Genomic DNA, 42,031 nt, shown 5'->3' with positions numbered 1-42,031 from the left:
GACATAATATCAGAACTTTATTTTTAATTAAGTGACTACTCTTGCCATTAACACAGTGGATTATTTTATATAAATCAACGGCTTGCTTACACTATATAATATACAATGGAATTATAAAATGTTACAAAAAATAAAGCCCTAGGATTAACTAGAACTTTATTTTTAGAAAATTATAATTTAGAAAGGTTATGTTTGTTGTAAATCTTTTGCTAAAATTTATTTAGGAATAATCATTTATACTTATATTGTTTACATTTTTGTGTAGATATATTCATACAATCCTAAAAAAGTAGAACCCCGGATAAACCCCAGAGTTCTACTTAGATTGGATAGCGCTATTAAAATTAGGTTGAAGGCAAATTAATGTATTATTTTTAATTATTATATATCTTTTTGAAAATGATTGCAATTGTTGTAAAAAAATAAAGCCCCGGTCTCCCGGGGCAATAATTATTTCTGTGCAACTGTAGTAGGAACTACAGTGCTTTGTTTTGTTTATCTATTTTTCAACTGTTGCTGAGGTTATAGCCGTGTCTACAGTACTCTGTATACTAGCAATCTTTTGTTTCAGTTGTGCGTTTTCCGCATTTACAGTAACCAGATCCTGCTGTGCCTTTTGAATTTGTGCGTTCTTTTCTGCTTCTGTAGGCGTAGCATGTCCAAGATCATTCACTGCTTCCTGAATGAAATCATCAATAAGCTTTTTCTGATTGTCTGTTGGAGTTACATTGATTTCTTTCAGTGCTGCATAAACTGTTTCCTGAGCTGATTTAAATTTTTCTTCATTTGTCTGTAAACTTCCGGCGTGATAGAGTTGTTCAGCTGCTTTAACCCCGGCCACTGCCTTTTGTTCAATCCAATCTACAAGTGTTGCTGCAGGTTTTAGACTTGGTATTGTCTTTGCTACCTGGATAAGTGGTTCTGTTGCTTGAAGTACATCTCCTGTGGTTTCAAGTATTTTATCAGTATCAACATTCTTTTTCTTCAGATATGGCATCAATCCAAACATTACTCCAATCACACCAACTACAACGCCGCCTACTGCTACAATATCATTTACGTTTACCATTTTTTATTACCTCCATTTTTTGAGAATTTCTAAAACCTCTATTTTACTAGCTTTATAGAGTAAAATTCTCATTTTGCTTTTTATTTAACAAAATGAGAATTTATAGTGTTTTAGATCCGCCATTACCTTTGTTATCATTCCAATATGCTACTGGTGGTTTGCCTTTAAATAGAGTAATATAATTTCCTCTATCAAGGTGTATTCCTAATCCTCCATCAGATCTCTTTTCAATATAGAAATCACCTAGAAAATGCTCTATCGTATCACTTTCAGGTGGAATACTTGTATCATATTTCTTTATAGGAACTGAAACTTTTTCGGCTACATTGACTGTCTTGTTTTTTATAACCTTGAAGAAATTATCATCCATGTAGTTAAGATCAACATATCCACTTATACCAGATATCTGCCCTTTATCTGCATACTGCCACACCGTAAAGTATTTCCACAACGTAAAACTTGGTTTGGAAACACCATAGTTTGCAACCCACAAAGGAAACTTTGTTATTTTAGAATTTAAATGTTCCTGTATCCAGCTTGGATTTGCATAGAATAAAGGCTGTGCCACTGCAGAAGCTTTGTCCAGAAAATCTATACACAAGTCTGTCATATCCCCGGTGCAGCTGTTTTCTGCATCCAATATAACTATGTCTGGATTTGTTCCTTTTATAAAATCCATGAAATTAGCTATTTCAGTAAGTTCTTTGGCTTTGTCTGCAAAATGCGAGAAATGGTATGCCCCGGTAAGTAACCCTGCTTTCTTGGCGTTTGCTATATTAGTACGATATTTTTCATCTCTTGAACCAGAACCCGAAGTTCCCTCCGTAGCCCTACAAAATACAAATTGGTATCCTGCATTTTTCAGGATATTCATATTTACATTGCCATTTAAATTGCTTATATCAACACCTTTTATCATATATAAATCATTCCTCTCTTTCTAATCCATCTATACGGTGGTGTGCGGATTTAGTCGACTCTTCAACTCTTGCAAGTCTTTCAACTATGTTGTCAATCTTTTGCGCTTGCGTCTTAATGTCAATTCTTATATCATCCACACCATTACTTATATAATCTAATCTATCTGCCAATCTAGTACTACTGGCAGCTTCATCCTTAGTATCTTGTTTATACAAACGCATTATAGTAAAAACGCCCACTACTGCACCGAGTAGCGAGCATAAAACACCAACCGTCACATTTGCCATTCTGCACCTCCTGTTTTAAAGCAAAATAAAAAAGCTATCTCTAGCTTCTAATTTTCTCTATTCTATTGTGTTGTAGTTATTTGTGCTGGTTTACCATCTGTTCCAAGTCCCATATCTAATAATTCCTTTTGAACTTCATCCTGTAAACTCGTAGGAACTTTATCAAAAGTCCTCCTACCATTAATTATTAAACATGCGAATAAATCTACCATATTATCTATCCCTCCTATTTCGTATCACTAATTTGTGTATATACATCTGCTAAAGCATTCATTAAAGTTAATTGATTATCTTGTAAATCTTTAAGTTGATTTTCAACAGGTTTGACATCAGAGAAAATTAAAAAATTTCCTTCTGTAATATTTTGTTCTTCTATAAGTATTTTATCTTTGTTGTTATTTAAGATAGTTGTTCTATCAGTATCGTTTTGATATTGAAATTTGTAATTCATATTGGACCTCCTTTATAAAGTTATATCTAACATAGGATTAGAATTAACTCCTAAACTTAAATGATTATTAATTGAGGTAACAACACCTGGAGTCTTTAAATATAACTGAACTAAATCACCTTTATTTAGTATAAAATCTTCTGTATAAATTTCCGAAGTTCCTGAATTTCCAGTATATTTTCGTTCAGTACCTTTTGCTTGTCCGTTTATATATATTTGTCCATAATTAAAATACGTATATGCTGTATTTCCATTATTAGTTAAGTTAAAACTAATTCTATAGATCCCAGGATATTTTATTCTTAATTCTTTTACCTTAATATAATTGGCTATAGAAACGTTTGGATCAACGGAAACACTTCTAGTATCATCAAAAATGGTATTAGAACCAGCACTAAAATTGCTCCCAATATACAAATATTTATTTATATCTAAAGTTCCAGTCCTTAGCTGCCCATCTGCATTACTAAAAGTAACTCCACTTAGAACCTGACTCTCTACTGCATTTCCTTGTCCTCTTGCTATGGATTTTATGGCAGATATAATTTGATCCCATGTAGCACTAGTTCCAAGGCTTGCACCTTTGCCATTTACGGCACTAATCGTGTTTGTCTTTACGTTAGTGCCAGATTGAAAAACCTCGTTTATTGCCGCCACCAGGGTAGATTTCGCCGAAGTGTTTAAACTCGAGAGTGCTCCAGCATTGTCATTTATCTTTTTTAACTGCGTGTCTACAATATCCGCATTATCATTAAAATTAGCTATATCAACTACATCTGTTCCATCCGGCTTTTTAAGCCCATAATTTGCTGTTGTCTGCATACTTTACTCCTCCTATCCATCATAAACTTTAATTTCATCCACTGTCTGTGACTTGGCCTGATCCCATGTAAGATTCTTATCCTTTAAGAAATTCCAAACTGTATAAGTGTATTTAAAGTCATAAGCCAAATGTGCTGGTTTTATATCCTCCAGCATCTGTTTAAAAGCTCCCATATTCTTTGGAATTCCTTTTATTCCTACAAATTGTACTGTAAAAGAATAATTCTCAGGATGCTGGATTACATTACATTCACCGCCACTAAAAGCCTCTGCGGTATTCTTTATCATCTGAACCGTTGTTGTTCCAGAGCCTCTCAGTTTTGCTTTTATGACTTCTCGCCTATCTTCATATGTTTTATTTAAATCTACTGGAATACCGTATTGATTTTCCCAGTAAATAAGCCCCCATGTTGCAGTATCTACAAACATTTGATTTAATAGTTCGTCAGCGTCTAATTTTATCAATCCAAGTTCATATCCACATGTATCATTCCAGGCTTTAAATTCAGGAACTTCCCTTAAAAGCGGCGTAATATATTTTAATAAATCTGGTTTATATGGTTTAACTTCTCCTGGGGATACTTGTTGCTCTTGAGAGTATCCATTTATACCATATCTTTCACTTCCATACATGCATTACACCCCTTTGAGATCATTCCATGTGCATTGTTTTGAAGATGTTAAAACTCTGGACCAACTGCTCCAACTGCCAGCTCTTTTTTCTCTTATCCATGCGGAGGCACTTGTTTGGTTTGTCATCGAAAAAGCTATTTGTGTAATATAGTTAGTGTCTGCTGAACATATTACCAAAAGTTTTACATATCCTGTTCCCACATCAGAAGGTAGATTTGTAGAACTGTTAATATCATACCAACCGTTATTTATTATAGTATTTGCATTAATTCCACTGCCAAGCCTTTTTCCTGCTCCTCCTAGTCCAAATCCACTAGGAGCAAAATCTGATGAGCTTTTTCCTCCAAGAGTATTGCTGTCCTCAGCTTTATCGACTATACCGTCATTATCCTTGTCATAAGTACTTTTCATCATGTCACCATAACCTGCATTTTCTAAATCGTCCTTTGTCGCAAAATAAGAATCACTATGACCATTTAGATTACTGCTATCATTTGATTTTGCATTTATAGTTTTATTAACTGGATCTATATTTATGCTTGTTCCAATATGCACAACTTTATTTGAATCATAATTCAAATATAAATCATCTGGAGTGTCGTTTAAATCAGTACCAGAAATACCTCTTATCACCAACGGTCTGTCGGATGCGCTGCCATTTATTTTTAATTGTCCTGTCATGGTATCTCCTGATTTATTAATCTTATTAGAAACTGTATTCCAGCTGGATTTTTCAGTATCAGTTGTCCATCTGTGGGCACTATCCTCAGTTATCATACTTCCTGGGTGAGTAGTAGGATGAATATATTTATTCGCTCCAGTTTCTATCCCTGCAAGCTTTCCCTTTTCTTCGCTTGTATAGTCTTCTGTAGAGAGCTGCTTTCCATCTATTTTGTCTACCTTTGTAGATAGATTCTTGGTCATTGTTCCAGCAAAATCCTTATCGTCACCTAAAGAATCTGCAATTTCTTTTAAAGTATCAAGAGCTTCTGGTGCTGCACCTACTACATTTTGTATTCTCTGGTCAGTTTCTTCCTTGTTATAGGTTTCAGTTTTCAAATATCTTTTGTTAAGTTCAGTATCTACATAGGTTTTATCAGCTTTACTGTTTTCTACTGTTGTAAGCCTATTTTCAGTATCACTTACCCTTAAGTCATTACTATTTTTATACCTATCAACTTCATTTTGAGTATTTACAACACTGTCCTGAACCTTGTTTATGTCCTCTGCCTCTACCGTATCTCCAGTAGTTTGGTAGGTTATATAAACAGGAGATACGTCAGAGAATATCTTGATTGTATTCTTCCATGGTGTAAGGCTTGGAGTAGAAACAATAATATTTTCTATCTTGTCGCCTGTAAGTTTACTTCCTGTGTATACATTAATAGAAGGCAAGCTGATATTATCATGTTCAAGCTCACCTTCATATACACCGTTTATAACCTCAACTTCTTCTTCGATTACATAGGTGTTATTATCAAGTTTATTTAATTTTTGTGCGAATTTATCTATACTTTCCGGATATGCCATTTATCACACCCCTAAACTTATGGTACCTGCAGCAGGTATTTCTTCATCTTGTAGTGCTACATTTGCGGTTCCAGTATTTAATGTCAAGTCATTATAATCCACAACTCCTGCTGTATTTAATAGCAGACTACCAATTTTTGCATAGCTTATATATGTGCTGTTAAAAGCTAAATCACTTAAATAGGTTTGTATATTTACAACAAAAGCATCCTGCACTTGCTGTATGGTATAACCACTTGCCAATACAACTTTGGCAGTTACATCTATTGCCTTTTCTGTGGCGGATACGACTGTCAAGGTTGCCCCAATTGGTGCCTGCCCTTCTCCATGAGCTTCAGGCTCTGGATCTATATAGTCCTTAACTTTTTGAACCAATTCACTGTCTGCTGCTCTTTTGTTGGCATTTATGATTACAACTTTTACTGTACCATTGCCATTCCAGAGGGGAACTACTTTGGCATCTCCTACACCAGTTACCTTTCTAGCCCATATTTTATACTGTGCTTTGTTTCCACTGGTCGCCGGTGCACGCATCTGTTCCAGTATTCTTTCCCTGTAGTGGTCGTCATCTTCCTCATCAGTACCATTTGTAAAATTTTTCTCATTGGTCACACTCTTAATTCCATTAATAGGAGTTATCATAAGTGTTACACTGCCAGCCTTAACATTTCCTATAGTACCCGGCTGCGTACACTGTACCTCTATATCAACTACGCCAGTATCATCTATGGTCTTTGTTTCCTGGAACTCAAATTCTATACTTTCTACATCATCACTGCTTGGCGTTCCTGCCACTTTGCCCTTTTGAAGCACAGTTCCCGGTACTCCTTCAATTTTTAGAGTATCGTGTGAACTGGTAGCAGCATTTCCTGTAATGCCAAGAGGCCCTCCTATCAAATCAAGATATGGCCTACTGCTGACCTCTACAAATGCAAGTCTCAGTATTTGCGCAAGCTGAAGTTGTTTTGTTGCTGCTATTTCTTCGGCTACAGGTCTTGTATTGTTCCAGAAAAAATCTCCTTCGATAGTATTTATATCTTTGGGAGCCTTTTCAAGCATTCTTTCATGTATTGTGTCTGCATCTTCATTTAGAAAATCAGGTATTTGTAAATCTTCCATTTAATCACCTCGCATTCATTGTATTGTCTAGGCTAAAGGAAATACCGTCACTTGTAACAACGGTGTATGAATAATAAAGTTCTCCACTGTTATGCCATGTAAAACTAAAGCCTGTAACCTCTTTAGTTCTCGGATGAACCATTAGAGCTTCTTGGGTTATTCTCTTAACTTCAAGCTCTATGGCCCCATTAGAATATTCAGTGCCTGCCAGGGTATTTAATTCATGTCCAAACAAAGTACTGTATCCTAAAAGCCCAAGGGGAGTAGCCATTGCCAGTTGACACCATTGTTTGTATGCCTCTATATCATTACATTTCTTTATTGTCCCGTCAGGATTCTTTACAAACTCACCCTTGTCAAAGTCAAATTTGTAGGAACCTGCATATTCAGTATTTGTATTAGAAGTACCTATTGTATCATCAGAATAATTCATATTGTCAGGAAATAAATCAGGCATTTGCTTTCACTCTCCCCACAACTATATTCTGTGCCCCTACTGTGGCCACAAGCACTCTGTCGCCTACATTCAAAGGCTTCAATCCACTTGGAGTTATCACCCTGTGTGAATGGCTATTCTCTCCTGCAGTATTTGTATTTGCAAAATAATCCTTGTCCATTGCCAGATAGTCGAGCACCATATAATTGGTTATTTCATATTTAAAATTATCCAATACAAGTCCAGTTTCTGTAATAATACCAAGTGCCATACTGAATCCGGTATTGTTCACTACTTTTCCGGCAATTTCTCTGCTGTTTCCATGCATGACACTAGCTAAATCAGCCATTACATTTTCGCTATTCATTGTAAAACGCCCTCCTTATATACAATGGCGTGCCTGCATTTATGTCCATTGTATACGGTATATTCATGTTGTGGGTAATGTCCATGACATACCATATAACGCCATCCACCATTACTGCATCACCGGATCTTATGGTATTTATATCCTTGTTGCAGGTTATATGGATTACTTCCTTACCGTCACTAAACATATTTGCAGCCTTGGCTTTTGCTTGGGTGGCATTTGTAACTTTTTCATCCTGGAGGATTTTCTGCAGTGTACCATATTTATCAGTGCCCTTGGAATAAATACCTATAACAGGAGTGGGTTTTCCGTCATCCTTGTCCTGGCCAAGAACTTTAACTCTTGTAACTGCACTCTCAAGGCTGCTTGTAGTTTCGATATCATCAGCAACAGTCTCAAGCTTCCATATATTTTTATTGCTGCCGAGCTGAATTATGTTGAGCTTGTCGAGCATCCTTATTTTATAAAGGTTACCGCCTTTTTGTGCGGTTTCTCTAAGGTCTGCATCTATACGGTCAAGCAACTTTTGTCCTCCCTGCTGTGCCTTCTCAAGCTTTATTTTAGTATCAACAAGGCTTGCTATAGGTATATTCCAGTCCCTGGCATACTTTGTTATTCTCTGTGTTGCTGTCTGCCCTGCAGGAAGCAGAAAATCATCTTCGGATTCTTCCATAAACACTGTTCTCTCCCTGCCGGTTATAGTAAGTGTCCTATTCTTCCTGCTTCTCACTACCTCCCATACAACACCATCAAATAAATTTGTAGGTTGATTCTTTTCAGCATGGATGTCAACTATCCTTAACCTGTCCTTTTTCTTTATATTTAAATTTTTTAATTCATCTGTATCCAGGAGAACTATGGTGGCACTGTAGGCAATGCTGTCAAGGCTTTCCTGTAGAGTTATTCCCTCATTTACATTCTTCAGTTCGTACTTTTCATTCAATATAATATTCACGGAATCACCAGCCTTTGTCCTGGGTAAATTAGATTTGGATTGGAACCTACAACAGACTTATTCTTGGAATATATGGTCGGCCACTTTGCTCCATTTCCGTAATACTTTTTTGCTATGTTCCAAAGATTATCCCCGGATCTCACAACATAAGTACCCTTGGTAGTGGCTGCTGCTGTTCTGTTGTTCTGTAAAGATGTAGAACTGGAGGAAGGCTTATATAGTTCAACTTTCACTTCCTTATAGGTCCTGAAGTTCATGGTAATATATTTGTCCCCTATTTCTCCAGGTTCCTCTTTTTCAGGCATGGTGTCGATTATAACAAGTTCATTCAAACCGACACCGTCAATAATAAGCCTTAATGGCTGAGCCTGCTCTTGCCATTTTTTCAGCTTTTCCATAACATCTTTAGGATCTGGAATATCCTGATATCTACAGTAAGAATCATACCCTCTAGGAAACATAGTATCAAAAGATATTTTCTGTATTTTAGTTCCTTTGTCAACTACATCAACTTCTCCAACATCTACTATCTCGACAGTGTTGTATTTCTTGTCATGATCCGCAGAATAGTTAAATGGATTAACAGGAAAATGAAAAATATCATTATCAACTGTATTTGTAAGGTAGACATCATAACTTGGAATAATCTTGCTTGTAAATTTATTCAGTAGTTCAACAGCCTCCATTAATGCTGTGGAATTCATTGTATCACCTTCTTTTTGGGTATAATAAAAGCACCCTTTTTAGGATGCTTGGAATCAATTTTTAATATTAAGCCTTTCTTTAATGGCTGTCTGTAATACCTGTGAGAAATTGATTTTCTTTTCTTCAGCTATTTTATTCAGCCATCTTGGTAAAGTCACATTTTTATTAACGGATTTATTCATCATTTCATTTCTAACATCAACCATATACGCTGTAATAGGAACAACAAACTGCCCCTCTTTAATCTTTACATCTTCAGGATTAGCAGCAGCAGGTATTTCTTTCCCATCATCTTCCAATCCCCATAAATAACCTTCAAGCATATCTTTCGCCATATACATTGCATCATCTATATTGTCACCGAACGTAGAACAATCCAAGTCAGGGAAATAAACACAATATTGACTTCCTTCCCTCTCAAATACAGCTGGGAAAGTATATTTGTCTTGCATAATAACACTCCTCAATCTTAATATATTTTATCAGGAAAACTATTTAAGTCCTGCCTGTTTAAGTATTGCATTTAGAGTACCTTTAGGAATATCACCTTTATGGTTTGGAACTGGTACTTTGTTTGGCTTATCCTTATGTTTAAAATACATATGTGACCCACGTTGATAAGAATAGTACCATCCAGCTTTTTCTAACTCCTTAATCAATTCTTTAACATTCATGATCTTCCTCCTGATATAATTTTAAGCGTGTTGTTTATGCGTGTCAAGAAATATTTTATTTATCAGTTAACTCCTTAAATGAACCCCTCCCTTAATCCTATATTATATCTATTATACAGAATTTCGTTATCATTGGAAGGTATCAATTTGCATCTTGTAGAATTATCACCTCCTCATAAGTGATAAATTATGGAATATATAACTGAAGAAGTAACTGGGTATTTTCCTTATCTTGATGATGAAAATACTATAACTGCCAAATACAGAGAAGTGGCCACTCTTGGTGAGAATGGCTCCCAATATGTGTACGTTGGACCTCTATCATGTATTTACTCCCCAAAATGTACATGCCGCAATAAATGCCCTCTAAAAGACAAATTTCCAAGGACTATTTAGTGCGCGCCCAAATTAGGTAATCCAAACCCGTTATATCGACTAACTTATTCATTACATCAGGATAAATAGGATTATTATTTTTGAAACAGTCTTTAACAAATTTACATGTATCACACGGGTTGTAATCTTCAAGCTTATTTTCAACTATATCCATATATCTTTGAAAATGGCTTGCTACACAAAATACTTCATGTTCAGTAAACTGAAACTGTTTTTGAGCTGGTACTCCAGAAGCAGTTTCCTTTTTATCTAAATTCTTATTCTCCATCATCATCACCCCTTATTTTTTATGATTCAGCAGTTCTGCTTTTAACTGCCTCGCAAACTCCACAGTAGCTTTTTTAACTATATCATCTACATCGGAGTTGTCTCCAAAGTTATTCTGTACATCTACGTTTATATCTCCATAACTTACACCTGCTGTAGCTAATTGGGGCTGTGATGTATAGTAAGTTGGATTTGGCTTTGCTTCAGGAGTATCTGGTTCTTTAGTACTTTTAAATCCAGTTATTGCACTTTTTATTCTATTTATAGAGCTTGTAGCTCTATCCATTAAGCTTACGGATTTATTATGATTGAGTACTTTTTCTCCACCAGTAAAGTCTATAAACTCCCAGCCTTTTTCATTTATTCTTGCAAGGCCAGGTTTTGCGTTGTCTGTGCCAGTTGCATAACCTACATAGCTTCCGCCCTTGAACAGTGGTGTATTATACACACTCCCATAAGTGGATTTTATATAGTTTATGGCTGCAGCTGCATTTGCTATAGGATTTAAGATGTTGTCCAAGCCTTTTACAGCATACTGCCTGAATGTAGAGCCCAATGTCTGTAACAATCCAGTGGCATGTTCTCCATTAACTGCCTGCGGATTTACAGCCAGTGGATTCCCTCCGGATTCAGCTTTAACCAGTCTTAAAAGTCCGGATAACCAGTTCATTGGAGTTCCAGTTATACCAAGTGCAGCAGTAAGCCACCCTGATACATTTCCACTCATGGCACCACCGGCCATGGATGAGATATCACCTATCCAGTGCTTTATAAATCCTCCCATGTCCTTGGAAGTCAATCCATTTATAAAACCCTGTGGGATGAATTGTGCCAGCTTGTAGAATACTCTACTTGGAGAATGTATTCCAAATCCAGTTTTAAACTGATTTATTACTTTATCAGTAAGAGTCTTAACCATTCCTGTAACATTACCCATGCTAGATTGTATTCCCGAAGCTATATCTTTATTTACAGCAACACCATAAACATGTCCAGTATTAGAAAATGCATTTAAAAGAGATTTTGAGGTTGTAGTAACTTTGTTAATAGATGTATTTGGTATCTGCTTTGTTTGCTCTATACCGGTACTTAAATTAGTGTTTATTTTAGTACCGTATTGTTTAAACTGATTTAAAGCGTTGTTGCCTAAAGATACGGAGGTTGATACATTTGCCGTAGCTGTTGCAACCTTGGCAGAGCTAGTTGAACCATTTCCAACAATGCCACCATTTGCAAACATCCTAACACCAAGCATTCTTCCTGCTTGCTGCCAGAGGCTCAATCCTCTGCCTCTTCGTTTATTTTCAAGAGGAATTATAGCCTCTCGTCCATCTTCACCAATCCAGCTAAGTTCAGGACCTGAGGTAATTCCTCCATTTGCTTTTTTATTTGTTAATCCAGATAAAAGATTATATCCTCCTGAGCTATTATTCTGCTGTTGCACAGTAAAATTGGTATTTGAAGATTGTGTCTTACTACCAAATCCAAAGAAGTTTTTAACTTTGCCCCATATTCCATCACTTTGCTGTGTTCCAACCCCTCCCATATTTCCATCCAGATTGCTTACCGTCTGGGATAGATTATCCATGGAAAGAGCCAAGTTTACCTGTGAATCCTGCACCAAAGAATTGGCATCCAACAAATTACCTTGAGAATCCATGACAAGGCCTGTGCTTGTAAGTAAATCACCCAATGTTCCTTGATATTGGCCGCTTGCATCTCTCAATCTTCCCTGGGAATCAGCTGTAAGCCCTGTAGTACTTAACAAATTGCTTAGAGTGCCCCTATACGCATTACTCTGTACCGTAACTCCTGCCTGGGACTTATCTAATGCCTTTGATGTATTTATATTTTTCATATTAGTTTGAGTCAAGCTATTAAAGCTCTTACTAAATCCATTCGGTATCTTGTTAGATGCTGAATTAGCATTGTATTTGTCATATAGCGCTGTTGCTCCCTTGTGTCCAGCCCAAGTACCTGCTATGCCTGCTACCAAAGCACCAATTCCAGTACCTACTGGTCCAAATATTGATCCTGCCATTCCTCCCAGCTTAGCTGCTGCTAATCCTGAAGCTATTCCTCCAAATTCACCGGAGGTTGCTCTTGCTTTATTAGATGAGGAATTAACAGCATATGCAGACGTAGCAACGGTAGCAATTGGACCTAGTATAGGCAACGCTTTGAATATTTTTAGATTTGTAATAGACCCAATCTTTTTTAATCCATTAGCTATCTTCCCTATTCCAGAAACATTCTCTGCTGCTTTTGCTCCTGCACCTGCCGCACTTGCAGTTTTACCAGCTGTACTTCCTGTTTTTAACCAATTAAATAGTTTTCCTCCACCTTTTAATAAAGTTTTTCCTCCTAAAACACTGAATACTATATAATCCATAATACCAGCTTTAGTAATGCTTGAAGCATCATGATTTTTTACAGCATTAATATTAGCATTCTTAAAAGCACCAAATAGTTTATCTACTATTTTACCTGTGTCAAATGCTGCAATAAATGCATTTGTGAATGCTGTACCAGCTGAGGTTCCAGACGCTCCAACTTTGTCCTGCTTACCACCAAGTGCATCCAATAACGATGTAATTCCGCTACCTAAAGTACCTCCAATTGCCGATCCCATACCTTCTGCAACTTTATTTATTTTAGGTTTACCTGGACCATTCCACCATGCACTAAAAGGCTCTGCAACAATTTTATCCCATGTTAATGTTATCTTACCTCCAAGGTCTGCATTTTTCCATTGGCTACTGTCCATAAGCCTATCCAATCTTTGCTGACTTTTCTCAAGAGCCCCACCAATGAATGAGCTTACATTATGTCCTGCTTTCTCGAACAAATCACCAAGCTGATTTACTTTTTTATCGTTCTTGTCAAGCCAGCCCGTTACTTTCATTAATCCTGGCTTAACGCCAGTCCAAAGTCCTTGACCCCATCTATTTACAAGCTTGTTGTCAAAAGTATCTTTAAGAGTAGACATAAGACCTAATGCCGTCTTGGATTGATCTTTCATCATTCCGCCAAATCTTTTGTTCATTCCAGTCAGAAGTGCATTTATGGCTTTGTCTGCATCAATTCCAGCATCACCAATCTTTGCAACCTGTTCGGAAGTTAGCCCTAACTGCTCTTGAAGTATCTTGGTCGCAGGTATGCCAGCCTCAGTCAATTGGAGAAGCTCGTCACCTTGGGCTCTTCCTTTTGCTTTGATCTGTCCAAGAGCTAACGAGATCTGATTTATACCTTCAGCTCCAAGTCCCAAACCTGCGGCAGTATCACCAATAGTAGTCAAATCCGGCAAAACTCTTTTGACATTCCAACCGAAGGCAAGCAATTTCTTCGAAGTATTAGCCAGTTCTGGGAATTCAAAAGGAGTAGCATTCGCCATATCCTGTGCCTGTGCTAAAAACGAATTAGCTTTTTGCGTACTATGCAACAATGTATTAAATGCAATTTGTGTTTGTTCAAAATCTCCTGCTATCTGCATTGGTTTCACAATTCCTGCCCATGTACCACCAACTCCTAAAAGTACACCTTGAAGTGACGTTGCTGCAGATATTGTTTTATTTATACTGCCTCTTATTATGTTTAAACCACCAGATACCTTATCTTTAATAGCAACAGTAGCCGTCCATGCAGTGCCCTTTATCTTACCAAGTTCCGACAGTATATTCCTAGATGGTCCAGACACTTTATCTATCATATTCGTTTTTACAAAAATTCCAGCATTGTTCAACTTATCTAAAATATTTTTTATCCTTGTAGCACTTTTTGTTGCCTTATCATCCATTCCTACTTCAGGAATAGCTGTAGTTTCATTTAAATCTCTCATGGCATTTTCTATACTATTTAATGGCTTACTTGCCCTATCATATACATCAACAATAGAAATAATCTTGCCATTTTTCAACTTATTAATGCTTCCATTTATTTTCTCTAACTGCTCACTAGCCTTGTCATTTATTTTCACTGTAGGAGCTGCAGCAGCTTTATTGAGTTTATTTACTGTTGAATTGACTTTTTCCATCTGTTTGGTTGCTTTGTCATTGATTTTTACTGCAGGAGTGGCATTGATTTTATCCAATATCCTAGCTCTTTTTTCTACCTGAGCCACATACTTATCCATGGCACTAAGTTTCTTTTTAGTATCCTCATCACCTGTTATACCAATTACAATGTCCAAGTGATATATTTCTTTTTCAGCCAAGTTTTCACCCCCTTTTCAACAAAAGCACCTACTATAAAAGTAAGTGCTCATACACATTTTAAATTTACATAGCTGCTTCTTCATATTTTTTTGAAATTTCAAGTACAATACCAAAGAAATTATCTATATATTTTTTAGCAGCTCTTGACCCAGATATAATCGGTTCCTCTGCAATAGTTTCTTCTTTTAAAGCTATTATTCCTTCGGTTGTAAAATTCTCAAGAAGCAATTCTCCGTATTTTATAGCAATTTCCAGGAGTTCTTTATCAAGCTTTTTACTATATTCTGCTTTTAGCCTATTTATAACAGCAATGTCAATTCCATTCTTCTCACAAATCATTCTATATATAGACATTTTTACTGCCTCCCCAACCTTCATATCATCAGCAATAAACTTGCAAGCCTGAAGCTGTTCCAGAACTGGTGCTTTATTCTTACCTTGTGGCGCTTGGTTCTCTAACTCAAAATATCTTTCAAATGTTTCTCTTAATTCCCCTTCAGGTTTAAGCAATAGCAAATTCAACAATTTATCAACTCCCTGTTTGGGAATAACAATTAAGGAACCTATCCATGGAGAAAGCTCATTGTCTTTCTTAAACTTTTTAAGTTCTCTACCTTCTAAAAGAAAGTAATCCACACCAACAGTAAAATGCTTAGTGTTTCTAATCATGTAGCTGATAGTATGCACCGAAGTTCCTATAAGGAATTCTAAGTCCTTCAGTACCATAACTGGATTGCCATTATAAAACTTCTTAGTCAGTTTATATGGCTCCTGAAGCTTTGATTGTTCTACTTTTAGATGATGAACATTGAAATAAACATTAACTAGTTCTCTTTGAACCTTCCATGCTAAATCATCAGTAAAAGATTTTACTAACATTAAGTACCCTGTTTCTGTCAATAGAATAAGTTGTCTTCCGGCATTTTTCTTTACACCGAACTGGCGACGAATTTCGTCGTTAGTTATATTTATAATATAAAAGTCTTCATTTTCAATAAAATGTTCCTTATTAGATCTGAAATTTCTACTTGCTGTACCATTTACTCTTTCATGAACTAAATCTACGTCTTTAAATGTCACTACTCTTTTACCACTAAATTCTTTTGTTAAAATCTGCTTTTCATTAATGTTAGTCCACTTTTCCATGTTACATCACCTCCTGGAGAAGGCTTAAAGAATTTGCCAATTCCATAAAGGTGCTTTCATAATATAACGGCTGTGTTTCATTTTCTGTTCCTCGTGAAGAAATAACATTCTTACCATATCTCAATCCTTTTTCAGTTAATACCTTATATCTTTTATACCCTTGTTTATTAGTTGATTTCCTAGTTCTCTCTTCTAAGAACCCCTTGTCCATCATAATTTTGTTGAATTTCCGTGCTGTATACGGCAAATTAAATTTTTTCAGCAACTCTGTAGCAGATTTTCCAGCTTCCTCATCTACATATCCAGGTAAATAATCAACAGATAGCCCCTGAGATTCATTGAAAGCTTTAAGCATTTTTATAGTTGATACTTTACTTGGCTTTAATATGTTCACTGCAAGTTTTAAACCTTCTTTTTCCAGCTTTAGCCTATCCAATTTTTTATCAAAATCTACTACATTGCCAGTTTCATATTTACCCGTTTGCCTTAATTGTGGTAAAACGTCAGTAGCCAACCAGTCTTGGAATTTCTCTGCTACTTCATTACTGGCTTTAAATGCTAACTTGTACACCGCAGGTTCTGGAATGAAATCTCCTTTCGCCACAAGTGGCGAATTATCATTTCCACCACTTTTGGTAGAAGGCTTTAAATATTCATTTACCCTTGACCATCTAACACATGCGTTGCCACTTTTGGCAACGGTAGTTATACCTAAGCACTTAGCAACTCTTTCAGTATCAAATACCCATTCCCCATTTTCCAACTTCACAGCCAAATTGAACATATCATTCTGAAAAAACCTTACCAAATTATTCATATTATAACTCTCCTTTGATTTTATTACCGGAATAAGCTATAATACTTATAGTGATTGTATTATAAAGCCTATTCGGCAACCCGTTTGTTATTTGCAGTAACAGACGGGTTTTTAATTTTCTTTACGACTATCATTATTGAAAAATAATTTTACTGCATCTGTCCCGAGTGCCTTTGCAATTTTTTTCATTTGCTCAAAAGTAACACTAGAATAATTACCATGTTCAATTTGAACTAATTTGTTTGGAGAAATATTTACTTTTTCTCTTAACTGTTTTTGCGTAAGCCCTTTTCTTATCCTAGCTATCTTAACTTCCATATTTCTTCCTCCTATTCTATTCTCATACCATATTGGTATTTTATGCTTATATTGTATATCCATAGTGGTATATTGTCAATACTGTATTGGTACTTTTTTTTAAAGAATACATAAATATATTCCATTTTGGATATAAAACATATATAATAAATATTATATTGTATATAAAACATATACAATAAATACTAATATTGTGAGGTGACTTGTAAAATGGATATTGGTACAAAAATAAAAAAAATAAGAGAATCCAAAAATTTAACACAAAAACAGTTAGCCGAAAAAATTGGGGTTACTCCTGTCACTATAACTAGATATGAAAATAATAATAGAAAACCTAGCATAGAGACATTAAATAAAATGGCTAAAGCACTTAATGTTACTATTAATGACTTAGCTGGAGAAAGAGACACTATTACTAAAAAAGTTTTAAAACATCTTATATCAAATGGTACTAGTTTAGAACAAATATCTAAAGATACAAACATTTCTATAAATAGACTAAACTCATTACTTAAAAATACCAACGATGCAAGTTATGACGAAATCCAAAAAATAGCTAAATCTATTGGTTATACAGATGAACAAATTGCTAAATGGATTGCCTTAGATACTTTTACAACAGTTATATATAACAATAAAGATGCAAATAATTATCAAGCTCAATTTTTAAAAAAATTTTTTTCAAATGAAAAAATCTCAAAAGAAGATTTAACATTGGCACTATTAGATGATGATAAAGATTTTATTAATCAGTTCTATCCATATATGAACACTAAAAAAGATGAAGACTATGTCCAAATACCAGGAGGCTTTTTTGCAAAATCTACAATCTTACATCCAGGTGCATTTTATGAAGCAATTGCTACTATCTGCTATTACACAAACAAAGACTTTACAAAATTAAACTTGTCTGATGATGAATTTAAAAACTTAGGTGAAAAATTAAAAAGCTTAGTTGAATTTGAACTATTTAAAATATCTAAAAATAGAGACAGCTAATACATACACTCGCTCTTAAAATCGGGTGTATTTTTCACTAAAAAAGAACCACCTAAGTGATTCTTTTTAGGTTATTGTACTGTGACTTCACCTTCTCCAAGCTTTTGGTCATCAGATGAACGTGTTATAGCAATCTTATATCTTCCTGCTGTATCAATATTTAATGGTATGGCTAAAATAGTATTGTCCTGATCAATGTCCTGCTCTTCAGTATAAAATGTACTTTGAGAATTGCCATCCATTGTATAGATAGATAATTTTAACTTTGAAGCTTTAAACGGAGCCTTATTGTCAAATCGAGCGTAAAATTGACTATTCACGTTAAAAGTCTCTTTAGTATTAGTAGGATTAAGATCCTTATCTATATTTTCGCAAAACGTAACTTTGCCAACGCTTTGACTTGATTCGTTTGTATTTACTGGAGTATTATTTGATGCACTATTGCTTATATTTGAATTAAACAATGTACCAGTAGATCCTTTATATGCTCCTATAGCTCCATTCACAACAGTAGCAAATAACCCGATAATACACAAAACAATTCCTGCTGTAGCTAATTTTTTACGATTAGTACTGCGCCCTTTTATGCCTAGAATTAATCCAACAATAGTTACCGGTGCGCCAATTATAGGTAACAACCAGGCTATAAGCCCTATTATCCCTAAGATCAATGATACAATGCCTTTTTTACTTTTAATTTCCTCCTTAGTCTCCATCTTAAGAATCCCCCCATTAACAAAATGTTAATAAAATTATAGCATATTTTGTTAATAGTTTGTAGGTATCAATTGTACTACCTCCTTCCTATCCTCATTTTTTTCATTATTTCCTTTTCAGCTTCCTTTTCAAGTTCAGCACTGGCCAGATACAGTAGTTGCTCCTCGTAAGACATATCGTAGAATTCCCTGAACCTCAAATTATGTCTTATCCAGAGGAAATTCATTAGTCTGAGTTTGTATCTGGATTTAATGAGTTTTTTATTTTTTCCACATCCTTAAAATCATCATTGTATCCGCTAAGATCCAGAACTTCATCACCGAAAACAGCCAATTCACCAGCAAGTAATTTCCTCTGCAATACTTCATCCGCACTGCTTACATGCATAGCCGATAATAGTTTGCTATTACCCCAGTCAGGTGAAACAGTTGCCTTTACCATCAATCCAATATTAAATTTATCATTGTCAAATTTTCGTATCTCATTTCCTCTTATTTTTTCAGTATAGGTACATTCATCCCTAAGCTGAGACACTTGTTTAGCTGTCAGTGCTTTCAATTTTACAGGTATTCCAAGTCTCTCAATAAATACAGTTTTGGTAGGCACCTTTTGAGTATTTAAAAGCTTTTCTATTATCTGGTCCTCACTCATACTATCTAGTTCAATACTTGAATTTTTATTAATTGTTTTATTCATTATTAATCTCTCCTCTTTATTATTTATATAAGAAAAACACCCGCCATAAAAACAAGTGTTTTCAATAAATATTCTTAAATTATTTTTTAATGTAACTCAGTTGTGACGTATTAATAATATAATTTTTATTATTAATGTTGACATAGAACTTTGAGCTATCTGAATAAACAGCGAACAACATAATGCCATAAGTATCATTTTTCGCACTAACATAAGAATCTTTCAATGAATTATATAATACAGTTGCTTCATCATTTTTATTGTCTTTCACAGTTATAGGGAAATCTCCTTTTATAGAATCTCTTGGACCTGTTCCTGACAATAATTTTCCTTTAAAATACAATGCTAAAACTGCATCTTTCTTTTTAGCATCATCATCTACAGATTTAATCGCTCCTGTACTCCCACCTCTAGCTCCAGCTTGATCTGGTGTTTCCGTTTTTAATCCATTACCTATATCACTGTCGTACTCTCCAAATTCAACACCAATCAGTTGTACTTGAATTTTTTTTATGTTCTGTGCTTGAGCATTAAGTCCTGCAACACTTTCTGATAAATTCACATCTTTTGTATCATTTGCTACAGAAAGATTTATCTGTTCAACTTTAGGTTTCTGTACTTTTTGAACATTTGCAGTTTTCAAGGCATCTGAATCTTGTCTTTCATCAAGTATATTAAATATACTACTCGCAATTACAATAACCGCTATCAAGATCAATGCTGGTACAACTTTATCTTTATTTAATTTTGCCATGTAACCATCCCCTTATTAACAAAATACCACTAAAATTATAGCATAATTTGTTAAAGAGGGAAATTTATATTAATCTTTTTCTATAGCATCTAAAAGCTCATATCCAACGAAATTGAATGGAGTTTCTTCATCCACCAAATCATTGGCTTTTAGATTTATAAGATTAAGTTTTGTTGCCATACAATTTTTTAACCTTATAGATTCATACCCATAGGCTTCAGGATCATCAAGCTTTGTTATTATTTCAAACCGTGTGAACCCTCTTTTTATCATGTCGCTTGTTACTTTAAATCCCTTCATACTGCCAGAACCTTTGAGTGTTCCAGCTTTATATTGCGTCCAATCTGACCCCAGTAAGTTAAGCTCCTTCATGTCAGCTTCTACATCCGCAGTACATTCCTGAAGATTAGTTTGCTCAGTTCCTTCTACAAGCACACGCCCAAAACGGCCATGTATAACTCGTCCTGGTTCTAAAACATTATACATATATTAACCCCTCCTATTGTACATATCCTGTACCAAATATCTTCTTAATTACATTTACATAGTTAGCAGACCATTTCCAATAAAACTCATCATCTTTTGCATTCGCCTGCAGGTCTTTATCTATTTCAACAGTAAAATCATCTTTTATTACACCGGAACTCTGCAACGTCTCAAAATACTTTTTTAACGCAGATATAACAACTTTTTGCCCTATATCATCATTGCTAACTTGCCCTATAAAATCGCCTCTCTTTGCAGTTGTATCAGCATCTACCGTATACAAGAACTTAACAGCCCTTATATACCCCAAAGCTTCACTCTGCCCTTCCTTGAACTTTTTAAGGGTGTTCACATCATCAACAACTATTACGCTCTGCTGTTCATTTACAAGTACCAGTGTACCTGCTGCAAGTGCTGCTTCAACCTGTGTTCTCGTCAATTTAGGACTTACATCTTCAAATATAGTAGTCTGATTTACAATACTATCCTTTATTCCTTTTCCTACAGCAAGCCCAGTAATATAGCAGGCTACCTCTGCGGGAGAATATTCAATGCCTTCATAAATACCACTTACGCCTACATTGGTTATTGCCTCATCATTGAATGCTTTTGACTGGGTATTTACAATATCTATATCAGTATCTTTTGCAGCTCCCATAAAGCATAATATATTCGCACCACTGGTTTTATTTTTATCCACCCATGCCTGTACTGCTGCTTGTAATGCCGCATCACTTACACCATCTATGGTAAAACCGTCTATTTTATAACCTTCAAAAGTAGACATGGCATCCATATATTCCTGGTTGGTTATATTGGTTATACCATTATCTCCGCCTGTAAATGGCTGACTTACTATACTTGCAAGTCCTGTACCATCCGCTACCTTAGAAGCCTTGAGCCATTCATTTTCTTCATTATTGTTTATTGCATTTACAATATCATCTATACTTCCAGATACCTTAAATACATAAAGCTGTTCAGCGCCTTCGTATAAGGTTATATCAAATATGGATTCATCTACTATATTAGGTTTTACTGAAATATTAAAAGTCCTAGTTGTAGGATATATTGTCTCAAGTTTTACAACATCTGCTGGGGTTGTAGCTGTATCTTTTAGTGTTATACTTGCAACTTTTGAATTGCTATCTACAAGCCTGTATAACAGTAATTCTTTTGGCTGCCCTAAAAGTACCAGCCTTCCAAGTCTGTATGCAGTAAGATCCATATTAGAACCAAACTTATTTTTAAGTTCTGTTAGGTTTGTAACAGATGTAACCTGCTTTACTGGTCCCCAATCTGCCTTAACAGGCATAGCAACAATTCCATTTGTACCTTGTGCTAGTGTATTTTCTGCTGCCCATTTAAACCTGTTGTACATTCCTGGAATACTTGGTTTTTGTGTTTCACTCCATGTTCCTGTAGCCATTATTCAACCTTCTTTCTTAAAAAATCTTTAATAAGTTTCTTAAAATTATCCTTAGTCAGTTCCTTTTCCTTGCAATTAAATAAAGCACCAACAGCTACTTCTTTTCCATAGCCAGTAAGTGCCTTGCTGTTTTCAATTAAATCCCCTATAGGATATTTTTCTTCCTGAGGTACGGTCATTTTGGCCACAGGCGTCGGTGCTATCGGCGTACTTGGTTTTGTACTGCTTGATGCCGTTGTAGCATCAACTTTAACATCCGTATTTTTCGCAGTCGAAGTTGATGTGTCCTTAGTTGCATCATTCTTCTTAATCTCCGGATTCCCTATGTCAGCCATAATTTATCACTCCTTTATCGTTCTCCTACTATATATCTTTTCCATAGCAGGGGCATTATTTCTCTTAATACTTTCCAATCTAAAAAAATCCACACTAAGCTGACCCACTGTAAGTGGATCTGCTTCCCTATCTTCTCTTATGCTATTTATAGTCAGATATTTTCTATCAACTATATCCAAAGGTATTTTTGTATCCTGAATTAACTGATTTTCTATGGTAGAAATAAAATTATTGGCTTCGCCTTTGCTCTTGCTTATAAAATGGCACCGTATGGTCTTCAATATTTTATTTGCGCCAAACGTTGCCGGAGCCGGTTGAACTTTTAAAATTCTGCAAAGCACAGAAGGTACCGCAAAATTCTTTCTCCAGTAATCCGGGTACACAGGAATGCTTATAAGACCGTTTATATAACTTGATACTGCTTCAATCCACGGATCTACAGGAGATTCATCATCTTCATGTAAGGCAATAACGTTAAATTTCAAGCCTCTTGCTATGGCATCCCATTCCTCATCTGTAACATCACTACCTATAGTTCCATCAAATACACAGGTATAACTTTCGCCTGTATCTTCGGTTATGGTCTGCAAATCAAGTGCTGATATAACTTTTTCCATCAGGGAATCCAGTGTATTAAATGTCAACCTCTTATCATAAAGCCATATCTGAATACCTCTGCTGTAGGATGTAGGATTGTTTTGCTTATCGTCAGAGCCTTGCAATATCACTGCATATGGTTTGGGAGTGGACTTATCTGGCACTGTAGGTTCATAACAATCTTTAAGTTCCGGAATGCTGTCAATTAATCTTTTTCTTATTCCCTCACGCATACAATCAATCCTCCCATAATCTAATTACATCATCCCTGATTTTGTATTTGTTCTTCTCCATGGTAGGACCTACAGTTGCATATTTCTTGGTACCTGGATGATGTACAAGTTTAACCGGGTGATCTGCACCCTTCCAGTATAGAGCTTTCTTATTTTTGGGTCTTATTATATGTGGTTTTGAACCTTCCTCAAGCACTCCGCCATACTCAACTCCATGGCTCAAAGTTATAGTAATCTCACTTTCACCCATCTTGGCATCACCATGAAGTCCCTGTATTGCATGGCCTGTCCTGTCCTTCCATGGTGCATTGGCTTTGGCTTCATTTTCTAAGTTTCTTGCCCAGTTATCAGCTAGTGCATATGTCCTCGCATGCTTTCTATTTATAAAATCAAGTGCATTATCACTAAAACTCATTACATCACCTTCTCAAGCCCACAGTCATAACCACATATTTCACCATTTATTATCTGTGGGTAAACATTTTTCACCTTCATATGGCCATAAGGGCAATCAAATTCTATGGAACTTTTGCTGTCAATGCTTAAATCTGCTTCGCTATCAGCTAACATTCCATAGGCTGTATTTTGATATGAAGTTCCTATAGTGCCGGTAGATATATTAATGCTGCTGTCATAGGTTTTCTGTGGAAATATCCTGACTACAAGAGTTACTGGCTCGGTTGTTTCAGCAAAATGACCATCTACAACCTTTTTAACAGTTTTAGTAAAAGATATCTCTATAGGATTTTGATCTATACTCCATTTAATATCCTTTTTTCTTCTTTCTGCTGTAATCATAGGCTTATCTCCGTATCAGAGCCAATCATAAAGCTTGACCTTCCAGTGCACATATTTTTGTACTTCTCTGCATTTTGATAGCAGAGACTAGCTACATCATTAATAGTGGAATATTGATATCTCTCCTGTCCAACTTGATATTGATTGGGAGTATCAATATTGTTTTCCTGCATAGTAGCTTTCAGCATCCAACCTTCACTTGCAGCACAATATATGCAGTCAGCATCAGATATTAAAGAATCCAGCTCATTATCAGTAAACGTCTGGCTGTCTCTGTCTCTATCATTAAGTAACATTCTTAATTTTGTTCTTAAGCTTTCAGTTGATGTCACAATATCACCTCCATAAAAATAGCACCCACACATTACATGTAAATGCTATTTCAAAGCTATCTGCTGCACATTTTCATCTATAGCAGCAAACACACCTCTGTAACAATATCCAACAATCTGTGCTTCCACAAGTCTGGTCAAATCAGGGTTCCCGGTTTCAGTTGTCAGGTCCTTCTTGACAAGTTCCTTGAATCCTCTCTGTGGTCTTATCAAATATGCTGTACCCGGAGTAACACCCTTGTATTCATAACTCTTCTTTCCAACATTGACGTTCCATCCATCATAATAAATTATTGTTGATATACCTGCTATTGACGGATAAATAGATCCTTCAAGCTGGTGTCCTCCCCTTATTGCCATTTCTATGTCTGTTTGGTCAGCTGAACTTGCAAGGAGTATTGTCCCTGGTCTTTTTGCAATGACTGTATCCTTTATAGCCTGATTCAATGTTCTCCATATTCCAAGCCATACAGGATCATCTGTTTTGCCCTGAAATGCTGTTTTATTTGCCGTCTTATAGGTAGCTCCAATTATAGGATATAAGTGCATATGATTTAACAATGCATTGTATGCCTGTCCCATAGATTTATTAAGTATTTCAATGTTAAATGTCTGATTAAAGTCCACCATTTCCTTGGTATATTCAAAACCTGTTGCATATGTCTGTATTCTTGCCACAGGACCATGTTCAGCACTCAGTGAGCCAAATTTGACTTCTTCTCCCTCAATATGCTCCAAAAATACACAATTCCCGTATAGTGCCCATTTGGCATCCAGTGTCTGAGGTAAATTAGGATCTGAAATTGTATCGTATATAGGGCTGTATAAAAGCTGAACTTCTTCCCTCCCAAGTTCCACATCCAGAGTAACTTTCCTCAAAAGTTCCTTAAGGTTCGCAGTAGAACCAAAGGTCATCATTTCACCGAGTGGCTTCGTAAGCATCAGTGTTTCCATCTCACCATTTACGAGCTTTTTCTTGGCATAATCAGTTTTGCCATATACCTCAAAAGGTACATCCTCTTCTATAGTCATGGATCTTTTTTTATCTAGCATTGTGTCCTGGCTTATAATTTTAACCATGCTTCAATTCCTCCTTCTATGCGTATTGTGGCAGCAGTATAAACCAAATTACATTATTGCTGTCCTTTGGCTGTGTAACTCTGCCTACAAGTCTGTTTGTTCCTTCTGTTATGGTAAATTTCTTTGCTGTATCATCCCAGTAGATCTTATCCCCTTGATTAAAGGCTTCAGTAGTAACAATATTGTCAGTTTCATATTCTGCCTGTTCTATAGTTAAGGTAACCTCATCAGTCTGTCCTTCTCCTGTAGTCACTGCTTGTGCTGCCACCCCAAAGAAGCCTCCTAGAAGATAAAACTGTTGTGCTTCTATAGTGGTATTTTCAGGCACCACAACCTTGACGCTTTTGCCATCACTTATTTTTGCTCTTGTAACCTGCTGTTCTTCACTTGGTACTGGTTGTCCTGCATATGACATGTTTTCTCACTCTCCTTATATTCTTGATTTTCTAACACTTACACCACTGCCGATATTACCACCTGCAGGGGTGCCTGGCACTTCTGTACCTGTCGGCATGTCTAAATGTTCCTCTGATATTAGATTCTTAACAAATTCATCTTTCAAGATATTGTCAATTTCACCTGAGATAACTTCTTTTGCAGCACCATCTTCAATCTTCAGCATCTTTTTAACTAGATTCTGAGCCATTTCTCCTGTAACTTTTTCCTTTACAACATCATCTACAACCTTTTGAAATCCTGCTTTTTCAGCATTTACTACAGCTGCATGTGCTTTTTTAGCCACATCAACTATATCCATTTCTCCAGTGACTGCAAGTGCACCTTTGACCTTATCCAAAGTATCTTTTGCACTCACTGCTTGTTTAATATCTTCCATTTCACCTGCCACAAGTTCTGTAGTTACACCAAGCTCACCAAATACCTGCTTGTAAGTAACTGTGCCTGTTTGTAATAGTCCTTTTAAATTCTGCATTAATTCCTTAAAATCCATTGTTTTACCTCCCTTGTTATCATCATTTTTTATTGTTGAATCCATCTCCATTCCAACTATGCTTGTAGGCATACCTGGCCTGTGAAGTGGTGTCCAATCAATAGAAAGTGGATTGTATCCTGTTACATCCATTTCACCGGTACCACTATTTTTCTTTAATTTAGGAAAACCAAAGATAGAAACTTCTTTAATTCTTCCAGTTCTGACCCATCTTTTTAATTGAGCAGCATCAGCGTCAATAAGTCCTCTAAAATAAGCTTTATTACCATTCATCTTGGCACCAATCCAACTTGTTACTGGAGGTACAAATTGAGTACTTACATCCTCTGCTTTTTGGTGTCCCAAAAATCCATTTAAAGTATTTGTATTTACATAATCAACAATATTCTTTAAGCTTTCAGGTTTGTAATTCCAACCTCTCTTCGATTTAGTGGCTGGTATTTCAACTGCAACTTCAAGTGGGTCTTTATCCAAGGATTTCATTAAATCTAAATTAACTCCTTGAGCTAGTGGAATATCACTAGGTTTAACCTGTGAAAGGCTTGCACTAAGTGAATCCATTTCTCCATAAACTTCATCTGCCATTTCTCCTATAGGTTTGCATAGAAACATTTTTATCGCCTACCTCTTTAATTTAATAACCCCACAAAATGAAATAATAACTCTATTATATTAATACCTGTATCATCTGCTATTGATATCCAATATATTGCAATTCCCCCTATAACGTAAGGAATACAATTTTTCTTAGCTCCCTTAGGCTTTCCAAAATACATATCTCCTAAATAAAGTAGACAAATTAATATACAAACTAGTAAAATCCTCAAATCTTAATCACCAACCTTCATTGATTTAAATGAATTTCTCAATCGTTCGGCAAATTTACTTAAACACTTATCCAACTGAGAACTACAATGTATTTCTGTCTCTTCAGTAGAGTCGCAAGGAGAAAAACCAATATCTTTATTTTCAGTACACTTGTTAACTGCTATTGCCTGTACATTAAATAAATTTATACATACAATTCCATCTGTATCTTTAAGTTCATAACATACATAGTTGTCAGAACGTTCTCCATTCTCTGCTTTCCTGTAATTTTCCTTAAGTTTTATTAGATCCGATTCCTCTGCTGTACCTCCTATGCAATTTCCACCATTAAGCCAGATAGTATAATTTTTCATATCAATATTCCTCCTAAATTTGTTTTATATCAGCAATATACATAGATGATTTCTTATAAACATTCTGGTACCAATCTTCAAGTCCTGGCTCACTTCCCGGATTTCTTTCCCATCTTTTAAGCCTGTCTACAAAGTCAGCATGGTTTTCATTAACTGTAAGTGTTATGCATAAACAATTAGGATGAAAAGGATAAGAAGGAGCTTTATCAACTGGATATACTCCAATTCCAAATCCGTATTCATCAGAACCGCATATATGATCGCATATATCATAGTGAGGATGTGAACCGGATAAGATGAACTTTACTCCACTGCACGAAGGGCTTACCATGGCACTTTGAATGGTAGATTCTCCATATGCAGCAGTCATTTCAGTTCTTGCGAGCCTTAAAGATTCATAACATAGATCCTCAGGTACCCTACTTCCCATTCTTTTCGTCATGTTAGGATATTGTTTTGACAGAGTCCTTTTACCTGCCTTAACATATTTATCAAGCATCCTGGCAGTTTTAACACAGTCCTGACCTTCGGCCACTGCATTCTGAATTATCTCATTCATATTAACTCTATAGTGTTTTGCTTTACTCCATATTCTATCTGAAAGATACAATCCCTTATATGACCTTGCCCAGCATGTTTCTATTGCCCTTAGATTAGCTTTATAATGCAAATCTGTTATTTTAGATAATTCAATTTTGGTACCTGCTTTCTTTACAGCAGATATGTCAATAGCTTTTGCATATCCTGTTGCTGCTATTGCATTTGATTTAATATACTCTTCAAATATCATAGTAAGTTGACCTTCAAGATCATCTTGCTGTTGTTTTAAAGTTGCAACCAATGCTTCAAGCTGTCTTTCCCTTATTTTTGAAGTACCTTCTCTTTTAAGTTTCAAAGATATATCATTTACAAGCCTCGTATATAATTTTCTTATTTCAGTTTCATTGTTCAACCTAAGATCTATATACTTCTTTCTAGCCTGAAGTGCCCAGGTTTTATAATCACCAGCAGTTTTCTTGAGATTATCTATTTCTTCACTCATCCACACTGCCCTCCTGATTACTTGAGCTATTTATCTCATCATCAAGTTTCTTTTTTTCATCATCAAGGCCACCTGAATCCTGCATCCTGAAATTGAGCATCTTGTCCTTTAATATTTTTTCTCGCTCACCAACTACGCCCTCATCACTACTGATGTAGTCATTCATAGTATCAATATATTTAGCCAAGAAATTTGCGGCAGATTCAATCGAAGTAAATCCTCCGGTAATAGCAGTCTCAAGGGCTGTTGTAACATAATTAAGGGTTTCAGCACTCTCTTTATCATCTTTTGGAGTAACTTCATCCCAACCAAGAGCCACGTCATATGAAGCAAAATTGCCACCTGCTGATTGTGCCGACATTATGAGTACCATTCTTGCAAGCATTCGCCACTGCTCAGTAAATTGTTCTCTCTTACGCCTTATCTTGTTGGCCATAATAGGCATCTGTTCTTTTACACTGGCCAAGGCACTTGGAGTATGTACTCCAAATACAAACTCTGGAACTTCGCTGACATCAACAATACAATAAAACAAGAGGTTCAACAGTGGCTGCGCATCTCCCGTGGCACTATTGACCTCTACAAATCCGGCATCCTCATCAGGTGCCACGAATAAAACTTCGTGTCCATCTAAATTTATCGTTCCACCATCTTTGGCAAACTTTACTGGGTCCTCAACTCCAAAATTATTGGCCAAGAAACTTTTAACATTCTTAAGCTTCATCTTTAATTTAGGAGTACTGTGCATCTTACTTCCCTTAAGAGCATGTAACATAACATCATGATAAGCTTTCAGCAACGGCTCTATAGGCTCTATATCACTTTGGCCATACTTTAATGTTTCATCAGGTTCGTTCTTAAAATGCACTATAGGAATAAAACCCCATGGATTTGGTGTTGTTCCTGCTTGTATACCTTCTGGGGTATCTCCAGTTATCTGTATTACCCTCTCCTCTGCCGTTATAGCCTGAATAATATCACACTTGTATTTATTACCGTCTATATCCTGCCATTCCTGGTGATTTTTCAAGATATAAGCTGTGGGTTCCCCTGTTGTTGGGTCAAGCAATATGTCCTTAATCTGCTCTGGAGGGATGAAATTATATATCAATCTATTAGGCTTATCCGGATACAGTGGATTTACAACTTCCTCACGTGTGATCCACACATAGCTGTCACCAAGCTTCAGAGCGTCGGTATGAGTCTTAAGCATCTGTGATGTATTGTCCAATGCAAAATCGTCAAGTATTTCTTGCGCTGAATCATCTTCACAATCAAAATGAGGTACTCCCATAAAACCTACAGTAGAATTTATTATAGGTCTTACAAAAGGAGCACCTAATTTGTAATCATCATTGTTGTTTTGGTATAGCTGCCTTGCAATCTCATAATCCACCTGGGAACTGTCCAATTGATATGTGGTTGTAGCAGTCCCTCCGGATATACGCATCTGCTCACCTTTAGGACCCAGCAATTTCAATTTTACGCTTTTCATAAAAGACTTTAGCCCCATATTCTCACCCCTTTCAGTAAGGACAAATCGCTGCTGCCATTTTCGGCGAACGAATATATGACTGCATCTGCACAGTCTGGTGATTCACCTATCCTCTTTTTCATTTCCTCTTTCCTTTCAAGATCTATCCTACCTTTTGAATCAATCTTGTATTTCCTGTTTGAAAGCTGTTTGATGAGCTTCTCATTATCTGGAAGCTCAATAGTAGGTTCTTTCCCTTGAACAAAATTAGTAAAGTTTTCTTCAAGAATATCTCTCATATTTCCCCACATCTCTGCTGATTTATCTGAATAATGTTCATCATCATCCGCCTTTGCACCGTTCTTTATAGGAATAATCTCATACCTCAATCTTTGCTGTCTTACTACCTCGTTAAGCCTGTCCGTCACTCCTCCACCAAGACCATCATCATCAATCTTGATTTTTACTTTGTTGATTTGATGATACTTATTTTTAAATTCATCTACTACTCTGAGTATATTTCCACTGGTCTCCATGGTGTCCTTCTTGCTGTATTGAAGTAGTGAGAATACCTTATTGCCTATCCTTGGAGCCAGAACAGTATTGTCATCACCAAATCTGGCAATATCGGCTCCCAAATTGAAGGTAAAACAGTCTTTTATGCTCACCTTTGTACTTGAGGCAGTTTCAGCATATTCAAGAGGAATAAGTGCATCTGATTCACCCTTGGGGAATTCTCCAAGTACCCTTACTCTGTACACGTCACTATCCTCAAGATATTTTCTCTTGAGCATTTCAATGTTATCCTGTGATGTCCTTGGGCTGTCCAAAGATGATACCTTGAATGTTCTGTATAAATCCCTGTCCCTGTTGTGACTGTCATAGAATGTGCCACTTGTTTTTGTAGGGTTTCCACACATGAGAAGCTTGTTTTCATATCCTGTAAGTGTTCCAAGTATAGCTTCCATAATTGAATCTGAGACACCTGAAGCTTCATCAACCACAAACAGCATGTAGTCTTCATGAAAGCCCTGCATATTCTCAGGTTTTACTGCTGTCCTTGCAGTAGCCCACCATCTTTCCTCATAGCCTTTCATATATACCTTCGTCTTGGTCCATTGTAGGAGCCTGTCAACCATGCTTCCTGAAAGCCACTTTGATATTTCTGCCCAGAGTACGTCATATAACTGCTGCCTTGTGGGTGCTGTAGCTATAACCTTCGGAAATGGCCTTGTACATAAATACCAGGTAACAGCTATACTTTCAAGTCCTGTTTTACCTACTCCTTGGCCTGACCTTACACTTACTTTTGGGCTTCCTGCAAGTGCCATGAGAACATCAGACTGCCACTTGTCGGCATGGAAATTAAGCATATCCTCGGCAAACCACACAGGATTGTCCCAGTAGTTATCCAGTAAAGTTATTAATCCCTTATCCATCTTTACCACGTCTCTTTGCTGCTATTTCTTGAATTTTATCAGCCCATGTCTTGGCTTCATCATGCTTGCCATCTCCCTTTATGTTGTTTACCTCAGCCTTCAATTTTTCACATTTAAGTTTCTGCTCCTCTGTAGCTATATCCATGTGCTTTGACAACCAGTCAAGGGCTTTCATGGCATCATGTAGCTTTATACTCACGCCATCTTTACCCTGCTTGATTTCGCTTACAAGGCTGCCATCCACCTGATCCGAATCTTTTAATATAATATAATTATCAATCCAATAGCATGGATTCCCATTAGAATCAAGTTTTTGCTTGCCTGTCTTTTTATCTATCATAGGTATTTTCTCATGCCCATATCTCATATAATCATTTATATTAGCAAACGCTATATCCAGATATCTCTGGAATATATCATCAGGACTAATCATTGCCCTGTTGAGCTTACCTTCTTTCAGCTTCCGTATTTCCTCTTTTATACGAGCATTTACAAGCAACCGAGGTCCATTGGTATTGGCAATTATATAGTCACATTCATATGCTTTTTGGTACGCCTTGGTGGCATTGAAGCATTTAATATAATAAATGCAAAAGAGCCTTTGCTTGTCGGTGAGTCCCGAATTTAATATTTCGGTAACTTCTTCAAGCTCTGGCTCTTTATTTACCTTATTCTTTTTCCGTTTGGAACGTTCCGTATTCTTTTGGAGCGTTCCATTCAATTTACTGTCCCATTTATCTTTATTCTTCCACCCTCTTATGGTGCCAGGTGAAAGATTCAATATCTCTGCTATTTTTACTAAATCAATATTTCCGTCATTCTCTTTGTAAATTTCAAACGCTTTGTCCCGGTTCGGGCTTCTCTGCCTTGGCATGCCTACACTGTCACCACCTGCCTATTCGTTTTGTTTTGGATTGAAAAAAGAGCCCTGATGAGAGCTCCTTTGGTCTTAATTAATTTTATATCTCATTTTGAGATTTTTGTATTAGATATATTCTATCGCATAATAAGCTTGATTTTAAATCTTCGTTTTCTAAAGATTTAATGTCAGAATAAGATATATTAGTAATTATTATCTTTGAACCATCAGCTTTATACATAGAATACCCCCATATTAGCCATAATGGGTTTAAATAAACTAAATTTAACCTTACATACATAAATCCAATTATTAAAAACAACATTACATTCATTATTAGTGTTTTTTTTGATAAAAAATCTGTAGATAACAATGGAATTATATATGTCATCATATAATTAATAATAGAATCATCTGAATTGGAGATATTTAAAAATTTGTGTGATTCAGAGGCATTTGTATTTTTTAAATCATATATGCTTTCTAAAGATATACATATAAATATAATTATTATAAATGCAAAAAGTGATACCTCTATATTTTCAAATTTCAATATCTTTATTAATTTAGGAATATTGTTATATTTTTCTATATTGAGAATTAACAATATAATATAAAGAGGAAAATATGATGATATAAACATCTTAACTCGCATATTTAGATAATTTATTTTATTCAACCATATTCACCTCTCTTTTATTTAAATGCTGTCATCAATCCCTGCTCTCCTATTAATTATACTTCTATAATATGAGTCTCTAACCAATCTGATAACATCCATTAACTGTTCTTTATTATCATAAATAATTTTAGCAATCTCTCCACTATTGTCAATATCAATATCAAGTTCAAAGATTTCTATAACATTTACTACATTTGGAAAATTTTCAAAACAATTTTCTAATCTATTTTCTTCTGTTAACATTTTAGTTAAAGTTCTTGTTATTCTCCTATCATTTAAACAGTCTTCCTCAAATTGATCAAAATTACTTATTCTATTTGAGTTCCTTATTAAATTTATAGCAGTTTGAGCTTTTTCTAAATATTGCTCTGCTAAAGAAAAAATTCTTTCTAAGGAAATATGATTCAGTATGAGTACATCCTGACCGTGAATTACCAAATCTATATTACCATCAATCCCCAAAAGTGTTGTGTCTATTTCATTAAATCTATTATCTTTAATATGGCCAAATATTCCCTTTGAGGATAGTTTTTTAAATTTAGTTACTCTTCTAAAAAACATGGTTTTATTGTCATTACTTTCTCTTCTATCTGTAATAACAAGGCAATAAAAATTAAGCTTATTTATCATTTCGCTATCTATAGGTTCTCTATTTACATTACAGTCATCAAAGCTTCTTATTACATCTCCATAACTATTAATATATTCGATATTGCACGTTTCCATTGTTTCTTCTCTATAACCAACAGGGCTAAAATTAACTTGTTCAACGTTAACAAAGTTTTCTAAGTATTCTCGTATTAGCTTTTTTAATTTTTCTTGTAATGGAGTATCAATTACAGGTGAATAACTAATATATCTTATTCCCCTTTTTCTAGTAAAATATAATCTTAATTCTGTTTCTTCAGAATTTAATACTTCAATCAATGAAATTATATCCATAGTATCACTCTCCTCTTGCCTAATATTTCAACAAAAGGAGGCAATATCCTCCAATTATCGTTCGTCAATATATGACTTAATTTTTATATTTTTAAATATATCTCTGTTAAAGCAATTATAAGGCTTCCACCTAGTACCGCAACTATTCCTTGTGCCATTCTGTCATTTGTGCATAACATAATTGCAACAATAAATAACCACATCTCAACTCTGCTTTGGCTCTTATTAAATAAAAACATTAATATCTTTTTCAGCATTATAATTTATCTCACTCTCTTAATGGCATCTTTTACCCTTCTGTAGCATTCTTTAATGTATATGCCAATATATTTATTTTACTACTCTAAAGCATACCTACAAATACTGCTTTTGCACCTGCAGGAACATACCCTTCTCTCTTTCCTGTTAGGGCACTTCCTGCAATATTCCTCAAAATTGTTGTAATACAGCTTTGTATAATATTCATCATCACGTTTCAAGCTTATCACTCCCGACTTTCTCTCACGCAAAATAAGCACCCTAAATGACGGATGCCTATTTTTATTTAAATGCTATAACAATGGGGAACTATTATTTTCATTTTCTCTAAGGTATTTCCTTAGGACACTTATAAGTATATACGGTATTTGTGACAGTTTAGTGTAATATTAATTAACTATTGATGAAAAATTATATGATTGTATGAATAAAATATAAAAACACCTGGCTAAGAAGCCAAGTGTTTACGGAAGATCCAACATGTCATACAGTTACCTTTGTAATCCCTGCTCTGCTTACAATACTATAATAACACGTTTTATTAGAGTTATAACAAGTACTTAACAAGCAACTCACAACCTTTTAACAAGCTAGTATTTTCTAAATGCTCAATTTTTTCTTTAAAGCTTCTTGTAATACTTGTGAAAAATTGATTTTATTTTTTTCTGCTTGATATTTTAACCATTGAGGCATAGTTACAGTAGTATTAACTGTTTTATTGTCCATCTTAGCACGTATAAGTAACATATCTGCTTCTATAGGAACTACAAAACTGTTTTTTTGGGTTCCTATCTTTTCCGGAGGTGTTGGAGTTGGGAATTTCTCATTTTCATCTTCCATATTCCATAAAAACAATTCCAATGATTCCTTTGCCATAATTAAAGCTTCGCTTAAATCGTCTCCTTCTGTTACACAACCTTTTAAATCAGGAAATGAAACAGTATATCCACCATCCTCATAAGCTTCAAATAATGCAGGATACATATATTTATCCATAAATACATCTCCCTTATTTTAATATATTTTATATAATCTTAAAGTGGTGCAGGGTGTTTATTTAAGCCCTGCATCTTTAAGTATTCTGTTCAATGTTCCAGGTCTCAAATCCTTATTGCCATGGTCCGGTACTTGGATTTTACCTTTTTGGGTTGGATGAATGAAATGTTTATGTGAACCTACTTGATTTTTTAGAACCCATCCATCAGCTTTTAACATCTTAATTAATTCCTTTGGTTTCATCATCCCTCCTCCTTACAATTATATTATAGCAAGTGCTGTAACACGTGTCAACAGTTTTATAAAAATAATTAAAAAGTATAGATTTTACTCTACACTCTATTAGCCATTACCCATTCTTCCCAGCTAGCTATATTTTTTAACAGTTTCTTTTTCCTTTCTGTAGCAGCCTGTTGTGAAATACAGTATTTCATGCCCACTTGCCAATCTGCTTTCCTGTACTTATACTTTTCCTTCAAAAACTCTAGATCTTCGGTTCTCATGTCTTTTATATTTTCCCTAATAACAGAGTTATTAACTTCCATATTTCGCAGCCGTTCTTCTACATCAGCCACCTGTTCTAGTTTCCATGACTGTTCTTCAAGCAACTTATCCGTTATGCGCATTAAAGTCCTCTCGGCATAGCTTTCGCCTGTAGGACTTGTCTGAACTCTTTCTTCATATGTAATTGACCTAGATTCTTCGGGGAGGTCTACTTTAATATTTCTAAGCTTGTACTCTATTTCATCTATTTGTTTCTTCAGGATATTCAATTTCATGTTCAGCACTCTTGTCCTTTTATCCCTATTAAAATAATCTCTGAGCCTGCTCTCCATATTAGCCATTGCAATTTTATCCATTATTTTAACTCCTCCCCTAAAATCTTAATTATTTATGTCTAATTCTACATATCTTTACACCTGCAGCCATTATTCCAACGCACGTTACTGCTGTTGTCATATATAGCAACACAAATTCGGCTAATTCTTTCACTCAATCACCTCTATAAAAAACTCTCTTGTATATTCTCTTTCTTGGTTTCAACATCTACTTTTCTCTTGATTCTATCTATTTTCTCTTTGAGAATCTTTTTATGTTTCTCCGAAGTGCTGTATTTCAAGGCAAGCTTCAGGCTTTCCAACTTACTTAATTCTTCCATGTAATCACCACCTACTTAGCAGAATGGTTCATCTTCCTGCACCTGTTTACAGCCATATCCACGACTTCATATACCATATTTTCTTTGTCCTTTATCTTCTTGACTTTCCTTTTCTGCAAAATCTGGTATGTCAAAATAGCCTTTTCTCTGCAAGTTAGTTCATTCATTTAGCAACTTCCTCTCCATATACAAAACGCCGCACACTGCATCTTCTGCTAAATCTTCAATGTGGTATTTTCTCCCTAATCTCTTGGTAATCCTGATTTTCTCTTTGAAATTTTTATACGGTACCACAATTATATTTGTCATTTCACCACCTACTTTTTAAGATTTTCCATGTATAATAAATAGCATTGTGCCAAGGAGTGAAGTCCTTGGCCTTTTGTTTTTGTGAATATTTAATCTGCCATCTCAACTCCGTCCTTCCTTGCCCTCTCTGCAAATGCGCCTCCTGCCAGTGTTTCAAAATTTATTTGCTTTGACATATCAATTCCTCCTTATCTATTTGATTCAGTTTCACAACCACATGAGGTTGTTCACCATAAAATTTATTCACCGTTAAACTTACAATCTGTTTGTCATCCTCATAAGCTATTGAATTAAGTGCGTCGCATACCGTCTTTGCTACATTGTCTACATCTGGTTTTTTATCTGGAAGCAGCTCATTGTTCAACATTTGTTGACGTTTTTTATTGCTGATACTCTTTGGTATTCTATAAAACGCTGTAATGTCAACTTGTATATATCCATCAAGCCTTGGAAACCTGTTGGTAACATACAATTCTTTCACATACGTTTCATATTGCAGAGTCTTTTCTGGTGTATGCGCTGACTTGGTCCATCTGTTGAACCTTGGCCTCTGCTTTCCCATAGGGTCTCCTGGAACTATTAATTCTATTGGACTATTCATGTTTTCTCCTTCTCTTTTATCTCTTTCAGTATTTCATCTAATCGCCTATGACTATGAAATTTTAACTCAAAATACTGGTATATATCCTTTGGCAATCTCATATAAAATCCCTCAAAATCAATCTCATTTTTATATTCTTTATCTTCTCCGGATATATCTCCTGGAGCTTCAGCACTTAAATACACCTGTCCACCCATAGTCTTAGTAACAAACATGTACTTAGCTCCACCGTATGTCCTTGCAATATCCCTTAGATATTTAATCAATGGAATTTGAAGTATTATCTGACTCACATCTATCCATCCTCCCGTCTATCTCCCTCTGAGTTCATCCATGCATTTCCTGCATATATTCTTGCCTTTCCATTTCACAACGTCCTTTGCTTCTCCGCAGAATACACACGCCGGTTCATATTTCTTTAGGATTATCTGTTCACCATCTACGTATATTTCCAATGGATCCTTCTCGTTTATGTTTAAAGTTCTTCTTAGCTCCTTAGGTATTACAATCCTTCCTAACTCGTCTACTTTTCTTACAATTCCCGTTGATTTCATTCTATTTTCCTCCTCGATTTTTCATAAAATTTTTCATTCTGTAATTGTATTTAGGTCCTTTAAAAACCATAGTATTTTTTTCACACGGCTCAAGTATCCTTCCTGCAAGTGCATCACCAAGCTCTGTTAATATTCCTAACGTACATTCACTACTTATGATCGTTGGTAAATTGTTGAAATACCTGTAGTTTATAATCGGCATTATATGCTTTATATCAGCTTCACTTAGCTTCGCCTTATTGCCATATTTATCTTTTATGAGCTGTCCATTTGCGACTTTGTCTTTGAACAGATCGTCTATAATCAGCACTTTTGCCCTCTGGTACCTGTTTGAAAGCTTTAAATAATATTCATCATCATTCGTGTTTGCCTTAAGCTGTCTCATAGCTTCAAGGTAAGGCATATACACTACTTGTACAGGATCTTTTCTGCTTAAAAGTGCTGCTCCTATAGCAATTACTACGTGGCTTTTACCCGCACCAGGCTGTCCAAATAGTCCAAAACTGTTTTTCTCAGTTTTCCTGATCTTATCAAAGTTCTGTATATATGCTGCTGCCATTTTCTTAACATCTCTGGTGAAATCATCATAAGGCTCATAATCATCTAAAGTCTTTACCGCAGCAGGGTCTACACCAAAGCTTTTCCAAAGTCTCGACGCATAGTCTTTTTTATAACAATCGCATCTTCTGTAGCCTCTTTTGCTCTCAACCCATCCAGTGTCTTGGCATACAGGGCATTTATACTTAACTCTCGAACCTTGAGAAGTCATATGGACTTGATTCAGTATTCTGCTCAGTGCCTCCACTATCCTCAACCTCCTTTTTCTCAATAGCCCAATTTTTCAGTATCGTATCCATGTACCCCTTGATAAATCTATTTTTATTGCATACTGTCACTTTAAGAGCTTCTTTAGCCCGTGCATAACCATAGGTCCCTATAAAGACCTTGAGTGCGGCCATATGCGCAGCTATGCTTTCATTCGGTTTTAGCGTTTCATAATACTTACAAAGCTCCATTGCTTTTTTTGAGAGAGAGTTTCCGGAATCGGAAACTTTGTTCTCTCTACTCTCTCTTTTACTCTTCTTTACTTTACTTTCCTTTACTTTACTTTGGGGATTAATGTCTGCATTAACTATCTCATTGCTAGAGTTAATGTTAACAATAACTAAGTTTTTGTATACATTAATGGTTTCATCATCCAAAAGTAAGTATTCTTTGTATATTTTTACCTTTTGTCTTCTACCTACTGCCTCCATATATCGTTTCTGAATACCCTGCGAAGTAAGTACTTTATAGGTTTCAAAGGCATTTTTATCGAATAATTCCCACTTTATACAATCATTAATGATTACATTTATTGAGTTAATGTCAACATTAACTCTCTTTGAAAAGAGTAATTGTTGTTTTTCAGTCCACTCATAGAAGTAACCGTGCTTATAAATTTTCATTAATAATTTAATTACTACACCAAAACCAACCAAACCATGTTGTGCTTCTATAAGTGCAACTTTATCATCTTGGTCCATATCCACGTCTAAAGGGAAATATTCCAATCCTTCTTTTTGAGGCCTAGCCAATGTATTCACCTTCTCCCATAGTCAAATATTCCTTAAATTTATTCCTTATCCTCGGCAAACGGCGTACCTTCGTAAGGATCTTTACTATTCTCATTTTGTTCCTTATATGTCTCTGTATATTCAACGTCAGTTACTTCAGCATCAGTTGTATCCTCTATATCTTCTTCAAGAAGGTTATGGCTCTCTTCGTCAGTTTTTATTACCTTGCTATCACTAGTAACTGCCTCCTGCATATCAATGTTCAATATTCCCCATGTTGAAAGCATATTTTTAAGTACTGTTTTCTTTGCCATAGCATCAAAGTCTGTTTTCCATGGTCCATTATTAAAACTTTTGCTGAATCTCTTAGCATGTGTTGTTACCTTTTCTTTACTCCAGTAGACCATTTTTTCAAATCCATTAAGAAGTCTGAAATATGCTGCATATCCTATTACTGCATCTGACTGCTTATTATCAAGGTCAAGTTCTAGCTCCTCTGTAAGTGGATTGAAGCTTTTAAGCTGTCCTTCATATATCTCTGTTACGTTAAGTTTCTTATACTGTGCTGACCTCTGAGCCATCTGTATAAAACCTCTGTACCCTACTTGAAACTGTGCTTCTAATTTTCCATGATTTTTAAATGGTATAATCCATGCAAATCCTAGGTTCGGATCTATCGGAAGTTTCAGGGAAGCCGCCTTTAAGGCACTCCCTAAAACCGTCATATTGTCACAACCTTTAAGTTTGTCCTGCTTTAAATTAAGCAGACTTGTTATAAATCCATTGGCCTGCTTGTCAAGCATATCCTCAAATCTTTTCTTTATACCTGGTGAATAAACAATTGCTTTGAAAGCATCCTTGGGTGGCTTGGCTTCTTTCTTAGTAAGTTCAGTTTTTAAACTCTTATTTGTGGCCATAATTATTCATCCTCTCTTCTAGAATCAGCTTTAAAATTACACATCATTTTATCTTTATCTCTATCATAATAAATTGAATCTATAAAATACTCAGAATCACCTGGATCATACATTTTAAAGTCATTTTTATTCATAGCTGCCAGCTGGGCATTAAAACTATTTATAAGTGCTGTAAATGCTGGATTTGCCATTACGCTTTTACCTCCTTGATATTAAATTTTCTGTATGAGCTTGCATTTAAATATTGTTTAAATAACTCAGGGTGCTCCATCTTGAACCTTTTGCTGTCAAACCTATTGGAGGCTATGCTCTTCCAACTAATCTCGTAATCAGGAGCATATCCTGTCTCTGCCTCACCCATTTCAAGCTTTATGCTGTTCTCAATTTCCTTAGCCTGAAGCTCAAGAGATTTTATAGTATCTTTAATTTCGAAGTAATCTTTAATTTTGTCTTTGTATTCAGATTTTAGGTTTACAGTTATTCCTGGTGATGAATCTTTAAATCTTTCCTTCAAGTATCTCTCTGCAGCATTTGATCCATCCAACTTTGGCGGCACTCTCTTAAGTACATTGTTTTCCCAAAAATCTTTTTCTTTGGCCACAATAAGATTTATTAACTCATCATCCCTTGCTACTTCTTTATATATAAACTTCTGCCCACCTATGAGCACGGCTATATATGCCTTTTCATCACCTGTAACAGCCAGATAGTGCATAACCTGTGCCAGATAACTTGCGGGTATTTCTTCACTCTCCCACCTGCTCGACAGGAAAGTATTTGCTGTCTTACATTCAAGCAGTGCTTTTTCGCCCACTATTTCCCTGTCCAGATTTGCAGTCATAAAAGGATACTCGACACTTTGTAGTATTGCATTTCTCCTTCTAACTCTTTTACCTGTTTTCTCTGAAAATCTCCTTGCAACATTGGGCTCCAGTATAGTTCCCCAATAAGCAGCCTCACTCTGTTCATCATTTTTGACTATCTCCTGGGTTTTATCTATATAAACATCAAGTGGTGATTTATAATTGTTTATCCCAAGAATTGCTCCTGCATCAGAACCGCCGATACCAGCTTGACGGCTCTTAAGCCATTCTAACTCTGTCATATTCTTAGTTTTAGCTAACACCTTGTACAATCTTTTTACCTCCCAATTTGATTTTTTCCCTATTTCACGATAAAATAGGAATAACGAATTTTTACTAAACTTTTACCCTTTGGCCAGGGTATTTTTTATCTTTGTGGCATAATAAATACATCATGTTGTATGTCATTTATTAGCATCCTTTGCATCATGTCTAATACTTCATATGTTCTTTCTGGTGTATCGTATATTCCAAGCCTGCAATATTTTTTGTGAAATCCATTTCCATATATTTCTGCTGAATTTTCTTCATTATTTATAAAAAAATCATTTATATTTGCCAATATAGTTTTGTCTTGACTTCTAACCCACATATTTTATCCCCCAATCTAAGTAAACTCTTAATCTTTGCATCTACATTCCTCCATTATTTTATTCACCTTCC

General features: G+C 35.5%; 61 protein-coding genes (1 of these 61 only partly in view). 2 read left to right on the top strand and 59 right to left on the bottom strand.

The annotated features are described in order from the left end of the window. Window positions 1-499: 499 nt before the first annotated feature. The 15 genes from AC4CVH_RS09655 to AC4CVH_RS09585 form a co-directional block, all read right to left on the bottom strand. The gene (locus AC4CVH_RS09655) at window positions 500-1,069 is read right to left on the bottom strand and encodes a hypothetical protein (protein ID WP_490787546.1); all 570 of its coding nucleotides are present in this window, start codon (window positions 1,067-1,069) and stop codon (window positions 500-502) included. A 100-nt stretch (window positions 1,070-1,169) separates the two neighbouring features. After that, entirely contained in the window at window positions 1,170-1,988 is an 819-nt protein-coding gene (locus AC4CVH_RS09650; RefSeq protein ID WP_490787545.1) for a glycoside hydrolase family 25 protein, read from the bottom strand. Between the two features lie 7 nt (window positions 1,989-1,995). Then, window positions 1,996-2,277: a hypothetical protein gene (locus AC4CVH_RS09645; protein WP_490787544.1), complete on the bottom strand. Its 282-nt coding sequence runs from the start codon at window positions 2,275-2,277 to the stop codon at window positions 1,996-1,998. 62 nt (window positions 2,278-2,339) lie between these two features. Next, window positions 2,340-2,489, bottom strand: coding sequence for a CD1375 family protein (locus AC4CVH_RS09640; protein WP_490787543.1), 150 nt, complete (start codon window positions 2,487-2,489; stop codon window positions 2,340-2,342). A gap of 14 nt (window positions 2,490-2,503) precedes the next feature. Continuing rightward, window positions 2,504-2,728 (bottom strand): hypothetical protein, encoded by a 225-nt coding sequence (locus tag AC4CVH_RS09635; protein ID WP_490787542.1) that lies wholly within the window; start codon window positions 2,726-2,728, stop codon window positions 2,504-2,506. A 12-nt stretch (window positions 2,729-2,740) separates the two neighbouring features. Continuing rightward, window positions 2,741-3,550 carry a hypothetical protein gene (locus AC4CVH_RS09630; protein ID WP_490787541.1) on the bottom strand — a complete coding sequence of 270 codons (810 nt, stop codon included), beginning with the start codon at window positions 3,548-3,550 and terminating at the stop codon, window positions 2,741-2,743. Between the two features lie 12 nt (window positions 3,551-3,562). Further along, window positions 3,563-4,183 (bottom strand): YmfQ family protein, encoded by a 621-nt coding sequence (locus AC4CVH_RS09625; protein ID WP_490787540.1) that lies wholly within the window; start codon window positions 4,181-4,183, stop codon window positions 3,563-3,565. 3 nt (window positions 4,184-4,186) lie between these two features. Continuing rightward, entirely contained in the window at window positions 4,187-5,713 is a 1,527-nt protein-coding gene (locus AC4CVH_RS09620; protein ID WP_490787539.1) for a pyocin knob domain-containing protein, read from the bottom strand. Window positions 5,714-5,716: 3 nt separating this feature from the next. Further along, window positions 5,717-6,832 (bottom strand): baseplate J/gp47 family protein, encoded by a 1,116-nt coding sequence (locus AC4CVH_RS09615; protein WP_490787538.1) that lies wholly within the window; start codon window positions 6,830-6,832, stop codon window positions 5,717-5,719. A gap of 4 nt (window positions 6,833-6,836) precedes the next feature. Then, window positions 6,837-7,289, bottom strand: coding sequence for a DUF2634 domain-containing protein (locus AC4CVH_RS09610; protein WP_490787537.1), 453 nt, complete (start codon window positions 7,287-7,289; stop codon window positions 6,837-6,839). Continuing rightward, on the bottom strand, window positions 7,282-7,635 hold the full coding sequence (locus AC4CVH_RS09605; protein WP_490787536.1) for a hypothetical protein: 354 nt from the start codon (window positions 7,633-7,635) through the stop codon (window positions 7,282-7,284). The genes AC4CVH_RS09610 and AC4CVH_RS09605 overlap by 8 nt, the downstream gene beginning before the upstream one ends. Next, complete coding sequence (locus tag AC4CVH_RS09600) at window positions 7,628-8,593, bottom strand: XkdQ/YqbQ family protein (protein WP_490787535.1); 966 nt, start codon at window positions 8,591-8,593, stop codon at window positions 7,628-7,630. Before AC4CVH_RS09600 ends, AC4CVH_RS09605 begins: the two co-directional genes overlap by 8 nt. Next, window positions 8,590-9,297, bottom strand: a complete 708-nt coding sequence (locus tag AC4CVH_RS09595) for a LysM peptidoglycan-binding domain-containing protein (RefSeq protein WP_490787534.1) — start codon at window positions 9,295-9,297, stop codon at window positions 8,590-8,592. Before AC4CVH_RS09595 ends, AC4CVH_RS09600 begins: the two co-directional genes overlap by 4 nt. A gap of 54 nt (window positions 9,298-9,351) precedes the next feature. Then, window positions 9,352-9,750, bottom strand: a complete 399-nt coding sequence (locus tag AC4CVH_RS09590) for a type II toxin-antitoxin system HicB family antitoxin (RefSeq protein WP_490787533.1) — start codon at window positions 9,748-9,750, stop codon at window positions 9,352-9,354. A 39-nt stretch (window positions 9,751-9,789) separates the two neighbouring features. Beyond that, the gene (locus AC4CVH_RS09585) at window positions 9,790-9,972 is read right to left on the bottom strand and encodes a type II toxin-antitoxin system HicA family toxin (protein ID WP_490787532.1); all 183 of its coding nucleotides are present in this window, start codon (window positions 9,970-9,972) and stop codon (window positions 9,790-9,792) included. 189 nt (window positions 9,973-10,161) lie between these two features. On the opposite strand from AC4CVH_RS09585, the gene AC4CVH_RS09580 reads away from it, so the two are divergent. Then, entirely contained in the window at window positions 10,162-10,368 is a 207-nt protein-coding gene (locus AC4CVH_RS09580; RefSeq protein ID WP_490787531.1) for a hypothetical protein, read from the top strand. Here the strand turns inward: AC4CVH_RS09580 and AC4CVH_RS09575 are convergent. The 5 genes from AC4CVH_RS09575 to AC4CVH_RS09555 form a co-directional block, all read right to left on the bottom strand. Continuing rightward, on the bottom strand, window positions 10,361-10,636 hold the full coding sequence (locus AC4CVH_RS09575; RefSeq protein ID WP_490787530.1) for a hypothetical protein: 276 nt from the start codon (window positions 10,634-10,636) through the stop codon (window positions 10,361-10,363). The genes AC4CVH_RS09580 and AC4CVH_RS09575 overlap by 8 nt on opposite strands. Window positions 10,637-10,648: 12 nt before the next feature. Beyond that, a complete protein-coding gene (locus AC4CVH_RS09570; protein ID WP_490787529.1) occupies window positions 10,649-14,848 on the bottom strand; it encodes a tape measure protein in 4,200 nt (1,399 codons plus the stop codon). A gap of 64 nt (window positions 14,849-14,912) precedes the next feature. Beyond that, the gene (locus tag AC4CVH_RS09565) at window positions 14,913-15,995 is read right to left on the bottom strand and encodes an ORF6N domain-containing protein (protein WP_490787528.1); all 1,083 of its coding nucleotides are present in this window, start codon (window positions 15,993-15,995) and stop codon (window positions 14,913-14,915) included. Between the two features lies 1 nt (window position 15,996). Beyond that, window positions 15,997-16,812 (bottom strand): BRO family protein, encoded by an 816-nt coding sequence (locus tag AC4CVH_RS09560; RefSeq protein WP_490787527.1) that lies wholly within the window; start codon window positions 16,810-16,812, stop codon window positions 15,997-15,999. Between the two features lie 111 nt (window positions 16,813-16,923). Continuing rightward, a complete protein-coding gene (locus AC4CVH_RS09555; RefSeq protein ID WP_291717908.1) occupies window positions 16,924-17,130 on the bottom strand; it encodes a helix-turn-helix domain-containing protein in 207 nt (68 codons plus the stop codon). A gap of 210 nt (window positions 17,131-17,340) precedes the next feature. Between AC4CVH_RS09555 and AC4CVH_RS09550 the strand changes: the two genes are divergently transcribed. After that, complete coding sequence (locus AC4CVH_RS09550; protein WP_490787526.1) at window positions 17,341-18,129, top strand: helix-turn-helix domain-containing protein; 789 nt, start codon at window positions 17,341-17,343, stop codon at window positions 18,127-18,129. 71 nt (window positions 18,130-18,200) lie between these two features. Here the strand turns inward: AC4CVH_RS09550 and AC4CVH_RS09545 are convergent, their stop codons facing one another. The 39 genes from AC4CVH_RS09545 to AC4CVH_RS09355 all read right to left on the bottom strand — a co-directional run. Continuing rightward, window positions 18,201-18,845 carry a DUF4190 domain-containing protein gene (locus AC4CVH_RS09545; RefSeq protein WP_490787525.1) on the bottom strand — a complete coding sequence of 215 codons (645 nt, stop codon included), beginning with the start codon at window positions 18,843-18,845 and terminating at the stop codon, window positions 18,201-18,203. A gap of 77 nt (window positions 18,846-18,922) precedes the next feature. After that, the gene (locus tag AC4CVH_RS09540; protein WP_490787524.1) at window positions 18,923-19,045 is read right to left on the bottom strand and encodes a hypothetical protein; all 123 of its coding nucleotides are present in this window, start codon (window positions 19,043-19,045) and stop codon (window positions 18,923-18,925) included. Window positions 19,046-19,071: 26 nt separating this feature from the next. Further along, window positions 19,072-19,542 carry a phage tail assembly chaperone gene (locus tag AC4CVH_RS09535; RefSeq protein ID WP_490787523.1) on the bottom strand — a complete coding sequence of 157 codons (471 nt, stop codon included), beginning with the start codon at window positions 19,540-19,542 and terminating at the stop codon, window positions 19,072-19,074. A gap of 79 nt (window positions 19,543-19,621) precedes the next feature. Further along, window positions 19,622-20,296, bottom strand: a complete 675-nt coding sequence (locus AC4CVH_RS09530; RefSeq protein ID WP_490787522.1) for a hypothetical protein — start codon at window positions 20,294-20,296, stop codon at window positions 19,622-19,624. A 69-nt stretch (window positions 20,297-20,365) separates the two neighbouring features. Then, window positions 20,366-20,782, bottom strand: a complete 417-nt coding sequence (locus AC4CVH_RS09525; RefSeq protein ID WP_490787521.1) for a phage tail tube protein — start codon at window positions 20,780-20,782, stop codon at window positions 20,366-20,368. Window positions 20,783-20,795: 13 nt separating this feature from the next. Beyond that, window positions 20,796-22,211: a phage tail sheath family protein gene (locus tag AC4CVH_RS09520; RefSeq protein WP_490787520.1), complete on the bottom strand. Its 1,416-nt coding sequence runs from the start codon at window positions 22,209-22,211 to the stop codon at window positions 20,796-20,798. Beyond that, complete coding sequence (locus AC4CVH_RS09515; protein WP_490787519.1) at window positions 22,211-22,546, bottom strand: YqzN/YkzM domain-containing protein; 336 nt, start codon at window positions 22,544-22,546, stop codon at window positions 22,211-22,213. Before AC4CVH_RS09515 ends, AC4CVH_RS09520 begins: the two co-directional genes overlap by 1 nt. 6 nt (window positions 22,547-22,552) lie before the next feature. Continuing rightward, window positions 22,553-23,377, bottom strand: coding sequence for a hypothetical protein (locus tag AC4CVH_RS09510; RefSeq protein WP_490787518.1), 825 nt, complete (start codon window positions 23,375-23,377; stop codon window positions 22,553-22,555). A gap of 4 nt (window positions 23,378-23,381) precedes the next feature. Continuing rightward, complete coding sequence (locus tag AC4CVH_RS09505) at window positions 23,382-23,792, bottom strand: hypothetical protein (protein WP_490787517.1); 411 nt, start codon at window positions 23,790-23,792, stop codon at window positions 23,382-23,384. After that, complete coding sequence (locus AC4CVH_RS09500) at window positions 23,792-24,175, bottom strand: hypothetical protein (RefSeq protein WP_490787516.1); 384 nt, start codon at window positions 24,173-24,175, stop codon at window positions 23,792-23,794. The genes AC4CVH_RS09505 and AC4CVH_RS09500 overlap by 1 nt, the downstream gene beginning before the upstream one ends. Next, window positions 24,172-24,507 carry a hypothetical protein gene (locus tag AC4CVH_RS09495; protein WP_490787515.1) on the bottom strand — a complete coding sequence of 112 codons (336 nt, stop codon included), beginning with the start codon at window positions 24,505-24,507 and terminating at the stop codon, window positions 24,172-24,174. The genes AC4CVH_RS09500 and AC4CVH_RS09495 overlap by 4 nt, the downstream gene beginning before the upstream one ends. Before the next feature lie 45 nt (window positions 24,508-24,552). Further along, window positions 24,553-25,587: a hypothetical protein gene (locus AC4CVH_RS09490; protein ID WP_490787514.1), complete on the bottom strand. Its 1,035-nt coding sequence runs from the start codon at window positions 25,585-25,587 to the stop codon at window positions 24,553-24,555. 16 nt (window positions 25,588-25,603) lie between these two features. Then, a complete protein-coding gene (locus tag AC4CVH_RS09485; RefSeq protein WP_106008480.1) occupies window positions 25,604-26,002 on the bottom strand; it encodes a DUF2190 family protein in 399 nt (132 codons plus the stop codon). Between the two features lie 15 nt (window positions 26,003-26,017). Further along, on the bottom strand, window positions 26,018-27,148 hold the full coding sequence (locus AC4CVH_RS09480) for a hypothetical protein (RefSeq protein WP_490787513.1): 1,131 nt from the start codon (window positions 27,146-27,148) through the stop codon (window positions 26,018-26,020). A gap of 17 nt (window positions 27,149-27,165) precedes the next feature. Continuing rightward, window positions 27,166-27,312, bottom strand: a complete 147-nt coding sequence (locus tag AC4CVH_RS09475; protein ID WP_490787512.1) for a hypothetical protein — start codon at window positions 27,310-27,312, stop codon at window positions 27,166-27,168. A gap of 54 nt (window positions 27,313-27,366) precedes the next feature. Beyond that, window positions 27,367-27,717 carry a hypothetical protein gene (locus tag AC4CVH_RS09470; protein ID WP_490787511.1) on the bottom strand — a complete coding sequence of 117 codons (351 nt, stop codon included), beginning with the start codon at window positions 27,715-27,717 and terminating at the stop codon, window positions 27,367-27,369. Between the two features lie 13 nt (window positions 27,718-27,730). Continuing rightward, the gene (locus AC4CVH_RS09465; RefSeq protein WP_490787510.1) at window positions 27,731-28,759 is read right to left on the bottom strand and encodes a hypothetical protein; all 1,029 of its coding nucleotides are present in this window, start codon (window positions 28,757-28,759) and stop codon (window positions 27,731-27,733) included. Further along, window positions 28,752-30,254, bottom strand: coding sequence for a phage portal protein (locus tag AC4CVH_RS09460; protein ID WP_490787509.1), 1,503 nt, complete (start codon window positions 30,252-30,254; stop codon window positions 28,752-28,754). The genes AC4CVH_RS09465 and AC4CVH_RS09460 overlap by 8 nt, the downstream gene beginning before the upstream one ends. An 8-nt stretch (window positions 30,255-30,262) precedes the next feature. Beyond that, window positions 30,263-31,672 (bottom strand): terminase B, encoded by a 1,410-nt coding sequence (locus AC4CVH_RS09455; protein ID WP_490787508.1) that lies wholly within the window; start codon window positions 31,670-31,672, stop codon window positions 30,263-30,265. After that, window positions 31,665-32,546: a terminase small subunit gene (locus AC4CVH_RS09450; RefSeq protein ID WP_490787507.1), complete on the bottom strand. Its 882-nt coding sequence runs from the start codon at window positions 32,544-32,546 to the stop codon at window positions 31,665-31,667. The genes AC4CVH_RS09455 and AC4CVH_RS09450 overlap by 8 nt, the downstream gene beginning before the upstream one ends. An 85-nt stretch (window positions 32,547-32,631) precedes the next feature. Continuing rightward, window positions 32,632-33,210: a KwaA family protein gene (locus tag AC4CVH_RS09445; protein ID WP_490787506.1), complete on the bottom strand. Its 579-nt coding sequence runs from the start codon at window positions 33,208-33,210 to the stop codon at window positions 32,632-32,634. 21 nt (window positions 33,211-33,231) lie between these two features. Next, complete coding sequence (locus AC4CVH_RS09440; protein ID WP_490787505.1) at window positions 33,232-34,155, bottom strand: Kiwa anti-phage protein KwaB-like domain-containing protein; 924 nt, start codon at window positions 34,153-34,155, stop codon at window positions 33,232-33,234. Between the two features lie 343 nt (window positions 34,156-34,498). Beyond that, window positions 34,499-34,627 carry a hypothetical protein gene (locus AC4CVH_RS09435; RefSeq protein ID WP_490787504.1) on the bottom strand — a complete coding sequence of 43 codons (129 nt, stop codon included), beginning with the start codon at window positions 34,625-34,627 and terminating at the stop codon, window positions 34,499-34,501. A gap of 386 nt (window positions 34,628-35,013) precedes the next feature. After that, entirely contained in the window at window positions 35,014-35,409 is a 396-nt protein-coding gene (locus AC4CVH_RS09430) for a type II toxin-antitoxin system HicB family antitoxin (protein ID WP_490787503.1), read from the bottom strand. Window positions 35,410-35,466: 57 nt separating this feature from the next. After that, complete coding sequence (locus tag AC4CVH_RS09425; RefSeq protein ID WP_490787502.1) at window positions 35,467-35,655, bottom strand: type II toxin-antitoxin system HicA family toxin; 189 nt, start codon at window positions 35,653-35,655, stop codon at window positions 35,467-35,469. 86 nt (window positions 35,656-35,741) lie between these two features. Then, a complete protein-coding gene (locus AC4CVH_RS09420) occupies window positions 35,742-36,269 on the bottom strand; it encodes a hypothetical protein (protein ID WP_490787501.1) in 528 nt (175 codons plus the stop codon). 143 nt (window positions 36,270-36,412) lie between these two features. Continuing rightward, on the bottom strand, window positions 36,413-36,568 hold the full coding sequence (locus AC4CVH_RS09415) for a hypothetical protein (RefSeq protein WP_490787500.1): 156 nt from the start codon (window positions 36,566-36,568) through the stop codon (window positions 36,413-36,415). Between the two features lie 11 nt (window positions 36,569-36,579). Beyond that, entirely contained in the window at window positions 36,580-36,735 is a 156-nt protein-coding gene (locus tag AC4CVH_RS09410) for a hypothetical protein (RefSeq protein WP_490787499.1), read from the bottom strand. Then, window positions 36,728-36,877, bottom strand: a complete 150-nt coding sequence (locus AC4CVH_RS09405; RefSeq protein ID WP_490787498.1) for a flavoprotein — start codon at window positions 36,875-36,877, stop codon at window positions 36,728-36,730. The genes AC4CVH_RS09410 and AC4CVH_RS09405 overlap by 8 nt, the downstream gene beginning before the upstream one ends. 160 nt (window positions 36,878-37,037) lie before the next feature. Continuing rightward, window positions 37,038-37,478: a RusA family crossover junction endodeoxyribonuclease gene (locus tag AC4CVH_RS09400; protein WP_490787497.1), complete on the bottom strand. Its 441-nt coding sequence runs from the start codon at window positions 37,476-37,478 to the stop codon at window positions 37,038-37,040. Beyond that, window positions 37,475-37,771 carry a hypothetical protein gene (locus tag AC4CVH_RS09395; RefSeq protein ID WP_490787496.1) on the bottom strand — a complete coding sequence of 99 codons (297 nt, stop codon included), beginning with the start codon at window positions 37,769-37,771 and terminating at the stop codon, window positions 37,475-37,477. Before AC4CVH_RS09395 ends, AC4CVH_RS09400 begins: the two co-directional genes overlap by 4 nt. Window positions 37,772-37,789: 18 nt before the next feature. After that, entirely contained in the window at window positions 37,790-38,032 is a 243-nt protein-coding gene (locus tag AC4CVH_RS09390; RefSeq protein WP_490787495.1) for an AbrB/MazE/SpoVT family DNA-binding domain-containing protein, read from the bottom strand. 1 nt (window position 38,033) lies between these two features. Further along, on the bottom strand, window positions 38,034-38,837 hold the full coding sequence (locus AC4CVH_RS09385) for an ATP-binding protein (protein ID WP_490787494.1): 804 nt from the start codon (window positions 38,835-38,837) through the stop codon (window positions 38,034-38,036). Then, the gene (locus AC4CVH_RS09380; RefSeq protein ID WP_490787493.1) at window positions 38,776-39,609 is read right to left on the bottom strand and encodes a DUF4373 domain-containing protein; all 834 of its coding nucleotides are present in this window, start codon (window positions 39,607-39,609) and stop codon (window positions 38,776-38,778) included. Before AC4CVH_RS09380 ends, AC4CVH_RS09385 begins: the two co-directional genes overlap by 62 nt. A 38-nt stretch (window positions 39,610-39,647) precedes the next feature. Then, window positions 39,648-40,505, bottom strand: a complete 858-nt coding sequence (locus AC4CVH_RS09375) for a recombinase RecT (RefSeq protein ID WP_490787492.1) — start codon at window positions 40,503-40,505, stop codon at window positions 39,648-39,650. Window positions 40,506-40,507: 2 nt separating this feature from the next. Then, window positions 40,508-40,696: a hypothetical protein gene (locus AC4CVH_RS09370; protein ID WP_490787491.1), complete on the bottom strand. Its 189-nt coding sequence runs from the start codon at window positions 40,694-40,696 to the stop codon at window positions 40,508-40,510. After that, window positions 40,696-41,631 carry a YqaJ viral recombinase family nuclease gene (locus AC4CVH_RS09365; protein ID WP_490787554.1) on the bottom strand — a complete coding sequence of 312 codons (936 nt, stop codon included), beginning with the start codon at window positions 41,629-41,631 and terminating at the stop codon, window positions 40,696-40,698. The genes AC4CVH_RS09370 and AC4CVH_RS09365 overlap by 1 nt, the downstream gene beginning before the upstream one ends. A gap of 104 nt (window positions 41,632-41,735) precedes the next feature. After that, window positions 41,736-41,960: a hypothetical protein gene (locus AC4CVH_RS09360; RefSeq protein WP_490787490.1), complete on the bottom strand. Its 225-nt coding sequence runs from the start codon at window positions 41,958-41,960 to the stop codon at window positions 41,736-41,738. 58 nt (window positions 41,961-42,018) lie between these two features. Continuing rightward, window positions 42,019-42,031: the final stretch of a hypothetical protein gene (locus tag AC4CVH_RS09355; RefSeq protein WP_490787489.1), read on the bottom strand. Its footprint extends 218 nt past the window's final position; 13 of the gene's 231 nt are visible here — the last part of the coding sequence; its start codon lies beyond the right edge, outside the window; its stop codon occupies window positions 42,019-42,021.

Source organism: Clostridium pabulibutyricum (genome assembly GCF_058242705.1).
Note: the sequence above shows the minus strand (reverse complement) of the source record. Positions and strands in the feature narration are given on the sequence as shown.

What these genes read in the sequence shown, in the direction of transcription:
- AC4CVH_RS09655 (WP_490787546.1), bottom strand. Translation starts at nt 1,069, where the DNA reads ATGGTAAACGTAAATGATATTGTAGCAGTAGGCGGCGTTGTAGTTGGT.
- AC4CVH_RS09650 (WP_490787545.1), bottom strand. Translation starts at nt 1,988, where the DNA reads ATGATAAAAGGTGTTGATATAAGCAATTTAAATGGCAATGTAAATATG.
- AC4CVH_RS09645 (WP_490787544.1), bottom strand. Translation starts at nt 2,277, where the DNA reads ATGGCAAATGTGACGGTTGGTGTTTTATGCTCGCTACTCGGTGCAGTA.
- AC4CVH_RS09640 (WP_490787543.1), bottom strand. Translation starts at nt 2,489, where the DNA reads ATGGTAGATTTATTCGCATGTTTAATAATTAATGGTAGGAGGACTTTT.
- AC4CVH_RS09635 (WP_490787542.1), bottom strand. Translation starts at nt 2,728, where the DNA reads ATGAATTACAAATTTCAATATCAAAACGATACTGATAGAACAACTATC.
- AC4CVH_RS09630 (WP_490787541.1), bottom strand. Translation starts at nt 3,550, where the DNA reads ATGCAGACAACAGCAAATTATGGGCTTAAAAAGCCGGATGGAACAGAT.
- AC4CVH_RS09625 (WP_490787540.1), bottom strand. Translation starts at nt 4,183, where the DNA reads ATGTATGGAAGTGAAAGATATGGTATAAATGGATACTCTCAAGAGCAA.
- AC4CVH_RS09620 (WP_490787539.1), bottom strand. Translation starts at nt 5,713, where the DNA reads ATGGCATATCCGGAAAGTATAGATAAATTCGCACAAAAATTAAATAAA.
- AC4CVH_RS09615 (WP_490787538.1), bottom strand. Translation starts at nt 6,832, where the DNA reads ATGGAAGATTTACAAATACCTGATTTTCTAAATGAAGATGCAGACACA.
- AC4CVH_RS09610 (WP_490787537.1), bottom strand. Translation starts at nt 7,289, where the DNA reads ATGCCTGATTTATTTCCTGACAATATGAATTATTCTGATGATACAATA.
- AC4CVH_RS09605 (WP_490787536.1), bottom strand. Translation starts at nt 7,635, where the DNA reads ATGAATAGCGAAAATGTAATGGCTGATTTAGCTAGTGTCATGCATGGA.
- AC4CVH_RS09595 (WP_490787534.1), bottom strand. Translation starts at nt 9,297, where the DNA reads ATGAATTCCACAGCATTAATGGAGGCTGTTGAACTACTGAATAAATTT.
- AC4CVH_RS09590 (WP_490787533.1), bottom strand. Translation starts at nt 9,750, where the DNA reads ATGCAAGACAAATATACTTTCCCAGCTGTATTTGAGAGGGAAGGAAGT.
- AC4CVH_RS09585 (WP_490787532.1), bottom strand. Translation starts at nt 9,972, where the DNA reads ATGAATGTTAAAGAATTGATTAAGGAGTTAGAAAAAGCTGGATGGTAC.
- AC4CVH_RS09580 (WP_490787531.1), top strand. Translation starts at nt 10,162, where the DNA reads ATGGAATATATAACTGAAGAAGTAACTGGGTATTTTCCTTATCTTGAT.
- AC4CVH_RS09575 (WP_490787530.1), bottom strand. Translation starts at nt 10,636, where the DNA reads ATGGAGAATAAGAATTTAGATAAAAAGGAAACTGCTTCTGGAGTACCA.
- AC4CVH_RS09565 (WP_490787528.1), bottom strand. Translation starts at nt 15,995, where the DNA reads ATGGAAAAGTGGACTAACATTAATGAAAAGCAGATTTTAACAAAAGAA.
- AC4CVH_RS09560 (WP_490787527.1), bottom strand. Translation starts at nt 16,812, where the DNA reads ATGAATAATTTGGTAAGGTTTTTTCAGAATGATATGTTCAATTTGGCT.
- AC4CVH_RS09555 (WP_291717908.1), bottom strand. Translation starts at nt 17,130, where the DNA reads ATGGAAGTTAAGATAGCTAGGATAAGAAAAGGGCTTACGCAAAAACAG.
- AC4CVH_RS09550 (WP_490787526.1), top strand. Translation starts at nt 17,341, where the DNA reads ATGGATATTGGTACAAAAATAAAAAAAATAAGAGAATCCAAAAATTTA.
- AC4CVH_RS09545 (WP_490787525.1), bottom strand. Translation starts at nt 18,845, where the DNA reads ATGGAGACTAAGGAGGAAATTAAAAGTAAAAAAGGCATTGTATCATTG.
- AC4CVH_RS09535 (WP_490787523.1), bottom strand. Translation starts at nt 19,542, where the DNA reads ATGAATAAAACAATTAATAAAAATTCAAGTATTGAACTAGATAGTATG.
- AC4CVH_RS09530 (WP_490787522.1), bottom strand. Translation starts at nt 20,296, where the DNA reads ATGGCAAAATTAAATAAAGATAAAGTTGTACCAGCATTGATCTTGATA.
- AC4CVH_RS09525 (WP_490787521.1), bottom strand. Translation starts at nt 20,782, where the DNA reads ATGTATAATGTTTTAGAACCAGGACGAGTTATACATGGCCGTTTTGGG.
- AC4CVH_RS09520 (WP_490787520.1), bottom strand. Translation starts at nt 22,211, where the DNA reads ATGGCTACAGGAACATGGAGTGAAACACAAAAACCAAGTATTCCAGGA.
- AC4CVH_RS09515 (WP_490787519.1), bottom strand. Translation starts at nt 22,546, where the DNA reads ATGGCTGACATAGGGAATCCGGAGATTAAGAAGAATGATGCAACTAAG.
- AC4CVH_RS09510 (WP_490787518.1), bottom strand. Translation starts at nt 23,377, where the DNA reads ATGCGTGAGGGAATAAGAAAAAGATTAATTGACAGCATTCCGGAACTT.
- AC4CVH_RS09505 (WP_490787517.1), bottom strand. Translation starts at nt 23,792, where the DNA reads ATGAGTTTTAGTGATAATGCACTTGATTTTATAAATAGAAAGCATGCG.
- AC4CVH_RS09500 (WP_490787516.1), bottom strand. Translation starts at nt 24,175, where the DNA reads ATGATTACAGCAGAAAGAAGAAAAAAGGATATTAAATGGAGTATAGAT.
- AC4CVH_RS09490 (WP_490787514.1), bottom strand. Translation starts at nt 25,587, where the DNA reads ATGGTTAAAATTATAAGCCAGGACACAATGCTAGATAAAAAAAGATCC.
- AC4CVH_RS09485 (WP_106008480.1), bottom strand. Translation starts at nt 26,002, where the DNA reads ATGTCATATGCAGGACAACCAGTACCAAGTGAAGAACAGCAGGTTACA.
- AC4CVH_RS09480 (WP_490787513.1), bottom strand. Translation starts at nt 27,148, where the DNA reads ATGTTTCTATGCAAACCTATAGGAGAAATGGCAGATGAAGTTTATGGA.
- AC4CVH_RS09475 (WP_490787512.1), bottom strand. Translation starts at nt 27,312, where the DNA reads ATGTATTTTGGAAAGCCTAAGGGAGCTAAGAAAAATTGTATTCCTTAC.
- AC4CVH_RS09470 (WP_490787511.1), bottom strand. Translation starts at nt 27,717, where the DNA reads ATGAAAAATTATACTATCTGGCTTAATGGTGGAAATTGCATAGGAGGT.
- AC4CVH_RS09465 (WP_490787510.1), bottom strand. Translation starts at nt 28,759, where the DNA reads ATGAGTGAAGAAATAGATAATCTCAAGAAAACTGCTGGTGATTATAAA.
- AC4CVH_RS09460 (WP_490787509.1), bottom strand. Translation starts at nt 30,254, where the DNA reads ATGAAAAGCGTAAAATTGAAATTGCTGGGTCCTAAAGGTGAGCAGATG.
- AC4CVH_RS09455 (WP_490787508.1), bottom strand. Translation starts at nt 31,672, where the DNA reads ATGGATAAGGGATTAATAACTTTACTGGATAACTACTGGGACAATCCT.
- AC4CVH_RS09450 (WP_490787507.1), bottom strand. Translation starts at nt 32,546, where the DNA reads ATGCCAAGGCAGAGAAGCCCGAACCGGGACAAAGCGTTTGAAATTTAC.
- AC4CVH_RS09440 (WP_490787505.1), bottom strand. Translation starts at nt 34,155, where the DNA reads ATGGATATAATTTCATTGATTGAAGTATTAAATTCTGAAGAAACAGAA.
- AC4CVH_RS09430 (WP_490787503.1), bottom strand. Translation starts at nt 35,409, where the DNA reads ATGGATAAATATATGTATCCTGCATTATTTGAAGCTTATGAGGATGGT.
- AC4CVH_RS09425 (WP_490787502.1), bottom strand. Translation starts at nt 35,655, where the DNA reads ATGATGAAACCAAAGGAATTAATTAAGATGTTAAAAGCTGATGGATGG.
- AC4CVH_RS09420 (WP_490787501.1), bottom strand. Translation starts at nt 36,269, where the DNA reads ATGGATAAAATTGCAATGGCTAATATGGAGAGCAGGCTCAGAGATTAT.
- AC4CVH_RS09415 (WP_490787500.1), bottom strand. Translation starts at nt 36,568, where the DNA reads ATGGAAGAATTAAGTAAGTTGGAAAGCCTGAAGCTTGCCTTGAAATAC.
- AC4CVH_RS09410 (WP_490787499.1), bottom strand. Translation starts at nt 36,735, where the DNA reads ATGAATGAACTAACTTGCAGAGAAAAGGCTATTTTGACATACCAGATT.
- AC4CVH_RS09405 (WP_490787498.1), bottom strand. Translation starts at nt 36,877, where the DNA reads ATGACAAATATAATTGTGGTACCGTATAAAAATTTCAAAGAGAAAATC.
- AC4CVH_RS09400 (WP_490787497.1), bottom strand. Translation starts at nt 37,478, where the DNA reads ATGAATAGTCCAATAGAATTAATAGTTCCAGGAGACCCTATGGGAAAG.
- AC4CVH_RS09390 (WP_490787495.1), bottom strand. Translation starts at nt 38,032, where the DNA reads ATGAAATCAACGGGAATTGTAAGAAAAGTAGACGAGTTAGGAAGGATT.
- AC4CVH_RS09375 (WP_490787492.1), bottom strand. Translation starts at nt 40,505, where the DNA reads ATGGCCACAAATAAGAGTTTAAAAACTGAACTTACTAAGAAAGAAGCC.
- AC4CVH_RS09370 (WP_490787491.1), bottom strand. Translation starts at nt 40,696, where the DNA reads ATGGCAAATCCAGCATTTACAGCACTTATAAATAGTTTTAATGCCCAG.
- AC4CVH_RS09360 (WP_490787490.1), bottom strand. Translation starts at nt 41,960, where the DNA reads ATGTGGGTTAGAAGTCAAGACAAAACTATATTGGCAAATATAAATGAT.